The sequence below is a fragment of the Variovorax sp. 05N34 genome, from assembly GCF_056397405.1.
In genome coordinates this window covers 730,080-784,580 of record NZ_JBFTNI010000001.1, presented here as the reverse complement: position 1 = coordinate 784,580, position 54,501 = coordinate 730,080, and the positions used below count along the sequence as shown (strand labels likewise).

Below are 54,501 nucleotides of genomic sequence, written 5' to 3'. Positions count from 1 at the left end.
GAAGAACTGCCACTGCACCATGCTCATGCCCATTCCCCGATCTTTGTCTGGTCTTAGTGCCTAAGTATTCAAAAATCCAAGACAAGAATTTTCGACCCGGACCCTGGCAGCGTCAATCGCTACGCGCCATAGGCCTTTCGTTCAGGGGATGGCCGTATCAATCTTCGTGCGTGTCGTGGGTCGCGACCGCACCGCGGCGCCAGTAGCCTGAGGCCCGGGTCCACTTCGGGTTTGCGCCACGTCCGCCAACCAGGTGCGCGCGAAGGGACTTCGCAGCGCTCGATTCGCACGCCACCCAGGCGTGAAAGTCGCCGTGGGGCAAGGTCAGAGCTCGCAGCGCATCGAGCAGCGGCGTGCCTTCGCCAGGCTCGGCACCGGCGCGATGCACCCAGTGAAGTTCGACAAGGGCTGCCGATTCGAGCGGGATCTCGTCGGCTTTGCCGTCGACTTCCATCAGCACCACAGCGCGCGAACCGGCCGGTAGTTCAGCGAGCCGGCGCGAGATGGCTGGCAGGGCAGTGTCATCGCCAATCAGCAAGTGCCAATCGAATGCGGTCGGAATGATGAAGGACCCGCGCGGACCGCCCACGCCGAGGATGTCCCCGGGCTTTGCGGATTCAGCCCACTGCGTGGCGGGACCGGCGTCGTGCAGGGCGAAGTCGATCTCAAGCGTGCCGGCCGCGGCATCGTGCCTGCGCGGTGTGTAGTCACGCATCATTGGCTTCGGGCCCGGCCACTGTGGGCCATCGGGGCCGATCGTGGGGAGTGTGAGTTGGCCGGTGGTTGCGTCCGGAAAGAAGATTTTCGCGTGATCGTCGAAGCCGGGGCTCGCGAAGCCGGTGAGTTCATCCCCGCCGAGGGTCACCCGGATGAGATGGGGTGTCACGCGCTCTACCGACTGCACCTGGAGCTTGCGAAAGCGCAGCTCATGGCGGACGCGGCGAGGAAGTCGATCGGGATGAATGTCGGACGCGGGCGAGTGAGTTGCCCCGGTTGTTTCAGTCATGAGGCTAGATGCGTTCAAGTTGTTGAGCGGCGCCGTCGAGCACTGCGGCGAATTTGTGGGCTTGTTCTTCGGTGAGCGGTTCTCGCGCCAGACGCATGCGCATCGCGAGCTTGAGGTTCTCGAGGGCGCGAACCACTTGCGGCGGCCGCCCCGCGCGCAGTCCGGCGCCGTCGACGCCGCCACTCATGCGAGCCATCATTTCATCGGTCATCGCGCGGTTGGCCCCGAGGAATTCGCGCCCGGCATCGGTGACGCTATAGCGCTTGCGGCCACCGCTGTCGGCGGTGTCGACGTTCACGTAACCCAGCTCCTCCAGTAGCGTGAGCGTCGGGTAGACGGTGCCGGGGCTCGGGCTGTAGCGTCCGCCAAGGCGTTCCTCGATGCCCTTGATCAATTCGTAGCCGTGGCTGGGTTTGTCGGCGATCAGTTGGAGCAGCACGAAGCGCAGACCGCCGTGCCCGAAAACCCTTCCTCCGCCTCGACCGCCGCGCAGGCCGCCATGGTGGTCGTGGCCTTCGAAGCGCCCGCCGCCCAACCCGTCGCCGTGTTCGGCACGCGGCATGCCGTGAAGGAAGTGTCTGATATCTCGCATGGGTGACCTCTGTCTGGTTTATCGAAAGTCTAAAAGATATATCTAAATAGTGTCGAAGTCAATGCTAAGCGTTGGCGCGGTCGACTTCTCCCTGCGCCGCCGTGAATTTCGCGAAGGACGATGGACTCGCCTCGGATGGCGCTTTATCTGACGCTGAGCGAGCGGCGCCTACCTGATGCTGGCCGACGGCCGGAGACGGTCCTTCACCTTCAGGACGGCGCGGGCAGACGCGCCAACTGGCAATGCCCTTCCACCCACCTCAAGCCAAGGAGCTTGCATGGCGCCGCTTCCTGAGAAGCGTCTTTTTCATTCGCTCGACGCCGCAAGGGGAGTGGCGGCCATCGCGGTGGTCGTCTACCACAGTCATCTGCTGTTTGGGGCACAGTGGTTTCAAAGTGGCTTTCTCGCCGTTGACTTCTTCTTCGGCTTGAGCGGCTTCGTGATCGCGCACGCGTACGGAAGCAAATTGGTCACCGGACGGATGACCACGCGCGAATTCATGAGGGCCCGCTTCAATCGCCTGTACCCGATGTACCTGCTCGCACTGGCACTGATCGTGCTCACGCTGGTGATCATGTGGGCGCTGTCGATGAATTTGCCGTGGTCTCGGACGGCGCTCGCGGCCAAGCTGCCGTTCGCGGTGCTGATGCTGCCGTCACCTTCGCTGGACCCAGGCGGGTACCTCTATTCGTTCAACGTTCCGGCCTGGTCGATCTTTTTTGAAGTACTGGCCAATTTCCTGTTCGCCGTCTTTTGCCGGCCGCTCATGGACGCCCGGATACGCTGGACGGCAATCGCGGTCTCAGCGTCCATCCTGGTGTTTCAGGTCGCCGTACTCGGCATCGAGCAGGGCGGTGCCACATGGAGCGCCGCAATCGCTGGCATTCCGCGCGTCGTGTTCTCGTTTCTGGTCGGCGTTCAACTCTACGACTGGCACAAGCGCCGCGCGCCTGATGAGGGAGAGGGACGTCGCGCTCGGCAAAGCGCCTGGGCCTGGCTGGCACTCGTGGCTCTGCTGGCCTGCCTGGCGGCTCCCGCTCATCCAGCATTGCAACTCGAGAGCACGTTGCTGATCTTTCCGCTGCTCATCCTGCTGCTGGCCGAGTGCGACCTGCGCCTGTCCATCCCGGGACGGGCCCTGCGCCAGTTGGGTATCGTCTCGTATGCCGTCTACATGCTTCATGCCCCTGTCGGCACTGCCTATGCGGCGCTGACGACTTTCCTTGGCGTTTCACCCGACGGGGAGCCCGCGTGGGCGATTGCGTCGATCGCCTGTCTGATCCTGCTGAGCGTTGTCGCGGACCGGCTGTTCGACCGCCCTGTGCGTGCCTATCTGCAAAAAATCGGAGGTCAACGGTTCATTCGACCTCGCGCTGAAGTTCTGCGCCGGCGCTGAAGAACGACCTCGCGCGGAGCCTGCCGCGCAGCCTGCTAGCGCTCTTCCGGCATCGCCTCGAGCCGATCGCCGGACCGTTCGCGCATCGTGCCGCCGGAATCCTCGATGCGCATCTTCGGCAGGAACTGCGGGTACTCGCGCCGCATGAAATCGATCAGCCCTTCGCGCACCGTGCAGCGCAGGTCAAATGCCAGCGCCGACGATGCAGCGGTGCAGAGCACACGAATCTGCATCGTCCGCTCGGTCGCATCCGTCACGCGCAGGTTGAAGAAGCGCCCATCCCATTCGGGTGCCGCCTTGACGATGCGCTCCACCTCGGCCCGCAGCGGCGCAAGCGGCATGCCGTAGTCGGCATAGACGAAGACGGAGCCCAGCAGTTGCGAACTGTGGCGAGTCCAGTTCTGGAAAGGGTGTTCGATGAAGTAGGTGAGCGGCAGGATGAGGCGCCGGTCGTCCCAGATCCGCAGCACGACAAAGGTGCCGCTGATTTCCTCCACGCGGCCCCATTCGCCTTCGACCACCAGCACGTCGTCGAGCCGAATCGGTTGCGCCAGCGCGATCTGCAGGCCGGCAATGAGATTGCTGAAAACCGGCTTGGCGGCGAGGCCGGCCACGATGCCGATCACGCCCGCCGATGCCAGCAAGCTGGCACCGACCTGTCGCGCGCCCGGAAACGTCATCAGCATGAGCGCCGCGCCGGCCACCAGCAGCACCGAATTCGCGGTGCGCGCCAGTACGCGTGATTGCGTGAGCACGCGCCGCGCTTCCAGGTTGTCCCTCACGTCCGAAGGATGCTGCTTGACCATGCCTTCGGCAAACCCGCTGACCGCCTGGACCGCAAGCCACGTCGCCGCGGCGATCAGCAACAGGCCATTGAGATGCCGGATGTTGCCGATGAAGCGCAGGTCATCGGGCGCCGCCTGCCAAAGCAATTGCAGCCCGATCAGCGGGAGCACGATCTTGGCGATGCGCTTGATGTTGAGCAGCATCGTGTGCAGCACCGGCACGGAGCGGGTCACGCGCTCCAGCACCAGCCCGCCCAAACGATGGGCAATCAGGGCCAACGGCACGATCAGGAGCGCCGCAATCAGGAGGCCGACCCACGGATTGGCGAGCATGTCCTTGGTCATCGTCATCAGGCGGTTTCGGTCTTGGTTCCGGGTTCGTTGTCGGTTTCTTCGAGAGATTGCAGGATACGCGCCGCATCGTCGCGCAATTGCGCGGCGATGCCAGTGGCCATGTCGAGGCGCCGGAACATCCATGGCGTGATGTCGTTCTCGAAAGGATCCGGCAGCGGAATCGGGCCTGCAATCGTGCTTGAAGATGCGCTTTCCGGCATCGCCGGTCCGCCGCTGGGCGCCGAGCCGATGATCGCCTCGATGCGCTGCGCGGTGCGCGCCAGCGGCCCTTCGATGTCGGACAAGGTGAGCCGGTCGCGCCGCAGCACGAGCATCGACTTGACGGCGCTCAGTTGGGCCAGCAACTGGTAGCTGTGCGCTTGAAGGTGTTCGAGCGGCCCGACCGGCGGACGCACCGCGCGGGGTTCGGACAGAGAGCGTTGCGTCGCCTGCACCAGTGCTGAAAGGCTGTCGAAAGCCTCGCGGCGGGCGAGGCGCCATTCGAGTTCGGCGCTGGCGTCGACGGATCGCAACTGCCCGAGGCCAAGCGCCAGGCGTGCATGCCGGGCTTGCGCCGTGAGCACGCGGCTCACGAGTGCGGGCAACTGGTTGCGCTCCCATGAGGGCAGCACATAGCAGAAGGCCCACGCCAGCGCGGCGCCGATCAATGTGTCGGCAACGCGTTCGAACAGCGCGAAAGTCGTGCTGATGCCCACATTGAGCATGTGCGCCTGGATCAGCCCAAGCACCGTCGCCGCGACTGCGGTGATCAGGTAGCGGCGCACCGCAAATCCGTGTGCAATGGCCTGCGCCACCGTCATCGTGAACAGCAGTTCCAGCGGCCCAAGCTGGGCGGAGAGCAGCGCCACCGCAAAGATACAGCCCAGCAGGGTTCCGGCGACGCGGCTGTTGCGCCTGTCCAATGTTTGCGAGAGGCTCCCCCGCAGCACTACCACGATGGTCAGCAGGATCCAGTAGTCGTGTGAGCCCCAGGGCATGGCGAGCGCGACGCCGTAGCCCGCCGCGATGGCGAGCGACGCGCGAATCGCATGGCGCAGCGGCGGGGCGTCCCAACGCCAGAGCGCAAGAAACGGCCGCCACGACCATTCGGTAGGGCTGACGAACACCTGCCAGCTCGCGCGCACCACTGCCAGATCGGGTTCGCGGTCGCCGCGGGCGAGCGCCGACAGTCTCAGTACTTCGTCGTTGATATGGCCGATGCGGCTTGCCAGACCGCGCGCAAGCATGGCGGGCGTGGGACCGGTGTAGCCCTGGTTTGCCAAGGGGTCTTCATCGACCCTAATGCCCGCGAGACGCGCACGCCGGTCGGTCAGTTCAGCCGGTTGGCGGCCCAGCAACAGGGCATCGGCGAGTGCCGCGGTATCGTCGGCCAGCTCCTCGAGGATGCGCCGCATCTCGGCCAGGGCCGGCGCGTGGCTCGGCTGCGAACGGAGCATGTCCAAGTCCAGTTCGCTCGCCAGCAGCATGTCCCGCAATTCGAGCACCGTGATCAGCATGCCGGCCAGCCTTTGCCGGCGCGGCGTGCGCGGAGATTCGAGAACGATGTCGCGTGCAGCCTGCAGCTGGTCGGCGAGCGCCGCCTGTTCCCTCAGCAGTTGCCCAAGCAGCGACGCCGGCACTTCGCGCACGTCGCGCAGCTCGTCCTTGGACGTGAACTGCCGCGCTTCGGTGCGCATGAGAGCGGCGAGCGACAGCAGCAGATCGGCCATCACCTGGACGCGATAGCGTGCGTTCAGCGCCAGGTTCGCCAGCGTCGCGTAGATGACGTAGAGCCCCGCGCCGAATCCGAAGTAGAGCGTGCGCTCCAAGGCCTGGTGCATCCCGGTGGGCGTGGGCGTCGCCATCGAGAAGATCATCGAGAACATCACTGCGATGGCGATCGGGATGCCCCGCTTGCCCCAGGCCATCGCAAGAAATGCGAAGAACGTTGCCGGCACCAGCAACAGGCCCAGCCGGACGGGCGCCGCATGAAGCAGTTGGACGAGGAAGAACAACGGCAAACCGATCAGCGGTGCCGGGAGCATCTGCAGGAATTTGCCGCGCCGCGGGGCGGCGAGGTCGGGAGGTGCGGACACGATCACACCGACGGATGCGGCCGATGCCGCTATCGCCCCCAGCCACAGGTGCACGCCGCCGGAGATCAGAAGGAGGCCCACGGCGACGGAGATTCCGTTCGCGATGTAGTGGCTCAAGGCCACGCGCATTGCTGCGCGGCCTCTGTCGGCGGCGGCGCGCGGCGCCTGCATCACTTCGCGGAAGCGTCGCCCTTGCCGGGTGCGACGGACGCGTCACGGCGGATGCGCGTGAGCTTGCGTTGCGGTGGGGCGGCTTCAGCGGCCGGGTCGGCTGCGGCGCCTTCGCTCGATGGCGCCGCGAACTCGACCGTGCTGCGCGCGTAGGTGTCGGCCTTGGAGGCCGAGGGATCCACGGCACGGATGCGGTCGCTGGCGCGCAACTTGTCGTCCACGCCCGCGAACTTGGAGTATTTGGACAGCAGCGGCACGAGTTGCCCATAGATGCGCGGCGCACCGGCCAGGCATTCGCGTTGATCGAGAAAATTGGGTTCGCCCGTGAAATTGCCGATCAGGCCGCCCGCCTCGGTGACGATCAGCGAGCCTGCCGCGATGTCCCAGATGTTCAGGCCGGTCTCGAAGAAGGCATCGGTGAAGCCCGCGGCCACGTAGGCCAGGTCGAGCGCCGCGGAACCGGGGCGCCGCAGGCCGGCAGCCCGCGGCATCAGGTCGGCCATGATCGCCAGGTACTGCTTGAAATTGTCTCCAGTGCGGAAGGGAAAGCCCGTGGAGATCAGGCATTCGCTGAGCCGCGTGCGCTTGCTGACGCGCAACCGACGGTCGTTGACGAAGGCGCCTCGGCCCCTGGTCGATGTGAAGAGATCGTTGCGCGTCGGGTCGTAGATGACGGCCTGTTCGATCTTGCCCCGGACCGAGAGCGCGATGGAGACGCAGTAGACCGGAAAGCCGTGGATGAAGTTGGTGGTGCCGTCCAGCGGATCGATGATCCAGACGTAGTCCGAATCCTTGGCGCCGTGTTCGGTGCCCGATTCTTCGGCCAGGATGCCGTGCCCCGGGTACGCGGTGAGCAGCGTTTCGATGATGGCGTGCTCGCTCGCGTGGTCGACTTCGGTCACGAAGTCGTTGACCTGCTTTTGGGAGACGCGAACGGCTTCGACGTCGAGCGCGGCGCGATTGATGATGGCGCCGGCGGCGCGGGCGGCCTTGACGGCCACATTGAGCATGGGGTGCAGGTTGGGGGACGACATGAATTGTGTGAAGAACGTTAGAAGGGCGCCCTGTGCGTGTAGCCCCCTGAAATGCGGCCCGGCGATGCGGGCGGCGAGAATCGAGGGATTTTAGCGACTCCTCGCCGTCGTGCCTTGCGTTTGCAGTGGCGGCCCGAATCCAGTCTTCATGCCTACCCGATTCATCCTGATCCAGACCAGCCATGCCGGAAACGTCGGCGCCGCGGCCCGCGCCATGAAGACCATGGGTTTTGGCGACCTCGTGCTGGTCGCGCCCCGATGGGCCAACGTGCTGCGGCGCGAAGAAACCATCCAGCGGGCAAGCGGCGCGCTCGACGTGCTGGCCAACGCGCGCATCGTCGACACGCTCGAAGAGGCGCTGGACGGAGTCACGCACCTGTGCGCAACGGCGATGGTGCCCCGCGACTTCGGACCGCCGACGCGCACGCCGCGCGAGCATCTCGAACCGCTCGCCAGGGACGAGGCGCAGCACGTGGCGTTCCTGTTCGGCTCGGAGCGCTTCGGCATGCGCAACGAGGATGTCTATCGCTGCAATGTCGCCCTCAGTATCCCGACCGACCCGAATTTCGGATCGCTCAACCTCGGCGCGGCGGTCCAGGTGATCGCCTACGAATGGCGTCTTGCGCTGGGCGGCTATGCGGTGCGCGATGCGACTGCACCTGTTCGCGCGGCCGATGCGAAGGCGGTCGCCGGAATGCTCGATCACTGGGAACGTTCGCTCGTCGAGATCGGTTTTCTCGACCCGGAGGCGCCGAAGAAGCTCATGCCGAGGCTGCAGCAGTTGTTCAACCGGGCGCGGCCCACGCCGGAAGAGATCCATATCCTGCGCGGCATCGCCAAAGCCATGGCGGATGCCGCGCATGGGGGGCCCAAGACCCCTTCCGCGGTGCGCGAAGATCCTTCGCTATAGACTGCCTGCCCTCTATCGATATAACAACAACCGAGCATGTTTTCGCGGCTGCGTTCCGACATCCAGTGCATCCTCGACCGCGATCCCGCGGCGCGGACCCGCTGGGAAGTATTGACTCTTTATCCGGGCCTGCACGCGGTCGTGCTTCACCGGTTCGCGCATTGGTTCTGGACCCACGGCTTCAAGTGGGTCGGGCGCTTCATCTCGCAGGGCTCGCGCTGGTTGACCGGCATCGAGATCCATCCTGGCGCGATCGTCGGCAAGCGAGTCTTCTTCGATCATGCGATGGGCGTGGTCGTCGGCGAAACGGCTGAGATCGGCGACGGCTGCACGATCTATCAGGGCGTGACACTGGGCGGCACCTCGCTCTACAAGGGCGCCAAGCGGCATCCGACGCTCGGGCGCAATGTGGTGGTCAGCGCCGGCGCCAAGGTGCTGGGCGGCTTTGTGGTGGGCGATGGCGCCAAGATCGGCAGCAATGCCGTCGTGATCAAGCCGGTCCCCGCCGGCGCGACGGCGGTGGGCATTCCGGCACGGATCATTCCCTCGAAGGCTGGCGAGAGTGCCGATCTTGCCAAGCCTGTGACCAACTTCTCGGCCTATGGCGTCACCCAGGAAGACGATCCGCTCAGCCAGGCAATGAAGGGGCTGATCGACAGCGCGGCGGGCCAGGACCATCAAATCGCCTTGCTTTGGCAGGCCATCGAGGCACTGTCGGCGCAGCCCGGCAAGAAAGACTGCGTCCCTCGCGATGCCGCCAAGGACGAGTGCTTCGAAGCCGAGCGGCTGACTCAGCTGATCGGCAAGTGAATCACCTCATTGAATCGGTGAATCACATCCCCACGTAGTTCGGTCCGCCACCGCCTTCCGGCGTTACCCACACGATGTTCTGCGTCGGATCCTTGATGTCGCAGGTCTTGCAGTGCACGCAATTCTGGGCGTTGATCTGCAGCTTTTCCTTGCCTTCTGAATCGGGCACGAACTCGTAGACCCCGGCCGGGCAGTAGCGCTGTTCGGGGCCGGCGTACTCGGGCAGGTTGATGGTCGTCGGCACCGCCGCGTTCTTCAGCGTCAGGTGCGGGGGCTGGTTCTCTTCATGGTTGGTGTTGCTGATGAACACCGAAGAAAGCCGGTCGAAGGTCAGCTTGCCATCGGGCTTGGGATAGGCGATCTTCTTCGAGGCCGACGCGCGCTTGAGCCGCTCGTTGTCAGCCTGTGTCCGATGAATGGTCCAGGGCACGTTGCCGCGCAGCAGCAAATGCTCGATACCGGTCATGACCGTGCCGACCGCGAGGCCCTTCTTGAACCACTGCTTGAAATTGCGCGCCTTGTGGAGCTCGGTGTGCAGCCAGCTCTTTTCGAAGGCGGCCGGATAGGCCGTGAGTTCGTCATGCTGGCGACCGGAAGTGACCGCCTCGAAAGCAGCTTCTGCGGCCAGCATGCCGGTCTTGATGGCGGCATGACTGCCCTTGATGCGGCTGGCGTTGAGATAGCCGGCATCGCAACCGACCAGCACGCCACCGGGGAACACCGTCTTTGGCAGCGAGAGCAAACCGCCCGCCGTGATCGCACGTGCGCCGTAGCTCAGGCGCTTGGGTGCCTTGAGGCCCTTGTCCTGCCCTTCGAAATACCAGCGGATGTTGGGATGCGTCTTGAAGCGCTGGAATTCCTCGAAGGGGCTCAGGTATGGATTCTGGTAGTCGAGGCCGACCACGTAGCCGATGACGATCTGGTTGTTTTCGGCGTGGTAGAGGAACGAGCCGCCGTAGGTGTCCGAAGGCAGCGGCCACCCGGCGGTGTGCACGGCGAGCCCGGGTTCGTGGCGTGCGGGATCGATCTCCCACAATTCCTTGATGCCAATGCCGTAGCTTTGCGGATCCTTGCCGGCGTCCAGCTTGTACTTGGAGATGAGCTGGCGGCCCAGGTGTCCGCGCGAGCCTTCGGCGAACACGGTGTACTTGCCGAGCAGTTCCATGCCGAGCTGGAAGTTCTCGGTGGGTTCACCGTCCTTTCCGATGCCCATGTTGCCCGTGGCAACGCCGCGGACCTTGCCGTCTTCGGTGTAGAGCACTTCCGCTGCGGGAAAGCCCGGGAATATCTCGACCCCGAGTGCTTCGGCCTGTTGGGCGAGCCAGCGCACCACGTTGCCGAGGCTCACGATGTAGTTGCCGTCGTTGTGGAAATTCTTGGGCAGCAGGAAGTTCGGCGTGCGCGTCGCGCCGGTCTCTGTCAGCATCAGGAAGGTGTCCTGAGTGACAGGCTGGTTGAGCGGTGCGCCCAGTTCTTCCCAGTCGGGAATCAATTCATAGAGCGCGCGTGGGTCCATGATCGCGCCCGACAGGATGTGCGCGCCGGGCTCCGAACCCTTTTCAAGCACGACGACCGAGATTTCCTTGCCGTGCAATGCGGCCAATTGCTTCAGACGGATGGCGGTTGAAAGGCCTGCCGGACCAGCGCCGACGACAACCACGTCGTATTCCATGGCTTCGCGGGGGCCAAACTGGGCAAGTATTTCGTCATGCGTCATTTTGTGGGTCTCGTCGATAATGATTCGGGGGTGCGAGGCACCGCTTAGGCCGGACCATTTTATGCGGCGGTTGCGCGGGTCCCGGGCCGTCGCGTCGGCGACTCCAAGAGGATCTTCCATGGCTTACAGCATCGATCTTTCCGGCCGGGTGGCTTTCGTCACGGGCGCGTCCAGCGGACTCGGCGCGCAGTTCTCCAAGACCCTGGCGCGCGCCGGTGCGGCAGTGGTCCTGGCCAGCCGCAGCACCGACAAGCTCAAGGAGCTTCGCGCGCGCATCGAAGGCGAGGGCGGCGACGCCCATGTGGTCGACCTCGACGTCACCGACATCGACAGCATCAAGGCCGCCGTGGCGCGCGCCGAAACCGAAGTCGGCCCGATCGACATCCTGGTCAACAACTCCGGCGTCAGCACCACGCAGCGCCTCCAGGAAGTGTCGAGCAAGGACTACGACTTCATCTTCGACACCAACGTCAAAGGCACTTTCTTCGTCGCGCAGGAGGTGGGCAAGCGCATGCTCGCGCGCGCCAAGGGATCGGCGCCGGGCACCTATATCGGCGGGCGCATCATCAACATCGCTTCGGTCGCCGCGCTCAAGGTGCTGCCTCAGATCGGCGTCTATTGCATGAGCAAGGCGGCCGTGGTGCAGATGACGAAGGCAATGGCGCTCGAATGGGGGCGCTTCGGCATCAACGTCAACGCCCTGTGCCCGGGCTACATCGCGACGGAGCTCAACGAAGAACACTGGGTGACCGATGGCGGCCAGAAGCTCGTGGGCATGCTGCCGCGAAAGCGCGTCGGCAAGCCGGAAGATCTCGACGGATTGATCGTCCTGCTTGCGAGCGGGCAAAGCCATTTCGTCAATGGCGCGGTGATTGCGGCGGACGACGGCTTCGCGCTCTGAGTCCGTTGCGCGCTGGTCGGCTCACACCGGCTTCAGGACGATGCGAGCCTCGAAGCCCGTCGTCGCGCCCACGGCCGGTGAACTCAGCTCGAGCCGCCCGCTGAGCTTCTCGACGATGGTTGCGACGATCGACAGGCCCAGTCCGTAGCCTGCATGCCCCAGGTCGTGACGGACATGCCGCTGCCGCAGCGTGCGCAGTTGCTCCGGGCTCACGCCCGGTCCGGCGTCGCGCACGGAAAGCGTGCAGGGCGCCATCACTTCGATGACGATGCGGCCGCGGCCGTACCGCAATGCGTTCTCCACCAGATTGCGCAGCGCGATCGCCAGCGCATCCACGTCGCCGAGCGCGGTGGGCGGCTCCGTGTCGGGCACCTTCAGTGCCAGGCGCTCGTTGGCATCGGCGCTCTGCCAGAACTCCTGTGCCACCGCGCCCGAGAGTTGCACGAGGTCGATGCGCTCACGCGCCAGCGAAGCGGCCGATTCGGCTCTTGAAAGCTGCAGCAGCTTTTCGGTGCGGTGGCCGAGCACCTGAAGCGCTTCGAGCGCAGCCAGCACTTCGTCGCGCTGCAAGTCGTGCTCCAGCGCGGTCTGCAGCCGCAATCGGGCGGCGGCAAGCGGTGTGCGCAGCTCGTGCGCCGCATTCGCCGCCAGCGCGCGTTCGACGTCGAGCGATTGCGAGAGCCGTTCGAGCAGCTGATTGACGTGATCACCGACCGCCCGGAGTTCCCTGGGCAGCCCTGGCAGCCGGATCGGCCGCAGGTCGGCCCCGCTGCGCTGCTCGATCTCGGCCGCGAGCATCTCCAGCGCACGCAGTTCGCTCCGCGCCACATTGCGAAGCACCAGCGCCAGCAGCGGCAGAACGGCGCCCAGCGGAATGATCAGCCCGAAGAGCGTGTGGTTGAGTGCCTTTTGCCTTTCGGTCAGCGGATCGGCGACCTGCAGAAACAGCTCGCGCGTCGGATGCCGCACGGTGTAGACCCGCCACGGTCCGATGCTCGCGAAGCCGGGCGTGAGCGGCACATCGAACGAGGTGCCCGTGGCTTCGGCGGATCGCAGAAGAACGCCTTCGTGCAGATCGACCAGTTGGTACTTCACCGCATCGCTCGGAAACATCGTCTGAGGCGCCGCGATCAGCGGCTTCTTCGCGCCGGAATCAGGTTGCTGCCGTTCGCCGAGTTCGTGCAGGGCCATGGCGAATATGCGATGCGAGACTTCCACCAGCTCGTGGTCGAAGTTGTGATTGATCTCGCGATTCACATACCAGACCACGCCCAGCACGCCCATCAGCCAGACGCCGCCGATCCAGACGATGAGCGTGCGCGTCAGCCGGCCCGCGAGCGAATCGCGCTTGCCGGAGGAATCGGCACCGCCCGAAGGCGGAAGCCTGGGGTTCATTCGTCCTCTTCTTCGACTTCAGGCGCAAAGGACAGCCGATAGCCCAGGCCGCGAAGCGTCTGGATGTGGCTGCGGCCGAGCTTGCGTCGCAGACGGCTGATGAACACCTCCAGCGTATTGCTGTCGGCCTCGTCGCCAAAGCCATAGAGTGCGTCGGCGAGGTTGTCGCGCGTGTGAATGCGATCGGGCCGGGTGGCCATCACGCGCAGCAGCGCCCATTCCTTCTGCGTCAGCAGGACGGGCATTCCGTCCTTGAGGACCAAGTCGCGGGCGAGATCGATCTCCAGCGTGCCGAGCCGCACCACCGGCGAGCTGCTCGTGCTGCGCCGGCGTTCGACCGCCCGCAGTCGCGCGAGCAGTTCCGCGGGATCGTAGGGCTTGATGAGGTAGTCGTCCGCGCCGGCGTCGAGGCCGCGGATCCGATCCGTCACCTGGTCGCGCGCCGTCAACACGATCACGATGGGACGGTCGCGCAACGCACGAACATTGGGCAGCAGCGAAAGCCCGTCCCCATCCGGCAGATGCAGGTCGAGCAGAACCGCTGCGTACTGCACTGTCAGCAGCGCGGCGCGTGCTTGCGCAAGTCCGGGCGCGACATCGACGATGAACGCCTTCGCCACGAGGTAGCTGCAGACGGCATCCGCGAGGGCCGAGTCATCTTCAACCAGCAATATGCGCACTTCGCTGTCCCCTCGATTCACTTCTTGTCACGTGGCAGCCGGCCCATCAGGTAGAACTCCGGATTCGGCTGCATGCCGCTGAAGCTTGCCATCCGGTTTGAAAGACCAAAGAACGCGGTGATGGCGGCAATGTCCCAGATGTCTTCGTCGCTGAAGCCGTGCGCGTGCAACGGCGGAAAGTCGCTGTCGCCGATCTCGTGCGAATGCTCACAGACCTTCATCGCGAATTCGAGCATCGCGTACTGGCGCGGTGTGATGTCCGCCTTTCGCCAGTTGACTGCGACCTGATCGGCCACCAGCGGCTTCTTCTCGTAGATGCGCAACAGCGCGCCGTGCGCCACCACGCAATAGAGGCACCGGTTGGCCGCACTCGTCGCGGTCACGATCATTTCGCGGTCGCCTTTGGTGAGCGAGCCTTCTTCTTTGAGCATCAATGCGTCGTGATAGGCGAAGAAGGCGCGCCACTCGGCCGGGCGGCGAGCGAGCGCGAGGAACACGTTGGGTACGAAGCCGGCCTTTTCCTGCACTTGGAGAATCGAGGCGCGAATGTCGTCGGGCAAATCCTTGAGTTCGGCCAGCGGATAGCGTTGGGTCATGAGGTCTCCTGATAGGCTGGTATGAGGCTCATCATAAGGAGCTACCGAGCGCTCCCGGATGGCCGTCCGCGTCGAGCACCGCCAGGTGGCTTTCATCCTTCAACCCGATGCCCGTCAGGCCGCGTCGCAATGACTCGCGCACCAGCCAGGCCAGCTTGTTCGCAGCCGCGTCGTAGGCGAGGCCCTCGGGACGTATGTTCGAAATGCAATTGCGCTCGGCGTCGTTGCGCCCGCGGCGGGGTGTGTGCGTGATGTAGGCGCCGAGGCTGTCGGGCGAACTGAGGCCCGGGCGCTCGCCGATCAGCATGATCGACAACCGGGCGCCGAGCGCTTCAGCGATCTCGTCCGCCAGGGCCACGCGCGCCTGGGACGCAATCACCACGGGCGTGAGGGTGAGGCCTTTGGGCAACTGCTGCAACTGCTGCAACTGCTGCCGGAACGCAGTCACCAGCGGCACGGCATGCCGATCGACCGCGAGCGAAGACAAGCCGTCGCCAATGACGATGCAGATGTCCTTCGGCGACCCGGCCATGGCGCGCATGCGCGATGCGTCGTCGTCTTCGAGCTGCCGGCCGAGATCGGGGCGGCGCAGATAGATCGTGCGATCGGCCGCGCGGCTTCTGACTTGGGCGGTTTCCCAACCCTGCGCTTTCAACGATGCCGCGAGCGCGTTGGTGTCGAGCTCGGCGTGAATGGCGTCGCGCGCCATCGCGTGCGCCCATCCGAAGCGCAGTATTTCGTCGGTCGGCATGCCTGCCCCGGCTCGGCCGAGCGCAATGCGCGCTGGCGTCGCCTTGCGCCAATCGCTCCACGGGCTGGGGCTGACGAGGTCGTTCGTCATCGGCCGAGAGCGCTCAAGGCGCGCATGTCGGTGAGAAGGTGGTTGGAAGAGGGCGGCAGGAGCCGGCCGGCCATGTCCGTGATCTGCATGCGCTGGAGCCAGGCTTCGAACTCCGGTGCGCGCTTCAAGCCCATCGTCTCGCGCATGAACAACGCGTCGTGAAACGAAGTGCTCTGGTAGTTGAGCATCACGTCATCCGCACCCGGCACGCCCATGATGAAGTTGATGCCCGCGGTACCGAGCAGCACCAGCAGCGTGTCCATGTCGTCCTGGTCGGCTTCCGCGTGGTTGGTGTAGCAGACGTCGCAACCCAGGGGCAGGCCGAGCAGCTTGCCGCAGAAGTGATCCTCCAGGCCCGCGCGGACGATCTGCTTGCCGTCGTAGAGATATTCAGGCCCGATGAAGCCGACGACGGTGTTGATCAGCAGCGGCTTGTAGCGCCGCGCAAGCGCATAGGCGCGGGCTTCGCAGGTCTGCTGGTCGACGCCGAAGTTGGCATTGGCCGACAGGGCGCTGCCCTGGCCGGTCTCGAAGTACATCACGTTGTCTCCGATGGTTCCGCGCTTCGTCGCCAACGCGGCGGCGTACGCCTCGTCGAGAAGTTCGGGTGTCACGCCGAAAGATCGATTGGTTTTCTCGGTGCCGCCGATCGACTGGAACACCAGATCGACCGGGCCGCCCGATTCGATCAGCTTCAACGCGTGGGTGACATGCGTCAGCACGCAGCTCTGGGTCGGAATCTCGAAGCGCTGGATCACCTCATCCAGCATCCGCAACAGGTCTCCGAGCACCTGCATGCTGTCCGATGCCGGATTGATGCCGATCACCGCATCGCCCGCGCCCATGAGCAGGCCGTCGAGCGTGGATGCGGCCACCCCCTGCAGATCGTCGGTCGGATGATTGGGCTGCAGCCGCACCGAGAGATGGCCGGACAGGCCGATCGTGTCGCGGAATCGCGTGATCACGCTGCACTTGCGCGCGACCGCGACGAGATCCTGGTTGCGCATGAGCTTGGACGCCGCGGCCACCATTTCTGGTGTGAGTCCCGGCGCGAGCGCAGTCAATGCTTCGGTGCTCGCCTGTTCGGACAAGAGCCAGTTGCGAAATTCGCCCACCGTGAGGTGCGACACCGGTGCAAAGGCCTGGGCGTCGTGCTCGTCGATGATGATCCGCGTGATGTTGTCGTCCTCGTAAGGCACCAGTGCTTCCGTGAGGAACTGCTTGAGCGGTGTCTCGGCCAGCACGTGGCGTGCGGCCATCCGCTGCTGCGCCGTGGCTGCGGCGATCTGGGCGAGATAGTCCCCGGAGCGCGCCGGACTCGCGAACGCCATGACCTGCTTCAAGTCGATGAACTCGAAGACCTGCGAATCGATGGTGGTTCGGTAGCGCATGAGCGTCGGTGAGAAGGTGAGAAGGCCCGAAGGCAGTGCCGAATGGACTCGGCCACCCGGCAATAATGGGCCCGTTCATTCATTCGACCAAGGGGTAAATCGTGCGATCCATTCTTGTTGCAGCCGCTGTTTCGATGTTCGTCCTGCCGTCAGCCTTTGCGCAGTCGGCGCCCGTCACCAAGCCGAGCGGCCTCATCTTCCAGTCGCTGGTCGACGGCAAGGGAGCCTCGCCCGCCGCCACCGATGTCGTGAAAGTCAACTACCGCGGCACCTTCCCCGACGGCAAGGAATTCGACAGCTCCTACAAGCGCGGCGAGGCTGCCGAATTTCCCCTGAATGGCGTAATCCCCTGCTGGACCGAAGGCGTCCAGCTCATGAAAGTCGGCGGCAAAGCCAAGCTGACCTGCCCACCCGCCATCGCCTACGGCACCCGCGGCGCAGGCGGCGTCATCCCCCCCAACGCCACCCTCGACTTCGAGATCGAACTGATCTCGATCAAAGGCAAGTAACCGAAACAGCTCCGGCCTCGTCCCGGCCTCCATTCCCTTGCCAGAAATACCGCGGAACCGGCTCAGCCGGGCCGCTGGTATTGCCCCCGGTCAGGGGGTAGGCGAAGCGACACGAAGTGCGCGAAGCCTGGGGGCGAGCAACCGCTAAAACGGCTGGAACTGGTAAAGCCAGGTTTCTGACAGCGTCTGGTCGCCAGTCTTCAGGAACAGGCGCATGTCCACCGGATCCGTTCCCTCCGCCGTGAAATCGAACTGCGCGCGCCAATGACCGGGCACGCCATCCGGCACGGCTTCGGCAAAGATGTACGAGAACTTGCCGCGCGAGGCCGTCAACACCAGTTCGGGCTTGGTGCCGAAAGGCAGTGACTCCAGCGGCTTGCCGATGAATTCGACCATGAACTTGCGGATGCCCGCGGGTCTCGGCTGGCCGGGCTGACCCCCGCGGCCAATGCGTGTGGCCAGCACGCGCGCCAGCGGCGAAGGAAAGGGCTCGTCGGCCGCCCAATGCAGGCGGTACTTGAGGGTGTAGCTCGACCCCGCCGTGGCCGGCGCCTTGGGCACCCAGCAGGCGAGCACGTTGTCGTGAATTTCGTCATCCGTGGGAATCTCGATGAGCTGCACGGTGCCTTCACCCCAGTTGCCGAGCGGCTCGACCCAGAGGCAGGGGCGCTTGTCGTAGTAGACGCCATCCTGGTAGTGATCGAAGGAGCGATCGCGCTGCAGCAGCCCGAACCCACGTGGATTGGTGTCCGTGAATGCCGATGCGCGGGTTTGCGTCGGGTTGTTCAGGGGCCGCCAGATGCGCTCGCCGGCGCCGTTCCACATGGCCAGGCCGTCGGAGTCATGCACCTCCGGCCGCCAGTCGATGCCGGTGGGCTTCACGGTTTCGGAATACCAGTACATCGACGTCAACGGCGCAAGGCCGAAGCGGGCGACGTCCCGGCGCAGGAACAGCCGCGAATCGATGTCCATCAAGACTGCCTTGTCGCGCGTGAGCACGAACTTGTAGGCGCCGGTGATGCTGGGCCCTTCGAGCAGGGCGTAGATCGTCATGGAGTTGGCGCTGTCCGACGGGGGCGGCTCGAAGTAGAAGCGCGTGAAGGTCGGAAACTCCTCGGCGCGATCGGGCATGGCCGCGTCGAGCGCGATGCCGCGCGCGGACAAGCCGTACTGGTACAGCTCTCCGATCGCGCGAAAGTACGACGCGCCAAGGAAAGCCGCCCAATCGTTGGTCTGCCAAGGCAACTTCTTCTGATCGCCGAGGCGGCTTTCCTGAAGGCGAAATCCAGCGAATCCGGCACCGTCGGGCAGTTTTCGCGCCGGGCTGTCCGCAGGCATGGTGAAGTAGGCGCTGTCGTAGACGATTTCGCGGGCGAAGCCGTCATCGCCCGCGTTTTCCAGCACGTACATGTGCACCGGCACCTGAAAGAATCGGCCGAGGTGGAAGAAGGTCACCGGAAACTGGCCGGGACCATCCCGGAATAGCGCGTTGTCGGTGTTGAACTTGATCTTGCCGTGTGCGTCGTAGTCGATGCGCTCGAGCACGTCCGCCGGAAGCGATTTATCGGGCGCATAGGGCTGGGCGCCGAGCGACTTCGCGAGCGCAACAAGACGTTCGAAGGAAAAGGGCCGAGGCTGGCTCAGTGTGAGTCCGGCGGCGGCCATTGCTTCGGCAGGAATGCCGAGCGCGGCGAGTACCAGCGATGCTCCGCTGGCCGTGAGGAGTGAACGTCGATCGATCATGTGGCCCAAATGGTAACGAGGCCGCCAGGCAGCCCCCGTAGGCCGAGGGCTGAAGAAAGCACGGTGATGTCGGCATCGTCCTACGATCTGAGGAACGGCCCTGCGTCGAATTCGAAAGCAAGAGCCGGAGTGCGGCGCGCGGCGACGATCCCTACAGTGGACGCATCGACAACGACATGACTGAAGGATGCAAATGAACATGCGCAATCCCAACGAGATGCGGGCCCTCGCCACAGTAAGCGACCCGCGCTGGGCCGCCGTCATGGCCCGTGATGCGGCGGCGGACGGCAGCTTTTTCTATTCGGTCCGCACGACGGGGGTGTATTGCCGGCCTTCCTGCGGCGCACGCCAGGCACGGCCCGAGAACGTGGCCTTTCATGCGAGCGCGGCCGAAGCGGAGCGCGCCGGCTTTCGGCCGTGCAGGCGCTGCAAGCCTGACGCGCCTGCGCAGGCTGCGCAGCAGGCGGACATGGTGGCCGAGTCGTGCCGCTTCATCGAAGCCGCCGAGCAGACGCCGACGCTGGACGAACTCGCGCAAAGGGCGAAGCTCAGCAGCTCGCACTTTCACCGGCTCTTCAAGCAAGTGACCGGCGTCACGCCCAAAGCCTATGCAGCGGCGCATCGCGCGGCTCGCGTACGCCGAGAGCTGTTGCGCAGCGACACGGTGACCGATGCGATCTACGGGTCCGGCTACAACTCCAACGGCCGCTTCTATGAAAGCTCGAACGACATGCTCGGCATGACGCCGACGGCATGGAGGGCAGGCGGCGCCGACACGGACATTCGCTTTGCGATCGGCGAATGCGCACTGGGCGCCATCCTGGTTGCGCAAAGCGAACGCGGCGTCTGCGCCATCGCATTGGGTGATGACGCTGAAGCCTTGGCGCGCGATCTGCAGGACCAGTTTCCGCGGGCTCGGCTGATCGGTGGCGACGCGGAATTCGAAGCACTGGTCGCGAAGGTCGTTGGCTTTGTGGAGGCGCCGGGGGTGGGGCTCGACCTCCCGCTCGACGTTCGCGGCACGGCCTTCCAGCAGCGCGTCTGGCGTGCGCTCCGCGAGATCCCACTGGGCCAGACCGCGAGCTACAGCGAGATCGCGAAACGCATCGGTGCACCGAAGTCGGTGCGTGCGGTGGCGCAAGCCTGCGGCGCCAACGCGCTGGCGGTGGCGATTCCATGCCACCGCGTAGTGCGCAGCGACGGCAACCTGTCGGGCTATCGCTGGGGCGTGGAGCGCAAGAGTGCGTTGCTTGAACGCGAAGCGAAGACGGCATGAACGCACGAGACAAACTGCCGCCGCGCGACGAGACCGGGCCCCGCGTGGCGGCCATCGATTGGGCACAGGTGACCGACGAACTCGATGACCAGGGCAACGCGGTGATCGGGGGTCTGCTCACGCCGGCCGAGTGCCGATCCCTGGCGACGATGTACCCGGCCGAAGCGCTCTTCCGCAGCCGCGTGGTGATGGAGCGGCACGGCTTCGGGCGAGGCGAATACAAGTACTTCGCCTATCCCTTGCCGGAGTTGATCGGGGACCTGCGCGCGCACATCTATCCACACCTCGCGCCGATCGCGAACCGATGGAATCAGGCGATGGGCATCGACGTGCGCTTTCCGCCGGCGCATGCCGAATTCATCGCGCGCTGCCATGCCGGTGGCCAGCTGCGACCCACGCCGCTGCTCCTGCAATATGGGGCCGACGACTACAACTGCCTGCATCAGGACTTGTACGGCGAGCACGTCTTTCCGCTGCAAGTCGTGGTTCTCCTGTCAGAGCCCGAACGCGATTTCACAGGCGGCGAATTCGTGATGACCGAGCAGCGGCCACGCATGCAGTCGCGGCCGATGGTGCTGCCGCTGCGGCAAGGCGATGCGGCGGTGATCGCGGTGCACCACCGGCCGGTGCAAGGCACGCGGGGGGTGTATCGGGTCAACCTGCGCCATGGGGTGAGCCGGGTCCGGTCCGGTCGCCGCCACACGCTGGGCATCATCTTTCATGATGCGGCTTGAGCCGGAAAATGAGCATGAGCCAGAGGATTGCATGACGCCGGACCTCTTCGAAGACGCTGCTGCATCCGATGTGCCCACTGCGGAGCCACTAGAGCCGGGCGCGGTCGTCTTGCGACGCTTTGCAACCCAGCGCGAGACCGAGTTGCTCGCCGCCATTCAGCAAGTGATCGACCGAGCGCCGCTGCGCCACATGGTCACGCCGGGCGGCTTCCGCATGTCGGTGGCGATGACCAACTGCGGCGAACTCGGCTGGGTGACCGACCGCACCGGCTACCGCTACGACCCGATCGACCCCGACAGCGAGCGGCCATGGCCGCGCATGCCGGCGGCCTTCACACGGCTGGCGGCGGATGCGGCTTCGCAAGCCGGGTTCGCCGATTTCGTGCCCGATGCGTGCCTCATCAATTGCTACGAACCCGGCACGCGGCTTTCGCTTCATCAAGACCGCGACGAGCGCGACTACGGCCAGCCCATCGTCTCCGTGTCGCTGGGCATTCCGGCCGTCTTCCTGTTCGGCGGCGCGAAACGGGCCGACAAGGCGCGCCGCGTGCCGCTCGGGCATGGCGACGTGGTGGTCTGGGGAGGACCGGCGCGTCTGCGTTTCCACGGCGTGCTGCCGTTGAAGGAGGGCACGCATCCGCTTCTGGGCGATTGCCGGATCAATCTCACTTTTCGCAAAGCCGGCTGAATCCGCTGAACCCGTTCGGGAAGCGTTGGGGAAAACCAGCATCTCCATCGGATGGCGAGTGCCTACGCTGGCCTCGTGCGTACAACAGGAGCGATCCATGGAAATCCGCAATCCCTCACCCGGGCTCTACAACGAGGACCTGGCACCCGCCAAGGAACGGAACTGGGGCGCTTTCAGCATCTTCAACGTCTGGACTTCCGACGTTCACAGCCTGTGGGGCTACTACCTCGCGGCCAGCCTGTTCCTGCTGTGCGGCAGCTTCGTCAACTTCCTCATCGCCATCGGACTCAGCTCCCTGGTGATCTTCGGGCTGATGAACCTGATCGGCTATGCCGGTGAAAAGACGGGCGTGCCGTATCCGGTGCTCGCGCGAGCTTCCTTCGGCGTCTGGGGCGCCAATCTGGCAGCGATGGTGCGGGCGGTGGTGGCCTGCTTCTGGTATGGCGCGCAAACAGCGGCGGCTTCAGGCGCCGTGGTCGCGCTATTGATCCGCAGCGATGCAATGCTCGAATTCCACAAGGGCACGCACATCCTCGGGCACTCGGCACTGGAGGTGATCTGCTATCTGGTGATCTGGGCGCTGCAACTGCTCATCATCCAGAAAGGCATGGAAACCGTGCGGCGGTTCCAGGATTGGGCGGGCCCGGCAGTGTGGATCGCGATGCTGCTGCTTGCGGTCGGACTGTGCGTCAAGGCCGGCGCTATCTCGTTCGACCATGGCATTCCGATGGACGCGCTGATCCAGAAGACCCAGGACGCTGGCGTCCCTGGCGAACCGGGCTCGTTCTGGGCGTTGATGGCGGTCGGTGCGACATGGATCACCTACTTCGCGGCGCTGTACCTCAACTTCTGCGACTTCTCGCGCTACGCCAAGGACAAGGACGCGGTAAGAAGGGGCAACCTCTGGGGCCTGCCGATCAACCTCGTCGCGTTCTCGCTGGTTGCCGGCGTCACGACGCTCGCAGCCTTCAAGGTCTACGGCGAGGTGTTGCTGCATCCCGAGCAGATCTCCGCCAAGTTCGACAGTTGGGTGCTGGCGCTGGTTGCCGCAATCACCTTCGCGGTGGCGACGCTGGGCATCAACGTGGTGGCCAATTTCGTGTCGGCGGCGTTCGACATTTCAAACACCTTCCCGAGGCAGATCAGCTTCAAGAAGGGGGGCCTGATCGCAGCTGCGATTGCGCTGGTGCTCTATCCGTTCGCACCGTGGGAAGGCAACGCCGCGCATTTCGTGAACGCCATCGGGTCCACCATGGGGCCGCTGCTCGGGGTCATCCTGGTCGACTACTACCTGGTCGCGAAGGGCAACATCAATGTGGCGGCGCTCTATCAGGAATACGGCGAATACCGCTACGAGGGTGGCTGGAACGTCAACGCCCTGGTCGCCGCAGGCATCGGCAGCGTGTTCTCGACCTTGCTGCCTACCTTCACGACCTTGCTGCCTACCTGGTGGAACATCTACGGCTGGTTCTTCGGCGTGGTGATCGGCGGCGGTGTCTATTTCGTCATGGCGACGCTGCGTCCGCGCGCAGCGGTCGCGGCAGCGAGTGCCTGAGCCTCGCGCCCGAAGCCTTGCCCGAACCGGAAGCTACTTTCTGCAGATGCCGAGCACCAGCTCCTGGTCAGAGCACGGTCTGGCTTGGGGTGGCGCCGCCTTCACCGGCGTCGCCCGGGCTGTGGCGGCCGCCTGCTGGCCAGCGATGCAGGCTCGCATCCGCTTCTCCATCGGAGCGTAGTAGCGCCATCCCTGGCTGAGGGGAGGCAGTTCGAATTTCACCTGCTTCCACTTCGGATGTCCGTTGGCCTGGAGCTTGTCGAAGTTGGTACACAGCGAGTCCGCGAAGCGGATGAGATTTCCGACGGTCGATTGCAGGTTGTATTCGTAGGTGACCAGGTAGGCCTTCACCGTCAGCGTCGGGATGTCGGCGGACAGCCATGCCGGGTAGCTGCTGGCGCGGATCACGGCCGGAAAGTAGGTCTTCTTCGCGCGCGCTGTCTCGGGCGCCGCATCGTCCAGCTTCAGGATCTTGATGTAGTTGCGCGCCTCGGGCTTCATGTCCGCGAACAGCTTGGCGGGCTGCCCGGCGACGATGATCGCGACGTCGATCGTCTTGTCGACCGTGAGCTTCACGAGCGCATCCTCGTTGCCCAGGTACTCGATGTTGGCTGCCGGGATCTGCTCGCCGAACATCAGGTTGTAGATGGTTCGCGAAGTGAGCGCCGTGCCGCTGCCCAGGGGGCCGACGCTGATCCTCTTGTTCTTGATCTCGTTGATGGAGTTCATCGGCGCGTCTGCGCGGGCGACGAAGTAGATCTCCTCGTCATACAGCGGCATGATGAGCCGCAGCGGGCGAATGATGTTTCCGGCCTCTGCGTTGCCTGCCTTGGCTTCGTCCAGGAAAGCCTGGTAGACGTCCGACTGCACGAGGGCCAGCTTGACCCCGGGCTCGAAGCGCATGCGCTGAACGTTCTCCGCCGAGCCTTTGGACTCGAGCACTTCGAGGTCGATGCCCGCGGGCTCCGCGATCCACTTGGCAATGTCGTTGCCGATCTGGATGTAGGTGCCCGTCTTCGATGCGGTGACGATCTTGTACGCCGCCCGGTTCTGCGCCAGCGCAGGGGACAGGATGACCATCATCAACAGCGCGGTCAGGAAGGTTCTGATTGGCATGCGGGCTCCTTGAAGTCGATCGATCGTGGTTGTTATCGGTGTCTCGTTGCTTCTACTTTTGGCAGAGGCCCAGCGCCGTCAGCGTGGTGGTGCAATCCTTTTCAGTCGATTTCGCCGTGCCCGCCGCTTGCGCAGGTGATGAAGAGGGAGGGGGCGGGGCGCTTATGTTTGCCGGAGCACGGGGAGCCGCGGGCTCGCCGAGTCCGAGCGCATTGGTTGTTTGACGGGCGGCGTCATTGACCGGCGCCGGTGCCTGGACGCGGCTCTGGGCTTGGACCGGCGCCGACTGCGCCGGCGGCGGAAGACCGATCGCCTTCGATGCCTTCAGCGCGGCCTCCCTGAGTTGCTCGCGCTTCGCGACCTGCTCCTGTAATCTTCGATCGAACGCCTGTCGGAGGGCCTGAACGCCTGCATCGTCCGCATGTTCGGTCTCGAGTCCTTCGAGGATGCGCGCCGCGCCGCCGAGGTCGCCGCGATCCATCGCACTGTGCACTTGCTCCAGGTTCGCCTTGAACTCCCGCTGCCTGCCGGCCTCGCTGCCGTTGTCGAGGTACAGGTTGTCGATCAACAGGGCGATCGCCACGAGGGCCAGCGCAGCCACGACGCTGATGACGAGGCGTATCGGCAATAGTGAACTGCCGGCCCAATGCCGCGGCATTCCGCGGCCCCCCAGCACTTCCTTCTGCCAGTAGCCTCCGGGGCGCACGAGTCCGATTTCAGGGTCCGTTTCGTCGTTGGCTGCTGCGGTCGTCGGGACAGGGTAGCCAAGCGATTCGGAGGTCTGTGCGTCCGGCTGCACGGTGTCGGCGAAGTCCACGACATCCATGGGTGCCGGCGCTGCGCGCCTGACCGGAGAAACATGATCGGGAAATTGGTCTCTGCCGCAATACGGACAAAACTGAACCCCTTTCTGCAGCAGTGCAGCGCAGTGCTTGCAAGGCACTGACATCGACGGGTCCGGATCGGCCATGTTCATCATTACTTAAATCGAATGTATTACACGATGACGGCGGCATTTTGATTATTGACCTACGTTTGCGTCAATCCAACGCTTTGGGGGTTCGCAATGTGAGTTTGCGTGTCTCGCCTACGGCAAGAACGAAGAATTCGTCTTCGGGCATGCCCTGTGCGGCACGCAGCTCGGCCAGCTTTCTGGGGGGCTCGTCGAGAGCCTCGTCAGTCAGATTGAACACTCCCCAGTGAATGCCCAGCGAGCGCTTGGCAGCCACATCACGATGAATCCGCAGTGCTTCTTCGACGTCCACGTGCTGCGTCTGCATGAACCAGCGCGGCGCATAGGCGCCGATCGGTATCAACGCAATGTCGAAGCCGCCGCCTTGCTCGGGCGTTTGCCGATGGGCAAAGTGACGGCGAATGTCGGCGAAGTCGCGCGAATAGCCCGTGTCTCCGGTGAAGAGCAGATGGCAGTCCGGCGCCAGCACCACAAAGCCGCCCCATAGCGTCGCCATGGCGTCTCTCGGACTCCTGGAGGACCAATGCTGCGCGGGCACCAGAGCCACTTCGACAGCGCCTTGCGGCCCCGCTACCGGATGCCGTTCCCACCAGTCGAGTTCGACTGCGTTGTGCACGTGATGCGCAGCGAGCCAGGCCTTGAGCCCGAGCGGAACGATGAAGAGGGGCGGACCCCCGCGCTGCCCGTTCAGAGCGGCCACGGAAGCCAGGTCGAGGTGGTCATAGTGGTTGTGCGAGACCAGCACCAGATCGATGTGCGGCAAGTCGGCGAGCGCAATGCCCGGCGGCGTCTGCCGCTTGGGGCCGACCAGCGGCACGGGAGACGCCCGCTGCGAGAACATCGGATCGGTCAGCATCGTGAGGCCGCCGAGTTGGGCCAGCACGGTGGCATGGCCGATCCAGTTCACGGCCGGCAGCATTGCAACGCCCGCGCTGCCGTTGGCGCGCAGCCAGGGCAGGTCGGCCGCCACGCGCGGTGTGGGCGCGAGCGGCGGTGGCGGCAGGTGATTGCGGATCGCATCCCTGCGCCAGCGCAGAAGCTCCGAGAGGCTCTTCGGCTGAAACTCGATGTAGTTGTTCTGGAATCCGCGTGCGCGGTGGTGGGGTTTTTCGGGGTCGTGCGAAGAGGCCATCGTTGGCTGAAATCTATCCTGCGATCAGCTTTTGCACCAATTCGGCGGTCGTCGCCGCCGCGTACTTGCGCATCAGCCGCGCGCGATGAATCTCGACCGTGCGGTGGCTGATCGCCAGCGCCTTGCCGATTTCCTTGGAGGTGCGGCCCTGCATCACCTGCGCGGCGACTTCGCGTTCGCGCGGCGTGAGTTCGGCCTTGGCCGAGCGCCGCGATCCCAGGTCCTCGAAGGTCCAGATGCCCGCTTCGTGCGGCGCGGCTCGATTCAGCGCCTGGCCGCTCACGTGGCACCAGAAGGTCTCGCCTGCGAATGCGCCGTGCAGGTTGCCCAGCCTTTTCATCATCCGGTTGTCGGCATAGCGGCCGCTGGCGTTCAGGATTGGCTCCATCCGCTTGCCGAGCCGTTCGAATTCGGCGACGCTCGGGTAGAGCACCTGAAAGGATTGACCGACCAGCGCATCGCGCGTGGTGCCGAACATCTCGCAAACGCGCGCATTGCAGCCGACGATGTTGCGATGACGGGAGAGCACCATGCCGACCGGCGCGAGCTCGAAGGCGAGCCGGTAGTCGACGGTCTGCAATTCCTTGGCGGGGGCCTTGTCGGGTGTCTCCATTACGAAATACTACGTATGCCTCTACGTAGTATCGTCGAAGGCGATTCACGGTCACCATTCTTCACCCACTATCCATCACCACCATCATCACCAACGAGGAACCATGGCGAACAAGATCTACCCCTCCGCCGATGCGGCACTCAAGGGCGTCGTGGCCGACGGCCAGACACTCGCCGTCGGCGGCTTCGGCCTCTGCGGCATTCCCGAAGCGCTGATCGATGCGCTGCACGACTCCGGCGTCAAGAACCTCACCTGCATCTCCAACAACGCGGGGGTCGACGGTTTCGGCCTCGGCAAGCTGCTGGGGACGCGCCAGATCAAGAAGATGATCGCGAGCTACGTGGGCGAGAACAAGGAGTTCGAGCGCCAATACCTGGCGGGCGAACTGGAGCTCGAATTCACGCCGCAAGGCACGCTGGCCGAAAAGCTGCGTGCGGGCGGTGCCGGCATCCCGGCCTTCTTCACCAAGACCGGCGTCGGCACGCAGGTCGCCGAGGGCAAGGAGCTTCGCGAATTCGACGGTGAAACCTACGTGATGGAACGCTCTCTGGTGCCCGACGTGGCATTGGTCAAGGCCGACGTCGCGGACAAGTCGGGCAACCTGCGCTTTCGCCTGACGGCGCGCAACTTCAATCCCGCCGCGGCCATGGCCGGCAAGGTCTGCATCGTCGAAGTCGAGAAGATCGTCGAAGTCGGCGAGATCGCACCGGACGATGTTCATCTGCCGGGCATCTACGTGCATCGCATCGTCCTCAACAGCAACCCCGAGAAGCGCATCGAGAAGCGCACCGTGAGCGCTGCGGCCCCGGTCGATGCGGTCGCCGCGAAGGTCGAGGCGCAAGCCGCCATCGCGCAAGCAGCCGCCGGCAGCGAAGTGCCGGCCCCCATCAAAAGCAACAACGGCAAGGGAGCTTGACATGCCTTGGACCCAGGACCAGATGGCCGCACGCGCGGCACAAGAACTCGAAGACGGCTTCTACGTGAACCTCGGCATCGGCATCCCGACGCTGGTCGCGAACTTCGTCGGCGACAAGGAGGTGTGGCTGCAGAGCGAGAACGGCATGCTGGGCATCGGCCCTTTCCCGACCGAAGACCAGGTCGACGCCGACCTCATCAACGCCGGCAAGCAGACCGTGACGACCATTCCCGGCTCGGCCATCTTCGGCAGCCACGACAGCTTTGCGATGATCCGCGGCGGCAAGATCAACCTGTCGATCCTCGGCGCCATGCAAGTGAGCAGCAAGGGCGATCTCGCCAACTGGATGATCCCGGGCAAGATGGTCAAGGGCATGGGCGGTGCCATGGACCTCGTCGCCGGCGTGAAGCGCGTGATCGTGCTGATGGAACACGTCGCAAAGAAGAAGGACGGCACCGAGGACCTCAAGATCCTCGAGAAGTGCTCGCTGCCGCTGACGGGCGTGGGCGTGGTCGACCGCATCATCACGGACCTGGCTGTCATTGATGTGGTGCCCGAAGGCTTGAAGGTGGTCGAACTCGCGCCGGGCGTGAGCTTCGACGCCCTGCAGTCGAAGACCGGTGCCAAGCTGATCCAGTAGCGAGGTCACCGGCAGCGCTGTCTGGTGCGCAAGGACAGGAGCACGAACATGGACGGGGCGGAAGCTCTCAAGGACATCTGGCAACTGTCAGGCTTGCCGCTGGATGCGCTGGCCTTTGCGCGCCTCGGCGGCGCTGACCCCGTGCTGCCTTCCTCTTTTGCCGTCGGTGCGGCGGCGCAGAGCACGATTGCCGCCGCAGCACTTGCCGCCTGCGAATTGGGGCACGTGCGAGGCGTGCCGCGCCAGCAGGTGGAAGTCGACATGCTGCACGCCGCGCTCGAATGCACGGCCTGGTTCAGCGTCGACGGGCGGGTGCCCGACGCTTGGGACCCGTTCTCGGGCCTCTATCGCACGGCGGATGGTTGGGTGCGCATCCATGCCAACTTTGCGCACCATCGCGACGGCGCGCTCCGGCTGCTGGGGCTCGATCCGGCCACCGCCCAGCGCGCCGATGCCGAAGCGGCCATGCAGACGTGGAAGTCGATCGACTTCGAAGACGCAGCGGCCGCCAAGGGCTTGGTGGCAACCGCACTGCGCCGTTTCGACGACTGGGACGCCACCCCGCAGGGCAGGGCACTGGTGTCGCAGCCCTTGTTCAGCATCGAACGCATCGGCGATGCACCGCCGCTTGCGCTGCCGCCTCTCGCGGACGACGTACGGCCCTTGTCCGGTGTGCGCGTGCTGGACCTCACGCGCATCCTCGCCGGGCCCGTGGGCGGCCGTGCGCTGGCGGCCTATGGCGCCGACGTGATGCTGGTCAATTCGCCGAAGCTGCCCAACATCGAGGCCATCGCCGACACCAGCCGCGGCAAGCTCTCGACGCATATCGATCTTCATGAAGAGGCTGGCCGAGACGCGCTGCATCGGTTGGCGAAAGATGCGCACGTCTTCCTCCAGGGCTACCGCCCCGGCGGCATTGCATCGCTGGGCTTCGGTCCGGAGGATGTCGCGCGGACTCGGCCGGGCATGGTCTATGTTTCGCTCTCGGCTTACGGAACGGTTGGCCCATGGGCGGCACGGCGCGGCTTCGATTCGCTCGTGCAGACCGCCATAGGCTTCAACCATGCCGAGGGCGAAGCCGCTGGGGGCGGCAAGCCGAGGCCCTTGCCGATGCAGATCCTCGATGAGGCGACCGGTTACCTCATCGCCATGGGCGCGGCCGCCGCGCTTTGGCGGCAACAACGCGAGGGTGGCAGTTGGCTCGTGCAGGTGTCGCTCGCACAAACCGGCCATTGGTTGCGAGGACTCGGCCGGGTGCCCGATGGATTCCGTATCGAAGTGCCTGACAAGGCACCCTACCTGGAAATCTCTCCGTCAGGCTTCGGCGAACTGACCGGGTTCAGGCACAGCGCGCAGCTTTCGCGCACGCCTGCCGCATGGCCGCGGCCATCGATGCCGCCGGGGAGCCATCCGGCGGTCTGGCCCTGAGGTTGGAACGGCGAGTCGAGCCGCTTTTTCATCATCGCTTTGGATGATGACTCGCCAAGGGTGGTCGTCTAATCTCCTGCAGCACGTTGATGAGCGGGAGATTCCGGCCATGTTCAATCGCACACTTCACTACCTCCACGAAGGCGCCAAGAGGGCGTCGGTGCGCTTTTACGTCACGTTGATCGTGTTGGTTCTTCTGGCGCTGATCTGGAAGAGTCCGGCGGGGCATGTCGAGGCGGCCATACACCCGCAGCCTGCAAAGGCAACCGGTTCGGTTCCGCCGGAGCCGTCGACTTTCAATTCGCTGCGCAATGCAGCGGCCAGCGGAGACGACTTCGCCAATCGCGAACTCACCGCTGCCTTGCTGGACAGGTATGACGTGAGCGGCAACTCGGATGATCTGTACGAAGCCGTGGTCTGGATCGACAGGCGGTGGGACGATGCCTCCAAGACCGAATTGGCCGCGCGCATCACCACTCAGTATTGCGGGCAGCGCGTCATTCGGTGGCACTGGCTGTGCGCATCCAACGAATAATGGGCTTTTTCGCCCGCGTGATTCTGCTGGCGGCATTGGCCGCCGTAGTCACCGCATGCTCGCGGCCCAATGACGAGCCGATGACCTATGACAAGGTCGTCAAGGTGGTGCAGTCGATCGCCTACGAGCCGGATCACCTCGCCGATTTGCTCGGTCGCCGGGTCGCTCTCGATCTCCGGCGCTTTGGCACGACCACCGGCTACTACGTCGACCAGGTCCATCTGATCAGCTTCGGATGTCGCACCGAAGACGGCGATTTCGATGGCCATTTCACGGGCGGACTGCATGTGATCGCAAGGGTCGTCGACTTCGACGCACTGCCGAGCGGCGTCACGACGATCACGCTCGACAGGTGTTCCTCGACAAAGAGCCTGCCCTTCGATCGATATGCGATTTCCTCTGCTACGGCAGCAGCAACGCCCGCTGCGCCTCCACGATCTCTCGCAAAAAGTCCCAGGTCGCCTTCATACGGGCGAGATGGCGCGTCTCCGCCGGAACCGACATCCAGAACGTGCGCGTGAAGTTCGCCTCGTCCGGCAGCACGCGCCGCAATGATTTGTCCCGCTCCGCAATGAAGGCCGGCAGCACCGCGATGCCGGCCCCCGCCACCGTCGCCTGGTGCTGCGCCAGGATGCTGGTGCTGCGCAGCGCGAAAGAGTCCGGGCGATAAAGCTCGTCCAGGTACTGGAGCTCCTTGCTGAAGAGCAGGTCGTCCACGTAGCTGATGAAGGTGTGGCCGCGCAGGTCGTCGCGCTTGCGGATGGCGCCATGCTTGGCCAGATACTGCCTGGAGGCATAGAGGCGCAGCACGTAGTCCGTCAGTTTGGTCACCACCACCGGCCCGCGCGCGGGGCGTTCGAGCGAGATCACGATGTCGGCTTCGCGGCGCGACAGATGAACCAGCCGTGGCATCGCCAAAAGGTCGATCACGAGCTTGGGATGCTGCTGCGCGAAGAGTGCCAGGTGCGGCGCCAGCACGATGGTGCCGAAGCCCTCCGTCGCGCCGATGCGTACCAATCCTGACAAGCCCTCATCGGAGGCCGGCGTCGTGCTCTCGACCGTGAGAAAGGCGCTTTCCATCGCTTCGACCTGGGGCTGCAACCGGCGGCCCGCTTCGGTCAGCCGGTGCCCGTCGGCCTCGCGCGAGAAGAGGGCGGTGCCGACCTGCTTTTCCAGCGTCTGGATGCGACGCGCCACCGTCGTGTGATCGACCGCCAGACGGCGCGCCGCCCCCACCAGGGTGCCCGAGCGCGCGAGCTCCAGAAAAAAGCGAAGGTTGTCCCAGTCCATGCGTTGCAATTATGCAGATCGGGGATGCGTATTTGTCTATTGCCATGGCAAAAGTGCAAAGCTAGCATCACCTCCTGCACCCCATTCAGGAGACAAGATTCATGGACGCCACCACCACACCCGCGACGAAGGTCGCCACCGTCAAGCTGCTCATCGGCGGCAAGTTCGTCGAGTCGAAGACCGCCGAATGGCGAGACATCGTCAATCCAGCGACGCAGGAAGTGCTCGCGAAGGTGCCTTTCGCGACGCAGGCCGAAGTCGATGCGGCCGTCGATTCGGCCAAGCAAGCCTTCAAGACCTGGCGCAAGACGCCCATCGGTGCGCGCTCGCGCATCTTCTTGAAGTACCAGCAGCTCATTCGCGAGAACATGGCCGAGCTGGCGGCGATCCTCACGGCGGAGCAAGGCAAGACACTGCCCGATGCCGAAGGCGACGTGTTCCGCGGCCTCGAAGTGGTCGAGCATGCAGCCGGCATCGGCAACCTGCAGTTGGGCGAGCTGGCCAACAACGTGGCCAACGGCGTCGATACCTACACGCTGCTGCAGCCGCTGGGCGTGTGCGCCGGCATCACGCCCTTCAATTTCCCCGCGATGATTCCGCTGTGGATGTTCCCGATGGCCATCGTCACGGGCAACACCTTCGTGCTCAAGCCTTCCGAACAGGACCCGATGGTGACGATGCGCCTGTGCGAGCTCGCGCTCGAAGCCGGCATCCCGCCGGGCGTGCTCAATGTCGTGCATGGCGGCGAAGCGGTAGTCAACGCGATCTGCGACCACAAGGACATCAAGGCGATCTCTTTCGTCGGCTCGACCAAGGTCGGCACGCACGTCTACAACCGCGCGACGCTCGCCGGCAAGCGCGTGCAATGCATGATGGGCGCGAAGAACCACGCCATCGTCATGCCCGATGCCAACAAGGAGCAGACGCTCAACGCACTCGCAGGTGCCAGCTTCGGCGCTGCCGGCCAGCGCTGCATGGCGGTGTCGGTCGCGGTGCTGGTGGGTGAGGCGCGCAAGTGGGTGCCCGATCTGGTCGCCAAGGCAAAGACGCTGAAGGTCGGCGCGGGCACGGAGAAGGGCGTCGACGTCGGCCCGCTGGTTTCGTGCGCTGCGTATGACCGTGTCAGCGGCCTGATCGAACGCGGCGTGGCCGATGGCGCGACGCTCGCGCTCGACGGACGCAAGCCCACGGTGCCTGGCTACGAGAAGGGCAACTTCGTCGGCCCGACGGTGTTCGCTGACGTCAAGCCCGGGATGTCGATCTACGAGCAGGAGATCTTTGGCCCGGTGCTGTGCCTTGCGAATGCAGAGACGATCGACGAGGCCATCGAGCTCATCAACGCCAACCCGAACGGCAACGGCACGGCGATCTTCACGCAGTCCGGTGCGGCGGCGCGCCGCTTCCAGGAAGACATCGACGTCGGCCAAGTCGGTATCAACGTGCCGATTCCGGTGCCAGTGCCGATGTTCTCGTTCACGGGCTCGCGAGCATCCAAGCTCGGCGATCTCGGGCCTTACGGCAAGCAGGTCGTTCTGTTCTACACGCAGACCAAGACAGTGACCGCGCGCTGGTTCGACGACAGCACCGTCTCGCACGGCGTCAACACCACGATCAGCCTCAAGTAAGCTCGTCCGCATGGACTTCGAGCTGACTGAAGAACAGCGCGCATTCGCGCAGACCGCGCGCGATTTCGCGCTGAGTGAATTCGCACCGCATGCGGCCCGCTGGGATGCCGAGGCGATCTTCCCCAAGGAGGCGATCGCCAAGGCTGGCGAACTCGGTTTCTGCGGCCTCTATGCGCCCGAGAGCATCGAGGGGCTGGCGCTGCCGCGGCTCGATGCCGCTCTGGTGTTCGAGGAGATGGCCGCAGTCGATCCGTCGACGACGGCTTTCATCACCATTCACAACATGGCGACGTGGATGCTGGGCACCTGGGGCGGCCCTGCCGTGCGTGAGCAATGGGGCGCGGATCTGACCAGCGGCCGCAAGCTCGCGTCCTATTGCCTGACCGAGCCGGGCGCCGGATCGGACGCCGGCTCACTCAAGACGCGCGCCGAGTTGCACGGCAACGACTACGTCATCAATGGTGGCAAGGCTTTCATCTCGGGTGCCGGCGCGACGGACGTGTTGGTGCTGATGGCGCGCACCGGCGGTGGCGGTGCCGGCGGTATTTCGGCCTTCGCGGTTCCGGCGGATGCGCCAGGCATCAGCTACGGCAAGAAGGAACACAAGATGGGCTGGAACAGCCAGCCCACGCGCACCATCAACTTCGACAACGTGCGAGTGCCTGCGGCGAACCTGCTCGGCAGCGAAGGCGAAGGCTTTCGCATCGCCATGAAGGGGCTCGACGGCGGGCGCATCAACATCGCGACCTGCTCGGTCGGCGCGGCGCAGGGCGCGCTGGATGCGGCCCGGCGCTATCTGCATGAACGCCAGCAGTTCGGCAAGCCTCTCGCAAGCTTCCAGGCGCTGCAGTTCAAGCTCGCCGACATGGCGACCGAAATCGTGGCCGCGCGCCAGATGGTGCGCCTCGCCGCGAGCAAGCTCGACGCCGGCCATGCCGACGCCAGCACCTATTGCGCGATGGCAAAGCGCTTCGCCACGGATGCTGGCTTCAATGTGTGCAACGACGCCTTGCAGTTGCATGGCGGCTATGGTTACCTGAGCGAATTCCCGCTGGAGCGGCTGGTGCGCGATGCGCGCGTGCATCAGATCCTCGAAGGCACCAATGAAATCATGCGAATGATCGTCGCGAGAAAGCTCCTCGAAGGCGACAGCGACATCCGATGAACCCAACCCAGAACAAATGACAGATCCAGTCGTCCTCTTCAGCGAAATCAAGACAGCCACCGGCAAGCGCTTCGGCGTGGCCACCCTCAATGCGCCTGCTTCGCTCAATTCGCTCTCGGTGGCGATGGTGCGGTTGCTTATTCCCAAGCTGCAGGAATGGGCGAACGACGATGGCGTCGTCGGCGTGTTGCTCGATGCCGCGGGCGAGAAGGCTTTCTGCGCCGGCGGTGACTTGCGCCAGCTCTACCAGACGCTGCTCGAATGCGGGCCTGCGCGCAACACTTATGCGGAGTCGTTCTTCAGCGAGGAGTACGAGCTCGACTACCTGATTCACACCTTTCCGAAGCCCTTCCTGTGCTGGGGACACGGCATCGTCATGGGCGGCGGCGTCGGCCTCATGGCGGGGGCATCACATCGCGTGGTCACCTTGCAGAGCCGCATTGCGATGCCGGAGATCAATATTGGCCTGTATCCCGACGTGGGCGGAAGCTGGTTCCTGCGACGGGCGCCCGGTCGGGTTGGCCTGTTCCTCGCACTGACGGCGGCGCCATTGAATGCGGCTGACGCGATTTTCTGCGGCCTCGCGGACATCGTCGTACCGCAGGAGCGCAAGGCGCAGCTGCTGGAAGCCGTTGCGTCGAGTGCATGGAAAGGCGAGGCGAAGGCAGATCGCGCGACGTTGTCGCGTCTGCTGGCGCATGCCGGGGAGGGCACCGAAAAGCAGCATTCCAAGCTCAGGGAGCACTTCGACACCATCAATGCGCTGATGGCCGGCGACGATCTGCTCGACATCGCCAAGCGCCTGCGCGAGTTGAAGTCGGACGATGCGTGGCTGCAGACCGCCGCCACCACCTTCATGAAAGGCGCTCCGAGCACGGCGGCGTTGTCTTTCGCGCTGTGGCAGCGCGTGCTGCGCATGTCGCTGGCTGACGTGTTCCGTCTGGAGTACTGGGCATCGCTCGGCTGCTGCGCGCACAAGGACTTTGCCGAAGGTATCCGCGCGCTGCTGATCGACAAGGACCGCAATCCGCGCTGGAACCCGCCGACGCTCGAAGAGATCACGCCCGAGTTCATCGAAGACCACCTCCGCGTGCGCGCCGAAGGGCCGCACCCGCTGGCCGCGCTCGTCTGAGCGCCATCCAGTCCCATCATCGAAACAGTGGAGACAAGCACATGAAGATCGCATTCATCGGACTCGGCAACATGGGTGGCCCGATGGCACTGAACCTGCACAAGGCCGGCCACGCGGTCAGCGCCTTCGACCTTTCGGCCGAAGCTTGCAGGAAGCTGGCTGGCGAGGGCGTGACCATTGCATCGTCGGCGGCCGATACGCTCGCAGGCGCCGAAGTCGTGATCAGCATGTTGCCTGCGAGCCAGCACGTCGAAGCGCTTTACCTCGGCAGCGAAGGCAAGCCCGGACTGATGGCGGCGATCCCTGCCGGCACACTGGTGATCGACAGCAGCACCATCGCCGCCGCAACCTCGCGCAAGGTGGCAGAGGCAGGGGCGAAGCGCGGCGTGGCCGTGATCGACGCACCCGTCTCCGGCGGCACCGGTGGCGCGATCGCCGGGACGTTGACCTTCATGGTCGGCGGTGCGCAGGCCGATCTCGAACTCGCGCGGCCCGTGCTCGAGAAGATGGGCGCCAACATCTTCCACGCAGGCGGTGCGGGCGCGGGCCAGACCGCGAAGATCTGCAACAACATGCTGCTGGGCATCCTGATGATCGGCACTTCGGAAGCGATTGCGCTGGGCGTCGCGAACGGGCTCGATCCGAAGGTGCTCTCCGAGATCATGCGGCGCAGTTCGGGCGGCAACTGGGCGCTCGAAAAGTACAACCCGTTGCCTGGCGTGATGGAGACTGCGCCGGCCTCGAAAGGCTACGCCGGTGGCTTCGGCACCGATCTGATGCTCAAGGATCTCGGACTGGCGCAGGAAAACGCCGCGGCAGTGCGCGCTGCGACGCCCCTGGGCGGCCTTGCGCGCAATCTCTATGCGGCGCACAGCCTCGCCGGCCATGGCGCGCTTGACTTCTCCAGCGTCATCAAGCTGGTGCAGGCCAAGGGCGGCTGAAGACCGCGCCAGCCTGGGGCTGACACGGTCGGCCTAGAGCCTTCGAGCTATTGCGACGCAGGGGTCGCGCTTCTCACAATCGCGCCCCAGAGGTTCGACAAGTAGGAGAAGGCACGCCATGGCCCAGCCAGCACGCGCGAAGCCACGCGGCAACAAGAAGACCAGCGCTGCAGTCGCCGCCGCGAACGAGATCGCGGCGGCGACGGCGATTCGCACACCGGTTCCGGGCCGGCTTTTCGATGCGCGGCCCGACCGGCTGGATTTTCGCGATCTGCCTTACCGCGCCCCATTGCGTTCCCTGCCGCCCAATTGGCCGCGCGAAACCAACGTCGCGCGCTTTCTCGGCAGCTATGTGCAAGCGGGCCTCGTGCTCGATCAAGGCCAGGAGGGTGCCTGCACTGGCTTCGGACTGGCCTGTGTCGCCAACTACCTCCTGTGGGTTGCGCACATCGAAGTGGACCCTTCGCAACCTTTCGACGAAGTCAGCCCGCGCATGTTCTACGAACTGGCGCGGCGCTACGACGAATGGCCCGGCACCGACTATGAAGGATCGAGTTGCCGCGGCGCCTTGAAGGGCTGGAACAAGCATGGCGTGTGCGGCCGCAAGTTCTGGCCGTATGACCTCGGCAAAGGCGGGGCCGTGAATTTCCAGCGGCCACTGGACGGCTGGCAGACCGACGCGGGCAAGCGGCCGCTGGGCGTCTACTACCGCATCGATCGGACTTCGGTGGTGGACCTTCAGTCCGCCATCTGCGAGATCGGCGCTGTGTATGTGTCCGGAGACGTACACGACGGATGGGACGACCTGCTTCGCGATACGCCGCAGCCGCCTCCGATGAACCACGCCGGGCTGCCGGTCATTCCGCCGCCGGCCGATCCGAAGAAGCTGGGAGGCCACGCCTTCGCGCTGGTCGGCTACAACGAGCATGGTTTCGTGGTGCAGAACTCCTGGGGCAGGCGCTGGGGTGCTTCGGGCTTTGGCGTGTTGCCGTATGACGACTGGGTCGTGCATGGCACCGATGCATGGGCCTGCGCCTTGGGCGTACCGCTCGCACTGACCGATGCCGGCGGCAAGCCACGCCGGGTGAGCGTGTCGGGATTTCGCGTGCCGAGCGGGCAGTCGCTGGTCACTCTCGATCGTGCGACACGCGTGCCGGACAACCCGGCGGACGATCCATGGCCCATCGACCATCCCTTCAAGGTGGCGGCCTACCAGCCATGGACGACGCCCCGGGCCTACGAGCACACGTTGGTTACCGGCAACAACGGTGAACTCGTCGCCACCGATTTCACGCGTGGAGCGGCCGACATGACCGGGCTCGTCGCCGAAGTCGTGCATGACCGGCCCTTGGCCTGGCTCGCCAAGCAGCCTGCCAACACCAAGACCCTCAAGCTCGTCATCTACGCGCACGGCGGACTGAACTCGGAGGACGAGTCGATCCGCCGCATTCGCGTGCTCGCGCCGTACTTCGAGGCGAATGGGGTGTACCCGATCTTTCTGACATGGAAGACGGGCGCGGGCGAAACCCTCGCCGACATGACCCAGGACTGGGTTCGGAAGCTTTTCGGTGCCGACGCGGTCCGGGCTGCCGGCGTGCTCGACGCGCTGGGCGACGCCAAAGACCGCGCCATCGAAGCGCTGGGCCATGTGCTGGGCAAGGGCGTCTGGGGCGAGATGCGCGACAACGCGGAGGCGGGCGCTTCGCCGGGCAAGGGACTCGACCTGCTCTCGCGCCAACTCGTGGCGTTGGCGAGCGATCTCGCGGCCAAGGGCAGCGGGCTCGAGCTGCATCTTGTCGGGCACTCCGCCGGATCGATCCTCTTCGGGCATCTGCTGGATCGGATGGTCGCGTTGAACGCACGGGCGGCTGCCGCGCAGCAGGTTCGCGTCGCAAGCTGCACGTTGCTGGCGCCTGCATGCTCGGTTCGATTCGCCGTGCAGCACTACCTCGCTGCCGCGCAGGCGGGCGTGATCGACCTGGGCGAGCTGAGGCTGCACGTGCTCTCGGACGAGAACGAGAAGAACGACGCGCTGCCTTCGCCTTCAGTGCCCGCTTACGGCAAGTCGTTGCTCTATCTGGTGTCGCGTGCGCTCGACGATGTACGCAAGATGCCGCTGCTGGGGCTTGTGCGTGCGCATGACCCCAAGTACGCCAACGACAACGATCAATGGGCCGACAGCGAACTACCGCAAGTGCGGCAGTGGCAAGCCGCTTGGCCGCCGATCAGTGCTGGTGGCAAGGCCCTGCTCGACGTTGTCGTCACGCCACAGGTGGAGAACACTCGGGAGCACGGGCGCATCCAGGCGACACACGGCTCGTTCGACAACAACATCGTCGTCATGACGGAGCTTGTCCAGCGCCTTGCCGGGCGTCCGTTGGCCGGCGAGATCGAGTGGCTCGACTACTGAGCTTATTGCGGGGTCACGCGGGCGGCTTCGCCATTGCCCTGGATGAAGACGCGCTGGCCCACGCGAAGGCCGGGAACCACCGGCTGCGTGATTTCGACCAGCACGCCGCTGTCGGTGCGAACGAAGACTTCCTGCCCTGGCATGGGCTGTGCGGCCCTGTTGGCGACCTCCGCGCCCGCCATCGTCCCGCCGATCGCCCCTGCGACCATCGCGACGTCGCGTCCCGTCCCGTTGCCGATCAGGCTGCCCAGGCCCACGCCCGTGAGACCACCGACGACTGCACCTACGCCCGTGTGTGCCGGGCTTCGGATGGTGGTCGGCGTGATCTGCTCGATCGTGCCCTGCCGGATCGACATCGGCGCCGACTGTGGGCCGCCCGGTGCCGCGCATGCTGTCAGTACGAGCGCTGTCGCAATCGCCGCGATGCGGGCGTAGAGATTGAATGCCATGAAGAATCGCCTCGTGTGTGTGACTGCTGAGGCCATAGTTTGGCGTTGATTTGCGCCCACACCAAGCATGTTCGGGCCGCTTCCTTCTTTGGACGGCATCTGCTAGCGCGTCAAATCAACGCAAGACCGGACGCTGTGCCCGCCAGTTCAGGAAGGCGCCGGCCGCCATCAGCACGCACGTCGCCAGGAACACGAACCGCATGCCGAAATGCCCGCCGACGAAGCCGCCCATGAGCGGACCGACCACCTGCCCCGTGTACTGCGCGGACACTGAATAGCCGAGCATGCTGCCCGCCGACCGCTCGGGAACGCTATGCCTGATCACATGCGCGATGCATGGAAGCAATCCGCCGAGCGAAAGGCCCATCAAAAACCGCAACACGACCAGTTGCCAGCTTGCGGTGACGAAAGCCTGCGGGATCAGCAGCGCGGCGCACACAGCAAGACAACCGACGATGACGTTCCATGCACCCACGCGGTCGGCAAGCTTGCCCAGTCGCGCCGCCGAAAGAATGCTCCCCAGCGCCGCGGCCGACATGACGAGGCCCGCCACCATGGTGACGTGGCGGGGGTCGGCAACGAGCTGCTGCACATAGACGGTGATGATCGGCTCGATCGACATGTTGGCGAGCATCAGCAGCGTGCCCGTGATGAACATGACGACCACCGGCCGCTTGTCGTCGATGCTCGACCACCCGCCGCTCGACTTGGCCGTCTTCGCGATTCGTGGCCGCTTGTCTTCGCGAATGAGGAGGAGCGTCGCAAGAAAGGCCACGAAGATGACAGCGCCCGCAGCGAAGAAAGTCCAGCGGATGCCGATCAATGGCGGGAGGACGCCGCCGATGAGCGGCCCCGCGAGGCTGCCCGCCATGATGGCCGACGACAGCGTGCCGAGCGCCCAGCCGGAACGTTCCTTGGGCGTCTGGGTGGCAATGAGCAGAGTCGAGCCCGACGCATAGCCGCCCAGGAAGCCCGCAAGCAGCCGCAGCCCCACCAGCTGCCAGACGTTCTGGGCCGTGCCGATGAGCGCCATGGCCACGGCCATGCCGAGGCTCGCGCGGATCAGCATCAGCTTGCGGCCGTACAAGTCGGCCAGGCGCCCCCAGAGCGGCGCAACGAAGGCCGCGGACAGGAAGGTGGCGCCATAGGCCGCGCCCGACCATTGCGCAATGCCCGCGGGGTCCGTCACGCCGAGTTGCTCGACGAAGAGCGGCAGGAACGGCAGCAGCAGCGTCATCGCGACGATGGTCGTGAACGAGCCGAACATGCAGACGTAGAGATTGCGTCGCCAGTGCGAGTCTGCGGACGAGTCGAACGTGGAAGCGGAAGAGGGCGCGGAAGAGGGCGCGGAAGAGGAGATGGGCACGCAGGCATGTTAGGCCGATGGGCCTGAATCAGCCGTGCTCATGCGAGGGGGCGACCATCGTGCGGCGCGAAGGATGCCCCGACAAAAAGCCCGCCGCCTTCGGTCATTCGCCGCTGGTTCAGAAGCCCAGCGTCGGATTGCGGCGCGCTTCGTCGCGCTTGCGCTCCTCGCGCACGAGGTTGCAGCGCGGGTGTCGCGAGTATTCGGGCTTGTCGCAGTGCGCGGCTTCGCAGCGCGCGGCGAAGACGAAGTTGAGCGTCTCGCACCCGTGGCGCGGATCGAGCGCGACGGGCCGTTGCGGCGCCGCCGTGCGCGGAGGCGACCGGCGCTCGGGTGCCGGTTGATAGCTCGGAGCGGCCGGAGCTGTGGAAGCGACAGGCGGCGCCGGGGTCGGCGGCGCGACTGCGGCGGGCGGCTCCGCCGCCGGATGGGGATGAGTCGGCGCGAGCTCGAGTTCGCCCGGCGACAGCGAGGCCACCAGCGGAACGGAATCAGCAGGCGCCTGATTCGCCGGACGGGGCGGATCCGCCTTCACGGTTGCGACGGCGGAGGACGCCACGATCGTAGCCGGCGCAGTGCTCGCGACGCGCGCCGCCTTGTGGGAGCTGCGCGACGCTTGCACGTACCAGGCGACCGCCAGTGCGGCGACCAGAAGCGCCACGCCCAGCGGAAACAAGGGCTCGCGCACGGCCCGCCTGAGCATGGACGCAGCCTGGCTGGAGGGCCTGGCGGAGGCCGCTGCATCCCGGGCCCGCATCGTTTCGAGCACGGACGGCGCTGTGGGCGCAAAAGCTGGCAACTTGCGTGCGCATCCGTGACAGAACATCGCGGCATCGCGATTTTCAGTGTGGCAGGCGGCGCAGATCACGGGCATTCAAGACTCCGATGCAAGAGGCGGGATGATGATGCGTCACTTTCGATGCACGGCGCATCGATGTCTGCCAGCGGCCTCCTACTCTTTGGGGGCTGTTGGGGCGGCAGAATCGCTGGCAATAGAAACAACATTTGGAGACACTCATGCGCATGTCATCGTCCCGCCGCCTTTCGTTCAAAGTGGGCCTTGTGGCCGCCATCGCTTCCGCATTCGCGGCCGGCAGTGCGGGCGCGCAGACCTGGCCCACCAAGCCGATCCGCCTGGTTGTGCCGTTCTCGGCCGGCGGCGCCAACGACCTGATGGCGCGTGCAGCCGCCGAAGGAGCTTCCAAGGTGCTGGGCCAGCCCATCGTGGTCGACAACAAGCCAGGCGCTGGCGCCATCCTCGGCGCGGACGTCGTCGCCAAGAGCGCGCCGGATGGCTACACATTCCTCGTGAGCGCGGCGGGTGTGATCTCCAACAGCATGATCAAGAAGAGCATGCCGTACAAGGACAGCGAGCTGGTGCCGGTCGCGTTGATCGGACTCGCGCCCTCCGTGATCGTGGTGCCCGCGGACGCACCCTACAAAGACCTCAAGGAATTCGTCGCCGCCTCGAAGAAGGCGGGCAGCGGCTTCCATTGGGCGACTGCGGGCACCGGCAGCACGCCGCACTTCGTCGAAGGCATCCTCGAAACCAAGTACGGCGCCAAGCTGGACGTGGTGCCTTACAAGAGCGGTTCCGAATCCATCACCGCCGTGCTTGGCAGCCAGGTCGAGGCCACTTCGGAGGCCAGCATCGTGGTGCTGCCCTACATCAAGAGCGGCAAGCTGAAGCCGCTGGCCGGCACGTGGACCCAGCGCATTTCCGCCTATCCGCAGCTTCCGACCGCGAGCGAAGAAGGCTTCCCTGAAATCCGCATCGCGCACTGGGCCGGCGTGCACGCGCCGCGCGGCACACCCGACGCGATCCTCGACAAGATGGCCGACGCCATCGACAAGGCGATGAAGATGCCGGCCACCGTGGAACGCCTCAAGAGCATGGGCATCGAGCCGATCGGCGGCAACCGCGCGTCATTCGTGAAGTTCGTCGACGAAGAGCGCACGCGCCTGGGTGGCGTGGTGAAGGCCACCGGCATGAAGGAAGACTGATGCAGATCGTTTTGCGCGAAGACCTGCGCGGCGTCGCGACGCTGTGGCTGAATCGTCCGGCGCAATTCAACGCGCTGTCGGAAGCCATGCTGGACGCGCTGCATGAGCAACTTGACGCGCTGGCCGCCGACCCCCAAGTGCGCTGCGTGGTCATCGGCGCAAAGGGCAAGGCCTTTTGCGCAGGGCACGATCTTCGCGAGATGCGCGGCAAGCCCGAGCTGGCGTACTACCAGGCGCTCTTTTCTCGCTGCAGTCGAGTCATGCAGGCGATCCAGGCGCTGCCTGTGCCCGTCATCGCGCGGGTGCACGGCCTCGCGACGGCGGCGGGTTGCCAGCTGGTCGCCAGTTGCGACCTCGCCATCGCATCGCGATCGGCCAGCTTTGCGGTGTCGGGAATCAACGTCGGCCTGTTCTGTTCGACGCCCTCGGTTGCGCTATCGCGGAACGTGTCGGCCAAGCGTGCATTCGACATGCTGGTGACGGGACGCTTCATCGATGCTGCGACGGCGGCGGATTGGGGCCTGATCAACGAAGCGGTCGCGGATGAGGCGCTGGATGCGACCGTTGAGAAGAAAACCGCCGAGATCATCGCCAAGAGTGCGACCGCGGTGCGCTACGGCAAGGCGATGTTCTATCGGCAGCGGCAGTTGGCGCTCGCGGAGGCATACGCTTATGCCGGGGACGTGATGGCGCGCAACATGATGGAAGAAGACGCGGGTGAAGGCATCGATGCGTTTCTGGGAAAGCGCGCGCCGAAGTGGACGTCTTGACAGGGCTCGACACCGGCCTTGCAGCGTAGAGCTGCGCGTTCGGGGCGGTGTGACTGTTTTTGCAGGCCTTCCGTGTTGTTCGCGAACGAGAAAGAATTCACGGGAATTCGTTGAATATCTTTTAGCGTTGGCGAAATAGTATTCAATGAATACTGAAAATTTGCCGCGGCAGCGCGTTGCTGCCGCTGGCGCCCCGCAGCATCAGGGGCAAGACAAAGTAGATGAATGCGAAAAAGATGCTGTGCCACGCGCTCTTGGCGCTGCCAGCTCTCCTGGGTGCTTGCGGTGGCAGCGGTGGAGGGGGAACGGACGCTGGCGGTGTTGCAGAAGGCTTGCCAATTGCGACGGTGACTGCGCATGCGCAGAAGCAAACAGGCCAAGCGAAGCCGCCTCCGGCTCCGATGGTGTCCTCCTGCTCCGTCGCCTTTTGGGGCGACTCGATCTCGGTCTTGACGGCGCCTCACTTGGGCGAGGGCCTGCAAGTCCAGCTTCGCGGCACCATTGGCGGAACCGCCGCAGCGACGGTGCCAACCTTTCTTCAAGATCCCCTCGATGCTCGCTTCGTCGTGCTGGAATACGGCACGAACGACAGCAACGGAAAGACGCTGTTCGAGTCTCCGATGCGCTCGATGTTGGAGTCGGTCAAGGCCAAGGGCCGCACGCCGGTCGTGGTGGGACTGTCGAACGCCACTCAAGGCGAAATGGCTTACCGCGCAGTGAACAACTTGAAGGGCAGCCAACTTGCGAACGAATACGGCGCTCTTTTCGTGGACTGGGCTGCTGTGCCTTGGTCGCCTTCCGACCTGATGGACGACGGTGTACATCCCGATGATGCCTATCAGCAACGCCTCGCAGGCCTCTTGACGCAAGTCCTCGTAGACGCCGCGCCTGAGTGCGGGCAAAGTGGCGCGGCCGCAGCCTGAGCGGTGCGAGAACCGGCCGATCGGGCGCCGGTTCACCCTCAAGGATTCGCTGTCGTGAGTGAAAACAACCGTCCGCATCGCACGAAACCACTGTTGCCCGGCACGCCGTCGGTCCAGGAGATCAGGGCCGCACGGCTGGATGCCGGACTCACTCAAGAGCATGCCGCAGCGCTCATCTGGTACAGCGAAATCACGTGGAAGCAGTGGGAGGGCGGTGTGCGCCGTATGCATCCCTGCACGTGGTGGGCGTTCCAACAACGGGCGAGCGTGCTGCGCGCAACGCCGAAAACCAAGCAATGAAGCTAGCTGCGCGCCCCACTCGTACGTGGCCGATAAGTGGACGCCGGGATTTTTCCGAGCGGGCTTGTCTTCCAGCATGTGACGCATCGCGGTGGCCTCGAATTCTCCGCGTCCGACAAGATGGAGTGTTGCTATGAAGCGGATCATCGGGATCGCCTTCGCGCTCTGCAGCGCCGTGGCACTGTTCGGGTATGCATCAGCCCAGGGAAATGGCGGCAGCCAGACCTCATGCGAACTCCAGTACAGCACTTGCAAGCAGACGGCCAAGGCCGACCACCAGTTCTGCGTCCAGGCTTCAGATCAAAATTGCCGGCGGAATCTGGACAGGGCTTTGCAGCAATGCAGCAAGGCACGGTACCGGTGCAACATGGCCACCGGCAACTAAGCACTCTTTAAAGCGGCACTGATGAGGAAGCTTCCACGTACGTGCAGGTACGTGTGGGCCGGGATTTACCGGTCATTGGTGATGCATCAAGATGAACTCGCTTCCGCAGGCAGGTTGCATAAGGTATGCGACACCCGACGGACGCAGCTTTCAGGAGGCAAGCATGAAGTCGAAGTTCATCCTCGCGCTGTGCGCAATGACACTGGTCGCCGGTTGTGTCTCGAAGCAGACCTACAACACCGAAGTGCAGAAAGCAAACACCTATGCGTCGCTCGACAAGCAACTCTCCGGAGAGCTGAGCAGCGACCAGGCACAGATCACGAATCTGCAGGACCAGCTGAAGGTGACGATGGTCAACGAAATTCTCTTTCCTGAAGGCGGCTGGAAGCTCAGTTCGAGGGGCGAGCAGACGCTCGGCAAGATCGCTCCGACGCTCTCCAATCTCCCGGGTCAGCAGATCATCGTGCAAGGATTCACCGACAACGTGCCGATCGGGCCTGAGCTGAAGTCGCGCTTTCCGTCCAATGTCGAGCTCTCGTCGGCACGTGCGGACGACGTCGTGCGCTTCCTGACGTCGAAGGGCGTGCCGCAGAACTCGATCTCGGCGCAGGGCTTCGGGGATGCGCGTCCGGTCGCGAGCAATGACTCGTCGCAGGGCAGGTCCAAGAACCGCCGCGTCGAGATCGTGATCGCGGCGGCCGGTCGTCCGTGAGGACTGCGCACGAGCGCAGGCGTCCGCCGATGGCGTGACGCAGTCATCAAACAATCCTCCAGGAGGTCGCATGGACCGTGTCGATGCGCGCAACAAAGTCGTTGCGATCGCCGCAGGCTTGGCGTGGCGAAAAGGCCATGCCCTTTGATCTCAACTTCGGAGCACACCGATGACTCTCGCCATGGATCAACTCAGTCGTCGTCTTGCCGTGCCTTTGCTTGCCGCAATGGCGCTGCTTGGCGCCGGACCAACTGTTCTCGCGCAGGACAACAAGCCCGCGCAAGAGGTGGCGCCCGCGGAGGACTTGAAGGACGAGCGCGCGCTCGCGCTGCTCAGAAGCATGAGCGACACGCTCGCGGGCGCGAAGACCTTGAGCTTCAAGGTGCGCGGCATCGTGCCAACACACTCGCCGACAGGGCAGTTCGTGAGCCTTTTCGCGTCCTCTCGGGTGGTGATGCAGCGGCCGGACAAACTCTTCGTGGAAGCGCGCGGCGACTTGTTTCCGAGCGACAGCTTCTATGACGGCAAGTCAGTCACCGTGATTGGGGTCGATCGCAAGTTCTATACGCAGCGTGACGCCGCTGGGGGCGCGATCGAGGCACTGATGAACGGCGTGCAGCCGGATTCCGACGCCACGGCACCTTTCTTCGACTTGTTGGTTCCAGACCCGTACGTCCTCCTGACAAAGGATCTCTCGAGTGCACTCTTCGTCGGCCAGACGGTCATCGGCGGTGTCATGACCCAGCACTTGGCGTTCACCGCCCCGGGACTTGACTGGGAGATATGGATCGGTGCTTCCGACAAGCTGCCGCGCCAAATGGTCGTCTCGTACCGCACGGGCGAGAGGCAACCGACCTTCACGGTCGAAATCTCGGACTGGAAGCTCAATGCGCCGGTGCCGGCGAAGACCTTCATCGCCGCGATCCCTCCCGGTGCGGCGAGACTCGAGTTCAAGCAGATGGGTCAGGCCAAGTGACCGTGAAAAGGAGCGTAGCCATGAATCAGATCAAGACCCTCGCCCTTGCGGCCACTCTTGTGGCCGGCGTCCTGGCTCCGCTCTCCGGCGCGAATGCATGGATCGCCGCTGCGGGCGGCTGGCGAGGTGGTGCCGTGGCGGTAGGCGGCTACCACCCCTATCACCCGTACTACCGTCCTGCCGGTTGCTATGGCTGCGGCGCCGCTGCAGGTGCGGTCGCGGGCATGGCCGTGGGCGCAGCGATCGCGAGCCGCCCCGCTACCGTGGTGGTCCAGCAGCCTGTCGTGGCCGTGCAGCCTCTCCCGGTTGTGGTGCAGGGCGGCCCGCCGCTCGGTACGCAGATGGCTGCGCTACCCGGTGGGGCGCGCAGCATGGTGGTGAACGGCGCCAACTACTACCAGTCCGGCGCCACTTGGTACAAGCCTTACTTCGGCTCCAGCGGTGTGTATTACGAGGTCGTTCCGGCGCCGTGACGACGCTGGTCCGCGGCTCCGCTCAGCACAGAAGAAGCCTGGGTGACTTCGGGCGGCACATAACCCGGCGCTCCCCCGGTGTGTGGGACCAGTCGCTTCTTCGCGAGCTGCTCGCCGAGCACCTGCTTCATGCGCGCCAGCAACTCGCGTGAGTGCTCGTCAGCGTATCTCGGATGTGCGAGGTTGCGCGTCTCGGTGGGATCGGCGGTGAGGTCATAGAGCTCATACTCGTCAGCGGCGCGTTCGCTGACCTTCTCGACCTTGTTGCGGCGCATGAGACGCTCGTCGCGTACACCCGGCACTGTCCAGAACTGAGGGTTGTCGTAGTAGCGCGCCAGTTTGGCCAAGTGCTTCTGACCGTTCACGTCGACCTCGGCAACCACCATCTCGATGTGGTTGGGCTGGATGACGTTGAAGTAGGCGCCGGTCATGCGAGCCCAGATCTGGAATGGGCTCTTCGGGTGCTCGCTGCCCTCGGTGATCTCGTCGTCGGTCATGAAAAGTATCGGTTCGCGTGCCGGCGCCTGGCTGCTCCCGAGGACCACGCCCGACAAGTCGCGGCCCACGAGCGGATGCGCTTCCTTGTGCGTAGCCGCCACCTTCTTCAGTGCGGCGGCCGGATCGATACCTGCAAGTCCCAGCAGGGTCGGAATGACGTCAGCATGGCTCGTCGGCGTGTCGATTGTCTTGGGTCCCTTGAGCAGGGGACTGGCGACCACGAACGGAATGCGGGTCGCCTCTTCGTAGGCGATGTGCCATTTCTGGTGCATACCGCCGTGGGCGCCGAGCATGTCCCCGTGATCGGTGCTGAACACCACGATCGTGTTCTCGAACTGCTTCGTGGCGCGCAGGGCCTCAAGCACGCGCGAGATCTGCTCGTCGACATTGCGCTGCATCTGGAAGTAGAACTTGCGCTGAAGCTCGACCCACGGCTGGGGGGCGAGCATCTTGCCCCAGACGTCGACATAGCTTTGCTGAGCGCTCGGCTTGGTCGACAGATCCTCGTCGTGCGTTGGCGAATTCGGAATCGAGGGAATTTCGCTGGTGTCGAAGCGCAGGCCCTGCGCCAGTCCGATTACGCCGAATATTGCGATGTCATGCGGATTGAGGAACGAGCACACCGTGAGCCAGGGTTGGTCGCTGCCGTCGGCCTCGAGGCGCTTGAGCAGCGCGATGGTGTCGTCCGCCGTGAAGGGGTCGCGGAGCGTGCCGGTGTTCTGCGGCCCGAGCCCGTGGGGCTCCGGCCCGATCCACTCCGAAAAGCCGTACGGCTCCAGCAGGTCCGCCTTGAGGCAAGTGGCGATGTTCTCGGGAATCGGCGCGCCTTCCTTGGTCAGCGTCTGCAATTGTCCTTCGCCATCCGGCGCTGGCAGGTCCCTGTGGGCCACGTGCCATTTGCCCTTGTAGAAGGTCCGGTAGCCGCCAGCGCGGAACCAGTCGCCCATGGTCGGCACCGTGTCAGGCGCGAGCCAGTGCATATCCGCACTGTCCGGTCCTTTGCAAATCCCATCCGTCTGGGTGACGCCGTGCAGCGACGGATACTGGCCGGTGAACAACGATGCACGGCTGGGTGTGCAGGCTGCCGACATCGCGTAGTGGCGCTCGAACGACACGCCCGCGTCGTGCAGGCTCTGCTCTCCCTTGAGCACTTCACGGCGGAAGGTCTTCAGGTCCTCGTTCTCATAGGACGGCGGAAATCGCTGCTGGTCCGTCAGGATGAGGAAGATGTTCGGCTGCTTTGGCATATACATCCCTTCGATCGATTGATCTCGCGGTCATTGACGAACCAGCTGCGCTGCGACAGAGCGCCGCATCTCGGATTGTCGAGAGGGCCGCACAGGCAGGCAATCCCGGCAGCTACCTATCTCCACGTACGGGCTCTCTGGCCAATGGGGGCTTTCGAGTTCGACTTGCTCTGACCCCGGCTTTGCTGCTGCGATCGGGCATCGGATGGATCGACGGACCGCGGCCCGCCGGATCTCGCTTCAGGCGGTCGGGCCGTCTGTCAGCGGAGTGAAGCGTGGAGCGCCGCGGGCCGTGAACTCGCCGGTTGGCCTGACGCTGTAGATGCTTCGCGCCGCGTTGTGCGGGTGCCGCGCCGCCTCGGCGAGACTCAGCACCGGTGCAAAGCACACGTCGCTTCCTTCGAGCAGCATCGACCAATGCGCCCGCGATTGGCTTGCGAACAAGGACGTGAATCGCGCCTTCAGCGTTGGCCACGTGGTCTTGTCGTACTGGGCGGACGGGTTCACATCGGCAAAACCGAGCTTCTCCAGCAGCAGTGCGTAGAACTGCGGTTCGAGTGCTCCCAGTGTGATGAAGCCGCCGTCGGCGCAGGCATAGACGTCGTAGAACGGCGAGTCGTGGAACGGGCTAGGTTCGGGCCCATCGATCTGGCCGCCGGAGCGCACCATCTGCGCGATGCCACCGAGCATGGCGAGCACGTCGACGATGGCGCCATCCACGACGCGTCCATGGCCGCTCGCACGCGCGTCAAACAGCGCGCAGGCAATGCCGAAAGCCAGCCCGAGGGCACCGGCGGCATCTCCGACGACGGTCGGCGGCACCATCGGTCTTTCGCCGCGGCGGGCGGACAACGACAGCAATCCCGTCAGCGCCACGTAGTTCAGATCGTGGCCCGCCGCCTGGGCCAAGGGCCCGCTCTGGCCCCAGCCCGTCATGCGGCCATAGACCAGCCGCGGGTTGCGCGTTGCGCAGTCGGCAGGGCCGAGCCCGAGTCGTTCCATGACGCCCGGCCGGTTGCCCTCTATCAGCGCGTCCGCGGCTGAGACCAGCGCCATCGCCTCGGCGATCGCGCCCGGCTGCTTCAGGTCGAGCACCACGACAGCCTTGCCGGCACGCATCGGGTCTTCGCCGCCGCCTCCCAATTGCGCGGTCACCGCGCCTCGCGAAGAGCGCGTGATCAGCGTCACCTCGGCGCCCATGTCGGCAAGCATGCGGCCGGCCAGCGGACCGGGGCCGATGCCTTCGAACTCGACGACGCGTACGCCTTGCAGCGGCGGGTTCATGGCGCCAGCTTTCGCGCGATCAGGTCCTTCATGATTTCGGTGGTGCCACCGTAGATGCGCTGGATGCGCGCATCCGCATACAGCCGCGCGATCGGATATTCGGCCATGTAGCCGTAGCCGCCGAACAGCTGGACGCACTCGTCGACGACCTTGCCCTGTTGTTCGGTGCACCACCACTTGGCCATGTACGCGGCCTCGTCGTCGAGCGTGCCATCGAGCATGCGCTGGATGCAATCGTTGACGAAAGTGCGAACCACGTGCGCGAGCGTGGCGCATTCGGCAAGCTTGAATCGCGTGTTCTGGAAGTCGAACACGGTCTGGCCGAAGGCTTTGCGCTGCTGCGTGTATTCGACCGTGAGCTCGACCGCGCGCTCGATCACCGCCGCTGCCGGTACGCACAGCAGCATGCGCTCGTACGGGAGCTGGCTCATCAACTGGATGAAGCCTTGGCCTTCCTTCGCACCAAGCAGCTGGTCTGCGGGCACGCGCACGCCATCGAAGAACAGTTCGGCGGTGTCCGACGCGTGCTGGCCCAGCTTTTCGAGGCGGCGGCCGACGCGGAAACCCGGCAGGTTTTCGGTTTCCAGCACCATCAGCGACACGCCGCGGCTGCCCGCGTCACCGGTGCGCACCGCAACGACGAGCAGGTTGGCCGTGAAGCCGTTCGTGATGAAGGTCTTGGCGCCGTCGATCACGTAGTCGTGGCCATCGCGCCTGGCCCGGGTGCGCAGCGCCTTGAGATCCGAACCGCAACCGGGCTCCGTCAGCGCAATGCCGGCCAGCAATTCACCACTGGCGAGCTTGGGCAGCCATCGCTTCTTCTGTGCCTCGGTCCCGTAGTCCAGGATGTAGTGGGCGGCAATGGTGTGAACGGCGGAGTTCGCCGGCACTTCGGCCTTGGCGAGTTCGTCTTGCACCACGAGCTGATAGGCCACCGATGCACCGGCCCCTCCGTACTCCTCGGCGAGTTCGGGCAGCATGAAGCCCATCTGACCGAAGGGGCGCCAGACTTCGCGCGGGATGTAACCCTGACGTCGCCATCCCTCAAGGGATGGCACCAGTTCGCCGACGACATAACGGCGCACCTGGTCGCGAAAGGCTTCGATATCTTCGTCCATCCAGCGATGGCGGTAGAGCTGTGGCAGCATGCTTCAGATCCCCGTCAGGCCGCCGCTGCACATCAGCGTCTGGCCGCTCACGTAGTCCGACTCGGGGATGCACAGCAGATACACCGCGCCCGCCGCCTCTTCGGGCGTGCCGCCGCGGCCCAGTGGGATGCTTCGCTCCATCATCGCCATCAACTCGGGGTTGACGCCGACCTTGATCTCGCGGCCTTCGATGTTGGCGGTGGACTCGCCGGCCGCACTGGTGGTCAGGCGCGTCTTGATGAAGCCATAGGCCACGCAGTTCACCGTGACGTTCATGCGCCCCCATTCCTTCGCCAGAGTCTGCGTCATGCCGACGATGCCCGCCTTGGCCGCGGAATAGTTGGTCTGGCCCGCGTTGCCGAACAGGCCCGCCACCGACGAGATGTTGACCACCTTGCGCATCACGCGCTGTCCCGCCTCCGTTTCGGTCTTGACGAGCGCGCGAATCACCGGTTGAGCGGCGCGCAGGATGCGAAACGGCGCCGTCAGGTGGCAGTCCATCATGGCGTACCACTGCTCGTCGGTCATTTTCTGGATCACGTTGTCCCAGGTGTAGCCGGCGTTGTTGATGATGATGTCCAGGCCCTTGTATTCGCTGACGGCAGTGCCGACGAAGCGCTCGGCAAAGTCCGGCGCCGTGACGCTGCCGACGCAGGCGACGGCCTGGCCGCCAGCCTCGCGAATGGCCTGCACGGTTTCCTGGGCTGGGTCGCTGTCGAGGTCGTTGACGACGATGCGCGCACCTTCGCTGGCCAGCTTGAGTGCGATCGAACGGCCGATACCGCGGCCCGAGCCGGTGATGAGGGCAACCTTGCCCTCGAGTTTGCGTGTCATGTGGGATGTCTCCTGGGATGAGGTGTTCAAGGCAATGCAACGAGTGCAACGCCCGCGATCTTGGTTTGTCCGAATTGGTTGGCGCTTTGCAGTTCGATGCGCACGCAGCGCTCGCCGTTGTGCTCGAGTTTCTCGATCACCCGACCGCTGCAGCGCATCGCATTGCCGAGATGGGTGATCCCTTGGAAGCGTGCTTCGAACTGGCGCAAGCGGCTCTGCGGCGTCCAGCCGGTGAGCAGGCGGCCCAGCCAGGCCATGCCGAGCATGCCCTGCGCAAAGACGTCCGGCATGCCGGCACGACGTGCGACGTCGATGTCGATGTGGATCGGGTTGTGGTCGCCCGAGGCGCCGCCGAAAAGAGCCAGCGTCGTGCGATCGACAGGTGGAAGCTGCAGCGCGGGCAGCTCGTCGCCGACATGGACGGTATCGAAGGTAGGCAAGGTCATGTGAAGGTCCTTCAGTTGCGGCAGACAAGCACCGTGCGCAGTTCGGCCACGAGCTCATCGCGCTGGTTGGTCGCGCGCGCGGTCTTGACGACGAATTCGAGTGCGCCGTTCTTCTTGTCGTAGATGTCGCTGATGGATGAGCGCACCGTTACCGTGTCGCCCACGCAGGCGGCGCGGTGGTAGCTGAAGCTCTGCTCGCCATGCAGAAGCCTCGCGATGGGGATCTGCAAATCCGCGAGCATGCGCTTGGAGGCGCCGGAATCGAGTTCGGCCGCGAACAGAAAGGTCGGCGGCGCGGGCAAGTCCGGGTAGCCGGCATCGCGTGCGGCGGCCGCATCGGTGTAGACGGGATCGGTCTCGCCGATCACCTTGGCGAAGAACTGCAGCCGACTTCGCTCGATGGGCAACACCGACGCGGGCAGCTCATGGCCGATCCATTTCTTGTCGATCATGATTTCTCCCTCAGACGCGTTCGTACAGCGTGACCACGCAGGCGCCGCCCAGGCCGAGGTTGTGTTGCAGCGCCAGTTGGGCGCCTTCGACCTGACGTTGCTCGGCAGTGCCGCGCAACTGGTGCGTCAACTCGAAGCATTGCGCCAGGCCGGTGGCGCCCAGTGGATGGCCCTTGCTGAGCAATCCGCCCGAAGGGTTGGTGACGACCTTGCCGCCATAGGTGTTGTCGCCGTCGCAGATGAACTTCTCCGCGCCGCCAACCGGGCAGAGGCCCAGCGCCTCATAGCTCACCAACTCGTTCTGTGCGAAGCAGTCATGCAGCTCGACGACATCGATGTCTTGCGGACTCACGCCGGCGGCCTCGTAGACCTGCTGCGCGGCCGAACGAGCCATGCTGAAGCCAACCACTTCGCGCATGTCACCTGCCTCGAAGGTGATCGGCTGGTCCGTCGTCATGGCCTGCGCCTTGATGCGAACCTGGCGATTCAAGCCATGGCGCTCGGCGAACTCGGACGAACAGATGATTGCCGCCGCCGCGCCGCAGGTGGGCGGGCACGCCATCAGGCGCGTCATGACGCCGGGCCACATCATGGGAGCGTTCAGCACGTCCTCTTCGGTGATCACGGTGCGGAAGAGGGCGAGCGGATTGTTGGCCGCGTGGCGGCTTGCCTTGGCGCGGATCTTGGCGAAGGTCTCGAGCTTCGTGCCGAACTCCTTCATGTGCGCGAGGCCCGCGCCGCCGAAATAGCGCAAGGCCAACGGCAGGTCGACGTCGGTCAGCGCCGCGGCCTGTTCGTCGAAGCGCTCGAACGGGCTCGTCCGGTCCGTGTACATCGAGCCGAGCGCGCCGGGGCTCATCTGCTCGAAGCCCAGCGCCAGCACGCACTCGGCGGCACCGCTGCCGACGGCCTGGCGCGCCAGGAAGAGCGCGGTCGAGCCGGTGGAGCAGTTGTTGTTCACGTTGACGACCGGAATGCCGGTCATGCCGACTTCGTACACGGCGCGCTGGCCGGCGGTGGAGTCGCCGTACACATAGCCGACATACGCCTGTTGAACCAGCTCATAGCCGATGCCTGCGTCGGCCAGGGCCTGGCGGGTGGCCTTGGCGGCCATCTGCGGATAGGGCTCGTTGGCGCCTGGCTTGGTGAAGGGGATCAT

The 54,501-nt window shown here is 64.8% G+C and carries 54 protein-coding genes (2 of these 54 running past the window's edge); 25 read left to right on the top strand and 29 right to left on the bottom strand.

Annotated elements, in window-relative coordinates:
* From AC1DMA_RS03780 to AC1DMA_RS03770, 3 genes are all read right to left on the bottom strand, one after another.
* A protein-coding gene (locus AC1DMA_RS03780; protein WP_478126652.1) for a hypothetical protein crosses the window boundary here: on the bottom strand, positions 1-33 show its 5' end (the start). It extends 480 nt beyond the left edge of the window; 33 of the gene's 513 nt are visible here — the first part of the coding sequence; it begins with the start codon at positions 31-33; its stop codon lies off the left edge, out of view.
* A 124-nt stretch (positions 34-157) separates the two neighbouring features.
* Complete coding sequence (locus AC1DMA_RS03775) at positions 158-1,006, bottom strand: siderophore-interacting protein (RefSeq protein ID WP_478143272.1); 849 nt, start codon at positions 1,004-1,006, stop codon at positions 158-160.
* Positions 1,007-1,010: 4 nt separating this feature from the next.
* Positions 1,011-1,598: a PadR family transcriptional regulator gene (locus AC1DMA_RS03770; protein WP_478126650.1), complete on the bottom strand. Its 588-nt coding sequence runs from the start codon at positions 1,596-1,598 to the stop codon at positions 1,011-1,013.
* 277 nt (positions 1,599-1,875) lie between these two features.
* On the opposite strand from AC1DMA_RS03770, the gene AC1DMA_RS03765 reads away from it, so the two are divergent.
* Positions 1,876-2,994 (top strand): acyltransferase family protein, encoded by a 1,119-nt coding sequence (locus tag AC1DMA_RS03765; protein ID WP_478126649.1) that lies wholly within the window; start codon positions 1,876-1,878, stop codon positions 2,992-2,994.
* A 35-nt stretch (positions 2,995-3,029) separates the two neighbouring features.
* On the opposite strand, the gene AC1DMA_RS03760 is transcribed toward AC1DMA_RS03765, so the two are convergent.
* Genes AC1DMA_RS03760 through AC1DMA_RS03750 form a run of 3 tightly spaced genes read right to left on the bottom strand, consistent with a single transcriptional unit; the run spans position 3,030 to position 7,413 of the window.
* Positions 3,030-4,124, bottom strand: coding sequence for a mechanosensitive ion channel family protein (locus AC1DMA_RS03760; RefSeq protein ID WP_478143353.1), 1,095 nt, complete (start codon positions 4,122-4,124; stop codon positions 3,030-3,032).
* 5 nt (positions 4,125-4,129) lie between these two features.
* A complete protein-coding gene (locus AC1DMA_RS03755) occupies positions 4,130-6,379 on the bottom strand; it encodes an FUSC family protein (protein ID WP_478126648.1) in 2,250 nt (749 codons plus the stop codon).
* Positions 6,379-7,413: an inositol monophosphatase family protein gene (locus tag AC1DMA_RS03750; protein ID WP_478126647.1), complete on the bottom strand. Its 1,035-nt coding sequence runs from the start codon at positions 7,411-7,413 to the stop codon at positions 6,379-6,381. The genes AC1DMA_RS03755 and AC1DMA_RS03750 overlap by 1 nt, the downstream gene beginning before the upstream one ends.
* 148 nt (positions 7,414-7,561) lie before the next feature.
* Here AC1DMA_RS03750 and AC1DMA_RS03745 point away from each other — a divergent pair, with 148 nt between their 5' ends.
* Together AC1DMA_RS03745 and cysE are read left to right on the top strand one after the other, a co-directional pair.
* Complete coding sequence (locus AC1DMA_RS03745; RefSeq protein ID WP_478126646.1) at positions 7,562-8,323, top strand: RNA methyltransferase; 762 nt, start codon at positions 7,562-7,564, stop codon at positions 8,321-8,323.
* Between the two features lie 36 nt (positions 8,324-8,359).
* Positions 8,360-9,133: a serine O-acetyltransferase gene (cysE, locus tag AC1DMA_RS03740; RefSeq protein ID WP_478126645.1), complete on the top strand. Its 774-nt coding sequence runs from the start codon at positions 8,360-8,362 to the stop codon at positions 9,131-9,133.
* A 22-nt stretch (positions 9,134-9,155) separates the two neighbouring features.
* Here cysE and AC1DMA_RS03735 read toward each other — a convergent pair whose 3' ends face one another.
* On the bottom strand, positions 9,156-10,850 hold the full coding sequence (locus AC1DMA_RS03735) for an electron transfer flavoprotein-ubiquinone oxidoreductase (protein ID WP_478126644.1): 1,695 nt from the start codon (positions 10,848-10,850) through the stop codon (positions 9,156-9,158).
* A gap of 118 nt (positions 10,851-10,968) precedes the next feature.
* Here AC1DMA_RS03735 and AC1DMA_RS03730 point away from each other — a divergent pair, with 118 nt between their 5' ends.
* On the top strand, positions 10,969-11,751 hold the full coding sequence (locus AC1DMA_RS03730) for an SDR family oxidoreductase (protein ID WP_478126643.1): 783 nt from the start codon (positions 10,969-10,971) through the stop codon (positions 11,749-11,751).
* Positions 11,752-11,772: 21 nt separating this feature from the next.
* Here AC1DMA_RS03730 and AC1DMA_RS03725 read toward each other — a convergent pair whose 3' ends face one another.
* From AC1DMA_RS03725 to AC1DMA_RS03705, 5 genes are read right to left on the bottom strand one after another with little or no spacing between them, the layout of a single operon-like run.
* Positions 11,773-13,146 carry a sensor histidine kinase gene (locus AC1DMA_RS03725; protein ID WP_478143271.1) on the bottom strand — a complete coding sequence of 458 codons (1,374 nt, stop codon included), beginning with the start codon at positions 13,144-13,146 and terminating at the stop codon, positions 11,773-11,775.
* A complete protein-coding gene (locus tag AC1DMA_RS03720) occupies positions 13,143-13,826 on the bottom strand; it encodes a response regulator (RefSeq protein WP_478126756.1) in 684 nt (227 codons plus the stop codon). Before AC1DMA_RS03720 ends, AC1DMA_RS03725 begins: the two co-directional genes overlap by 4 nt.
* Before the next feature lie 17 nt (positions 13,827-13,843).
* The gene (locus AC1DMA_RS03715) at positions 13,844-14,422 is read right to left on the bottom strand and encodes a peroxidase-related enzyme (RefSeq protein WP_478126641.1); all 579 of its coding nucleotides are present in this window, start codon (positions 14,420-14,422) and stop codon (positions 13,844-13,846) included.
* 31 nt (positions 14,423-14,453) lie between these two features.
* A complete protein-coding gene (gene eutC, locus AC1DMA_RS03710; RefSeq protein WP_478143270.1) occupies positions 14,454-15,263 on the bottom strand; it encodes an ethanolamine ammonia-lyase subunit EutC in 810 nt (269 codons plus the stop codon).
* The gene (locus tag AC1DMA_RS03705; RefSeq protein ID WP_478143269.1) at positions 15,260-16,654 is read right to left on the bottom strand and encodes an ethanolamine ammonia-lyase subunit EutB; all 1,395 of its coding nucleotides are present in this window, start codon (positions 16,652-16,654) and stop codon (positions 15,260-15,262) included. The genes eutC and AC1DMA_RS03705 overlap by 4 nt, the downstream gene beginning before the upstream one ends.
* Positions 16,655-16,788: 134 nt before the next feature.
* On the opposite strand from AC1DMA_RS03705, the gene AC1DMA_RS03700 reads away from it, so the two are divergent.
* Complete coding sequence (locus AC1DMA_RS03700) at positions 16,789-17,163, top strand: FKBP-type peptidyl-prolyl cis-trans isomerase (protein ID WP_478126755.1); 375 nt, start codon at positions 16,789-16,791, stop codon at positions 17,161-17,163.
* Positions 17,164-17,307: 144 nt separating this feature from the next.
* Here the strand turns inward: AC1DMA_RS03700 and AC1DMA_RS03695 are convergent, their stop codons facing one another.
* The gene (locus AC1DMA_RS03695) at positions 17,308-18,906 is read right to left on the bottom strand and encodes an OpgD/OpgG family glucan biosynthesis protein (protein ID WP_478143268.1); all 1,599 of its coding nucleotides are present in this window, start codon (positions 18,904-18,906) and stop codon (positions 17,308-17,310) included.
* Between the two features lie 193 nt (positions 18,907-19,099).
* On the opposite strand from AC1DMA_RS03695, the gene ada reads away from it, so the two are divergent.
* From ada to AC1DMA_RS03675, 4 genes are all read left to right on the top strand, one after another.
* On the top strand, positions 19,100-20,182 hold the full coding sequence (ada, locus tag AC1DMA_RS03690; protein ID WP_478143267.1) for a bifunctional DNA-binding transcriptional regulator/O6-methylguanine-DNA methyltransferase Ada: 1,083 nt from the start codon (positions 19,100-19,102) through the stop codon (positions 20,180-20,182).
* Positions 20,179-20,916: a 2OG-Fe(II) oxygenase gene (locus AC1DMA_RS03685; RefSeq protein ID WP_478143266.1), complete on the top strand. Its 738-nt coding sequence runs from the start codon at positions 20,179-20,181 to the stop codon at positions 20,914-20,916. The genes ada and AC1DMA_RS03685 overlap by 4 nt, the downstream gene beginning before the upstream one ends.
* A gap of 31 nt (positions 20,917-20,947) precedes the next feature.
* Complete coding sequence (alkB, locus tag AC1DMA_RS03680) at positions 20,948-21,604, top strand: DNA oxidative demethylase AlkB (RefSeq protein ID WP_478143265.1); 657 nt, start codon at positions 20,948-20,950, stop codon at positions 21,602-21,604.
* 97 nt (positions 21,605-21,701) lie between these two features.
* Complete coding sequence (locus AC1DMA_RS03675; protein ID WP_478143264.1) at positions 21,702-23,159, top strand: NCS1 family nucleobase:cation symporter-1; 1,458 nt, start codon at positions 21,702-21,704, stop codon at positions 23,157-23,159.
* 33 nt (positions 23,160-23,192) lie between these two features.
* On the opposite strand, the gene AC1DMA_RS03670 is transcribed toward AC1DMA_RS03675, so the two are convergent.
* The 4 genes from AC1DMA_RS03670 to AC1DMA_RS03655 form a co-directional block, all read right to left on the bottom strand.
* Entirely contained in the window at positions 23,193-24,275 is a 1,083-nt protein-coding gene (locus tag AC1DMA_RS03670) for a TAXI family TRAP transporter solute-binding subunit (protein ID WP_478143263.1), read from the bottom strand.
* Between the two features lie 52 nt (positions 24,276-24,327).
* Entirely contained in the window at positions 24,328-25,101 is a 774-nt protein-coding gene (locus AC1DMA_RS03665; protein WP_478143262.1) for a hypothetical protein, read from the bottom strand.
* Between the two features lie 214 nt (positions 25,102-25,315).
* Positions 25,316-26,380, bottom strand: a complete 1,065-nt coding sequence (locus AC1DMA_RS03660) for an MBL fold metallo-hydrolase (RefSeq protein WP_478143261.1) — start codon at positions 26,378-26,380, stop codon at positions 25,316-25,318.
* Positions 26,381-26,393: 13 nt separating this feature from the next.
* A complete protein-coding gene (locus AC1DMA_RS03655; RefSeq protein WP_478143352.1) occupies positions 26,394-26,960 on the bottom strand; it encodes a LuxR C-terminal-related transcriptional regulator in 567 nt (188 codons plus the stop codon).
* 136 nt (positions 26,961-27,096) lie between these two features.
* On the opposite strand from AC1DMA_RS03655, the gene AC1DMA_RS03650 reads away from it, so the two are divergent.
* The 4 genes from AC1DMA_RS03650 to AC1DMA_RS03635 all read left to right on the top strand — a co-directional run bounded on the left by AC1DMA_RS03650 (position 27,097) and on the right by AC1DMA_RS03635 (position 30,512).
* Complete coding sequence (locus tag AC1DMA_RS03650) at positions 27,097-27,909, top strand: CoA transferase subunit A (RefSeq protein WP_478126629.1); 813 nt, start codon at positions 27,097-27,099, stop codon at positions 27,907-27,909.
* Between the two features lies 1 nt (position 27,910).
* Positions 27,911-28,549, top strand: coding sequence for a 3-oxoacid CoA-transferase subunit B (locus tag AC1DMA_RS03645; protein ID WP_478143260.1), 639 nt, complete (start codon positions 27,911-27,913; stop codon positions 28,547-28,549).
* A 48-nt stretch (positions 28,550-28,597) separates the two neighbouring features.
* A complete protein-coding gene (locus AC1DMA_RS03640) occupies positions 28,598-29,977 on the top strand; it encodes a CoA transferase (protein WP_478143259.1) in 1,380 nt (459 codons plus the stop codon).
* 109 nt (positions 29,978-30,086) lie between these two features.
* A complete protein-coding gene (locus tag AC1DMA_RS03635) occupies positions 30,087-30,512 on the top strand; it encodes a hypothetical protein (protein WP_478143258.1) in 426 nt (141 codons plus the stop codon).
* Here AC1DMA_RS03635 and AC1DMA_RS03630 read toward each other — a convergent pair.
* Complete coding sequence (locus tag AC1DMA_RS03630; protein WP_478143257.1) at positions 30,455-30,781, bottom strand: hypothetical protein; 327 nt, start codon at positions 30,779-30,781, stop codon at positions 30,455-30,457. The two genes, AC1DMA_RS03635 and AC1DMA_RS03630, sit on opposite strands and share 58 nt — an antisense overlap.
* Positions 30,782-30,914: 133 nt before the next feature.
* Entirely contained in the window at positions 30,915-31,802 is an 888-nt protein-coding gene (locus tag AC1DMA_RS03625) for a LysR family transcriptional regulator (protein WP_478126624.1), read from the bottom strand.
* Positions 31,803-31,903: 101 nt separating this feature from the next.
* Between AC1DMA_RS03625 and AC1DMA_RS03620 the strand changes: the two genes are divergently transcribed.
* The 5 genes from AC1DMA_RS03620 (at position 31,904) to AC1DMA_RS03600 (ending at position 39,075) form a co-directional block, all read left to right on the top strand.
* Positions 31,904-33,427 carry a CoA-acylating methylmalonate-semialdehyde dehydrogenase gene (locus AC1DMA_RS03620; RefSeq protein WP_478143256.1) on the top strand — a complete coding sequence of 508 codons (1,524 nt, stop codon included), beginning with the start codon at positions 31,904-31,906 and terminating at the stop codon, positions 33,425-33,427.
* 10 nt (positions 33,428-33,437) lie between these two features.
* A complete protein-coding gene (locus tag AC1DMA_RS03615; protein ID WP_478143255.1) occupies positions 33,438-34,592 on the top strand; it encodes an acyl-CoA dehydrogenase family protein in 1,155 nt (384 codons plus the stop codon).
* Between the two features lie 16 nt (positions 34,593-34,608).
* A complete protein-coding gene (locus AC1DMA_RS03610; RefSeq protein WP_478143254.1) occupies positions 34,609-35,724 on the top strand; it encodes an enoyl-CoA hydratase/isomerase family protein in 1,116 nt (371 codons plus the stop codon).
* A 41-nt stretch (positions 35,725-35,765) separates the two neighbouring features.
* Entirely contained in the window at positions 35,766-36,665 is a 900-nt protein-coding gene (mmsB, locus tag AC1DMA_RS03605) for a 3-hydroxyisobutyrate dehydrogenase (RefSeq protein ID WP_478143253.1), read from the top strand.
* A gap of 118 nt (positions 36,666-36,783) precedes the next feature.
* The gene (locus AC1DMA_RS03600; protein WP_478143252.1) at positions 36,784-39,075 is read left to right on the top strand and encodes a C1 family peptidase; all 2,292 of its coding nucleotides are present in this window, start codon (positions 36,784-36,786) and stop codon (positions 39,073-39,075) included.
* 2 nt (positions 39,076-39,077) lie between these two features.
* Here the strand turns inward: AC1DMA_RS03600 and AC1DMA_RS03595 are convergent, their stop codons facing one another.
* The 3 genes from AC1DMA_RS03595 to AC1DMA_RS03585 all read right to left on the bottom strand — a co-directional run bounded on the left by AC1DMA_RS03595 (position 39,078) and on the right by AC1DMA_RS03585 (position 41,593).
* Positions 39,078-39,524: an outer membrane lipoprotein gene (locus tag AC1DMA_RS03595; RefSeq protein ID WP_478143251.1), complete on the bottom strand. Its 447-nt coding sequence runs from the start codon at positions 39,522-39,524 to the stop codon at positions 39,078-39,080.
* Between the two features lie 115 nt (positions 39,525-39,639).
* The gene (locus AC1DMA_RS03590; protein WP_478143351.1) at positions 39,640-40,791 is read right to left on the bottom strand and encodes an MFS transporter; all 1,152 of its coding nucleotides are present in this window, start codon (positions 40,789-40,791) and stop codon (positions 39,640-39,642) included.
* A 217-nt stretch (positions 40,792-41,008) separates the two neighbouring features.
* Complete coding sequence (locus AC1DMA_RS03585) at positions 41,009-41,593, bottom strand: hypothetical protein (RefSeq protein ID WP_478126617.1); 585 nt, start codon at positions 41,591-41,593, stop codon at positions 41,009-41,011.
* 320 nt (positions 41,594-41,913) lie between these two features.
* Between AC1DMA_RS03585 and AC1DMA_RS03580 the strand changes: the two genes are divergently transcribed.
* From AC1DMA_RS03580 to AC1DMA_RS03550, 7 genes are all read left to right on the top strand, one after another.
* Positions 41,914-42,894, top strand: coding sequence for a tripartite tricarboxylate transporter substrate binding protein (locus tag AC1DMA_RS03580; RefSeq protein ID WP_478143350.1), 981 nt, complete (start codon positions 41,914-41,916; stop codon positions 42,892-42,894).
* The gene (locus tag AC1DMA_RS03575) at positions 42,894-43,664 is read left to right on the top strand and encodes an enoyl-CoA hydratase (protein WP_478143250.1); all 771 of its coding nucleotides are present in this window, start codon (positions 42,894-42,896) and stop codon (positions 43,662-43,664) included. Before AC1DMA_RS03580 ends, AC1DMA_RS03575 begins: the two co-directional genes overlap by 1 nt.
* Before the next feature lie 221 nt (positions 43,665-43,885).
* On the top strand, positions 43,886-44,587 hold the full coding sequence (locus tag AC1DMA_RS03570) for an SGNH/GDSL hydrolase family protein (RefSeq protein WP_478126615.1): 702 nt from the start codon (positions 43,886-43,888) through the stop codon (positions 44,585-44,587).
* Between the two features lie 54 nt (positions 44,588-44,641).
* Positions 44,642-44,887, top strand: coding sequence for an XRE family transcriptional regulator (locus AC1DMA_RS03565; protein ID WP_478143249.1), 246 nt, complete (start codon positions 44,642-44,644; stop codon positions 44,885-44,887).
* 548 nt (positions 44,888-45,435) lie between these two features.
* On the top strand, positions 45,436-45,984 hold the full coding sequence (locus AC1DMA_RS03560; protein WP_478143248.1) for an OmpA/MotB family protein: 549 nt from the start codon (positions 45,436-45,438) through the stop codon (positions 45,982-45,984).
* A gap of 169 nt (positions 45,985-46,153) precedes the next feature.
* Positions 46,154-46,960 carry a DUF2092 domain-containing protein gene (locus AC1DMA_RS03555; RefSeq protein ID WP_478143247.1) on the top strand — a complete coding sequence of 269 codons (807 nt, stop codon included), beginning with the start codon at positions 46,154-46,156 and terminating at the stop codon, positions 46,958-46,960.
* Positions 46,961-46,980: 20 nt separating this feature from the next.
* Positions 46,981-47,433 carry a hypothetical protein gene (locus AC1DMA_RS03550; RefSeq protein WP_478126611.1) on the top strand — a complete coding sequence of 151 codons (453 nt, stop codon included), beginning with the start codon at positions 46,981-46,983 and terminating at the stop codon, positions 47,431-47,433.
* Here AC1DMA_RS03550 and AC1DMA_RS03545 read toward each other — a convergent pair.
* The 7 genes from AC1DMA_RS03545 to AC1DMA_RS03515 form a co-directional block, all read right to left on the bottom strand.
* Positions 47,409-49,184 carry a sulfatase-like hydrolase/transferase gene (locus AC1DMA_RS03545; RefSeq protein WP_478143246.1) on the bottom strand — a complete coding sequence of 592 codons (1,776 nt, stop codon included), beginning with the start codon at positions 49,182-49,184 and terminating at the stop codon, positions 47,409-47,411. The two genes, AC1DMA_RS03550 and AC1DMA_RS03545, sit on opposite strands and share 25 nt — an antisense overlap.
* 234 nt (positions 49,185-49,418) lie before the next feature.
* Complete coding sequence (locus tag AC1DMA_RS03540; RefSeq protein WP_478143245.1) at positions 49,419-50,462, bottom strand: CaiB/BaiF CoA transferase family protein; 1,044 nt, start codon at positions 50,460-50,462, stop codon at positions 49,419-49,421.
* Positions 50,459-51,610 (bottom strand): acyl-CoA dehydrogenase family protein, encoded by a 1,152-nt coding sequence (locus tag AC1DMA_RS03535; RefSeq protein WP_478143244.1) that lies wholly within the window; start codon positions 51,608-51,610, stop codon positions 50,459-50,461. Before AC1DMA_RS03535 ends, AC1DMA_RS03540 begins: the two co-directional genes overlap by 4 nt.
* Before the next feature lie 3 nt (positions 51,611-51,613).
* Entirely contained in the window at positions 51,614-52,444 is an 831-nt protein-coding gene (locus AC1DMA_RS03530; RefSeq protein WP_478143243.1) for an SDR family NAD(P)-dependent oxidoreductase, read from the bottom strand.
* A 26-nt stretch (positions 52,445-52,470) separates the two neighbouring features.
* Positions 52,471-52,890, bottom strand: a complete 420-nt coding sequence (locus tag AC1DMA_RS03525) for a MaoC family dehydratase (RefSeq protein ID WP_478143242.1) — start codon at positions 52,888-52,890, stop codon at positions 52,471-52,473.
* An 11-nt stretch (positions 52,891-52,901) separates the two neighbouring features.
* Entirely contained in the window at positions 52,902-53,342 is a 441-nt protein-coding gene (locus AC1DMA_RS03520) for a MaoC family dehydratase N-terminal domain-containing protein (RefSeq protein ID WP_478143241.1), read from the bottom strand.
* Between the two features lie 10 nt (positions 53,343-53,352).
* On the bottom strand, positions 53,353-54,501 hold the 3' portion of the coding sequence (locus AC1DMA_RS03515; RefSeq protein WP_478143240.1) for a lipid-transfer protein. The gene runs 33 nt beyond the window's last position; only the last 1,149 of its 1,182 coding nucleotides appear in the window; its start codon lies off the right edge, out of view; it ends in the stop codon at positions 53,353-53,355.

Excerpts from the sequence above, each read along its gene's own strand:
- AC1DMA_RS03585 (WP_478126617.1), bottom strand. The coding sequence starts at position 41,593 with ATGCTCAGGCGGGCCGTGCGCGAGCCCTTGTTTCCGCTGGGCGTGGCG.
- AC1DMA_RS03590 (WP_478143351.1), bottom strand. The coding sequence starts at position 40,791 with ATGTTCGGCTCGTTCACGACCATCGTCGCGATGACGCTGCTGCTGCCG.
- AC1DMA_RS03545 (WP_478143246.1), bottom strand. The coding sequence starts at position 49,184 with ATGTATATGCCAAAGCAGCCGAACATCTTCCTCATCCTGACGGACCAG.
- AC1DMA_RS03725 (WP_478143271.1), bottom strand. The coding sequence starts at position 13,146 with ATGAACCCCAGGCTTCCGCCTTCGGGCGGTGCCGATTCCTCCGGCAAG.
- AC1DMA_RS03695 (WP_478143268.1), bottom strand. The coding sequence starts at position 18,906 with ATGATCGATCGACGTTCACTCCTCACGGCCAGCGGAGCATCGCTGGTA.
- AC1DMA_RS03730 (WP_478126643.1), top strand. The coding sequence starts at position 10,969 with ATGGCTTACAGCATCGATCTTTCCGGCCGGGTGGCTTTCGTCACGGGC.
- AC1DMA_RS03630 (WP_478143257.1), bottom strand. The coding sequence starts at position 30,781 with ATGGCCATCGAAATCGCCGTCTTCGGTGCGACATCCGAAGCTGATCAG.
- AC1DMA_RS03570 (WP_478126615.1), top strand. The coding sequence starts at position 43,886 with ATGAATGCGAAAAAGATGCTGTGCCACGCGCTCTTGGCGCTGCCAGCT.
- AC1DMA_RS03525 (WP_478143242.1), bottom strand. The coding sequence starts at position 52,890 with ATGACCTTGCCTACCTTCGATACCGTCCATGTCGGCGACGAGCTGCCC.
- AC1DMA_RS03520 (WP_478143241.1), bottom strand. The coding sequence starts at position 53,342 with ATGATCGACAAGAAATGGATCGGCCATGAGCTGCCCGCGTCGGTGTTG.
- AC1DMA_RS03580 (WP_478143350.1), top strand. The coding sequence starts at position 41,914 with ATGTCATCGTCCCGCCGCCTTTCGTTCAAAGTGGGCCTTGTGGCCGCC.
- AC1DMA_RS03670 (WP_478143263.1), bottom strand. The coding sequence starts at position 24,275 with ATGCCAATCAGAACCTTCCTGACCGCGCTGTTGATGATGGTCATCCTG.
- AC1DMA_RS03665 (WP_478143262.1), bottom strand. The coding sequence starts at position 25,101 with ATGGATGTCGTGGACTTCGCCGACACCGTGCAGCCGGACGCACAGACC.
- alkB (WP_478143265.1), top strand. The coding sequence starts at position 20,948 with ATGACGCCGGACCTCTTCGAAGACGCTGCTGCATCCGATGTGCCCACT.
- AC1DMA_RS03610 (WP_478143254.1), top strand. The coding sequence starts at position 34,609 with ATGACAGATCCAGTCGTCCTCTTCAGCGAAATCAAGACAGCCACCGGC.
- AC1DMA_RS03765 (WP_478126649.1), top strand. The coding sequence starts at position 1,876 with ATGGCGCCGCTTCCTGAGAAGCGTCTTTTTCATTCGCTCGACGCCGCA.
- AC1DMA_RS03550 (WP_478126611.1), top strand. The coding sequence starts at position 46,981 with ATGAATCAGATCAAGACCCTCGCCCTTGCGGCCACTCTTGTGGCCGGC.
- mmsB (WP_478143253.1), top strand. The coding sequence starts at position 35,766 with ATGAAGATCGCATTCATCGGACTCGGCAACATGGGTGGCCCGATGGCA.
- AC1DMA_RS03560 (WP_478143248.1), top strand. The coding sequence starts at position 45,436 with ATGAAGTCGAAGTTCATCCTCGCGCTGTGCGCAATGACACTGGTCGCC.
- AC1DMA_RS03760 (WP_478143353.1), bottom strand. The coding sequence starts at position 4,124 with ATGACCAAGGACATGCTCGCCAATCCGTGGGTCGGCCTCCTGATTGCG.
- ada (WP_478143267.1), top strand. The coding sequence starts at position 19,100 with ATGAACATGCGCAATCCCAACGAGATGCGGGCCCTCGCCACAGTAAGC.
- AC1DMA_RS03535 (WP_478143244.1), bottom strand. The coding sequence starts at position 51,610 with ATGCTGCCACAGCTCTACCGCCATCGCTGGATGGACGAAGATATCGAA.
- AC1DMA_RS03700 (WP_478126755.1), top strand. The coding sequence starts at position 16,789 with ATGTTCGTCCTGCCGTCAGCCTTTGCGCAGTCGGCGCCCGTCACCAAG.
- AC1DMA_RS03650 (WP_478126629.1), top strand. The coding sequence starts at position 27,097 with ATGGCGAACAAGATCTACCCCTCCGCCGATGCGGCACTCAAGGGCGTC.
- AC1DMA_RS03600 (WP_478143252.1), top strand. The coding sequence starts at position 36,784 with ATGGCCCAGCCAGCACGCGCGAAGCCACGCGGCAACAAGAAGACCAGC.
- AC1DMA_RS03620 (WP_478143256.1), top strand. The coding sequence starts at position 31,904 with ATGGACGCCACCACCACACCCGCGACGAAGGTCGCCACCGTCAAGCTG.
- AC1DMA_RS03745 (WP_478126646.1), top strand. The coding sequence starts at position 7,562 with ATGCCTACCCGATTCATCCTGATCCAGACCAGCCATGCCGGAAACGTC.
- AC1DMA_RS03595 (WP_478143251.1), bottom strand. The coding sequence starts at position 39,524 with ATGGCATTCAATCTCTACGCCCGCATCGCGGCGATTGCGACAGCGCTC.
- AC1DMA_RS03750 (WP_478126647.1), bottom strand. The coding sequence starts at position 7,413 with ATGTCGTCCCCCAACCTGCACCCCATGCTCAATGTGGCCGTCAAGGCC.
- AC1DMA_RS03775 (WP_478143272.1), bottom strand. The coding sequence starts at position 1,006 with ATGACTGAAACAACCGGGGCAACTCACTCGCCCGCGTCCGACATTCAT.
- AC1DMA_RS03675 (WP_478143264.1), top strand. The coding sequence starts at position 21,702 with ATGGAAATCCGCAATCCCTCACCCGGGCTCTACAACGAGGACCTGGCA.
- AC1DMA_RS03615 (WP_478143255.1), top strand. The coding sequence starts at position 33,438 with ATGGACTTCGAGCTGACTGAAGAACAGCGCGCATTCGCGCAGACCGCG.
- AC1DMA_RS03770 (WP_478126650.1), bottom strand. The coding sequence starts at position 1,598 with ATGCGAGATATCAGACACTTCCTTCACGGCATGCCGCGTGCCGAACAC.
- AC1DMA_RS03645 (WP_478143260.1), top strand. The coding sequence starts at position 27,911 with ATGCCTTGGACCCAGGACCAGATGGCCGCACGCGCGGCACAAGAACTC.
- AC1DMA_RS03575 (WP_478143250.1), top strand. The coding sequence starts at position 42,894 with ATGCAGATCGTTTTGCGCGAAGACCTGCGCGGCGTCGCGACGCTGTGG.
- AC1DMA_RS03660 (WP_478143261.1), bottom strand. The coding sequence starts at position 26,380 with ATGGCCTCTTCGCACGACCCCGAAAAACCCCACCACCGCGCACGCGGA.
- AC1DMA_RS03640 (WP_478143259.1), top strand. The coding sequence starts at position 28,598 with ATGGACGGGGCGGAAGCTCTCAAGGACATCTGGCAACTGTCAGGCTTG.
- AC1DMA_RS03625 (WP_478126624.1), bottom strand. The coding sequence starts at position 31,802 with ATGGACTGGGACAACCTTCGCTTTTTTCTGGAGCTCGCGCGCTCGGGC.
- AC1DMA_RS03755 (WP_478126648.1), bottom strand. The coding sequence starts at position 6,379 with ATGCAGGCGCCGCGCGCCGCCGCCGACAGAGGCCGCGCAGCAATGCGC.
- AC1DMA_RS03635 (WP_478143258.1), top strand. The coding sequence starts at position 30,087 with ATGTTCAATCGCACACTTCACTACCTCCACGAAGGCGCCAAGAGGGCG.
- eutC (WP_478143270.1), bottom strand. The coding sequence starts at position 15,263 with ATGACGAACGACCTCGTCAGCCCCAGCCCGTGGAGCGATTGGCGCAAG.
- AC1DMA_RS03530 (WP_478143243.1), bottom strand. The coding sequence starts at position 52,444 with ATGACACGCAAACTCGAGGGCAAGGTTGCCCTCATCACCGGCTCGGGC.
- AC1DMA_RS03705 (WP_478143269.1), bottom strand. The coding sequence starts at position 16,654 with ATGCGCTACCGAACCACCATCGATTCGCAGGTCTTCGAGTTCATCGAC.
- AC1DMA_RS03735 (WP_478126644.1), bottom strand. The coding sequence starts at position 10,850 with ATGACGCATGACGAAATACTTGCCCAGTTTGGCCCCCGCGAAGCCATG.
- cysE (WP_478126645.1), top strand. The coding sequence starts at position 8,360 with ATGTTTTCGCGGCTGCGTTCCGACATCCAGTGCATCCTCGACCGCGAT.
- AC1DMA_RS03540 (WP_478143245.1), bottom strand. The coding sequence starts at position 50,462 with ATGAACCCGCCGCTGCAAGGCGTACGCGTCGTCGAGTTCGAAGGCATC.
- AC1DMA_RS03555 (WP_478143247.1), top strand. The coding sequence starts at position 46,154 with ATGACTCTCGCCATGGATCAACTCAGTCGTCGTCTTGCCGTGCCTTTG.
- AC1DMA_RS03685 (WP_478143266.1), top strand. The coding sequence starts at position 20,179 with ATGAACGCACGAGACAAACTGCCGCCGCGCGACGAGACCGGGCCCCGC.
- AC1DMA_RS03715 (WP_478126641.1), bottom strand. The coding sequence starts at position 14,422 with ATGACCCAACGCTATCCGCTGGCCGAACTCAAGGATTTGCCCGACGAC.